Raw genomic sequence first — 56,581 nt, 5'->3', positions numbered from 1 at the left:
CGGTGATGGTGTTTGGACTTCGCTTCGCCAGCTTCGCTTTTCCAAGCAGCTCGTCCAGCGCGGCGGGGTCCAAAGCTCCGAGGACGATGTGTCCCAGAGAGGAAGCGTGAGCAGGAATGCGGGATCCGACACTGAGAGTGGCATTGACGACCCGTCGAGCCTGGACCCGCGCCACGTAGATGACGTCAGGCCAATCCAGCACCCCCACGGTGCAGGACTCGTTCAACTCGTTCACGACCTCTTCGACGAAAGGCTCCAGCGTTTCCCACATATTTTGCGAGGACAGATACGCGAACCCCAGGTCCAATACCTTTGGACTGAGGGTGAATGATTTCCCATCGAAGCTGGCATAGCCAAGATCATTCAAAGTGAGGAGGAAGCGTTGGACGGTGCCCCGGCTCAAGCCCGTTTGCCGCGCAGCCTCGCTGATCGTCAGCGACGGGTGATCACGGTCAAAGGCCCGGATCACCTCGAGTCCTCGCTGCAGCCCCTGGATGAAATAGCTCGGCTGTTTGGCTGGGCCAGCGCGCTTGGCCGTCCTGATCGTTTTCATTGTCGACTTCCCATCGTCCGCTTATCGGACAAACCGCCTAGCAATTCAAGGATTCGGCTTTTGTCCGTTTATCGGACATATGTCCGAAATATTGACCGGCTTGCACTTGCCGGCTATTGTGACCCCTGCCGCAGATCACAGAAATTCATCCCTTGTCGCAGCCATCAAGCTCCGAGTACCTGCGTGGTGCAATTTACGGCCTTGCGACCGTGTGCATCTGGGTATCCTGGATCGTGGCCGCGCGGCTTGGGCTCAGAACGAGCCTCACCCCCTCTGACATTACGGCCATTCGTTGTGGTGTCTCTGGACTGATCTTGCTGCCGTATCTACTGAAGGTGGGCGTTCCCGTCGGCCGGCTGGGGGGACCGGGGCTGGCGGCGATTGTGCTGGGCGGCGGGGCGCCGATGGTGCTGGTCGCCTATGGAGGCCTGCAGTTCGCTCCGGCGGCCCATGCGGCATCGCTATTCACCGCACTCATCCCCTTGCTCGTTGCGATCTTGGCCGCTGTCGTGCTTGGCGAGGCATTCACGCTTTCAAGGCAGATCGGACTTGCCTTGATCGTGACTGGGGCTCTGCTCATCGTCGGTGGCGCGGGTGGCACGATCGGATCGCGGCAAAACATCGGCCATGCCATGTTCATCTGCGCGGCCATGCTGTGGGCCTGCTATACCGTCGCGATGCGGAAAGCGAGATTGGACGGGCTCCACGCCGCCGCTATTGCCGCGGTCGGGTCATTGGTCGTTTACGTGCCGGTGTACGCCGTCATGCCAGGTGCCAATCTGCTCAATGCACCCTGGCGCGACGTCGCTCTGCAAGTTCTTGTCCAGGGATTTCTCACGCCGATTGTTTCGTATTGGCTTTACGGGCGCGCGGTCAGCATTCTTGGCGCATCGAACGGCTCGGCGTTCGCAGCCCTAAGCCCTGCCGTGACGGCCCTCGTGTCCGTCCCGCTCCTCGGCGAATGGCCAGCAACGGGTGACTGGATCGCGATGTTTCTGATTTCTGGTGGTGTGTATGTCGCAAGTGGAGGCTTGGTTCCGGTCCGACCAGCCGGGCACTGAGCGGCTCCCAGTCGCTGCGGTAAGGTGAGGTGGCGTCATGGCAGGTGCGACATTGGCCAGCGCGGCCAATACTGTGCGGGCAGAAGACACAAGGATTGGTCGAGCCTCGTGCGAGGAATTGGGACAGCTTGTGGCGAGCTGCTGGCTGGAACGCAGATCTCTTCCATTGATCGATGAGAGCCTGTCCATGGAAAAGGCGCTGTGCGCCAGAGACAAATTCCTGAGTCTCATTCAGCCGCTGTTGGGTGCTCCCCTGGGATATAAGGTCGCGGCGATAACGCCGCCGGCACAGAGAGATCTGGGCATCAAGGAGCCGTTGGGCGGCACATACTTGGCCGGAATGTTCAGTTTCGAGAGCAGCGCTGCGGTCCCGGTCAGCTACGGCAATCGGCCGATCGTCGAGGCGAAATTGATGGTTGCGGTCAGGGACGATGCCATCAACGACGCGAAGACGATCGAAGACGCAGCGAAGCACATTGCGTACATCTTACCGAGCATCGAGCTTGGGGATTCTCTCGCTGACATCGGGCAAAAGCTCACGGCGCCGATCCTGATGCTCTACAATGTCGGCGCACGCGCGGCGATCCTGGGCCGGCCTATCGCTTTCGATGGTTCGGAGAAAGCTGTTCGAGCGCTCAATTCGCTCGTCGTGACCACGACAGACTCAAGCACCGGACGCCATATCGACAGCCAATCGGCCAGCGCCATGATGGGAGGCCCCCTCAACGCGGTGCTTTGGCTTGTTCGAGATCTGCACATTCGCGGCGTGAGGCTACGGGCCGGGGATCGCCTGGGGCTCGGAGCCTTGTCGCGGGTGCGGCCGACGCCAGGTCTGCTGCTGGAGACGCGATGGGAGGGACTTACGGAAACTCCAACGGTGGTCAAAGCGCTGTTCGAATAGCGTCGGCAGTGACGCTGCTTGGGGATTCGGTTCATGTCGGAGAGGCGAGCGTGACGAAGAGATTTGCGAAGGCCGAAGAGGTGGTCTTGTGCTGGCTTGCAACGGTTGACGCCAGCAACAGGCCCAATGTGACACCCAAGGAAATTTTTGCAGAGATCGGCGACGGCTTGCTTGTCATTGCCGATATCGCTTCGGCGCGCAGCGTGCAGAACATCAGAGCCAATCCGGCAGTGTGCGTCAGTGTGATCGACATCTTCCTTCAGCGAGGCCGAAAGCTGGAGGGCACAGCCGAGATTATCGCTCCGGATCATCCGGATTTCACCAAGCTGGTCGCGCCACTGCTTCGGATGACCGCAGACAAGTTTCCGATCCGCCACGTGATCTCCGTCCGCATCGAGCGCGCGTCGCCGATCCTCGCGCCGAGCTATTTGTTCTTTCCTGAGCGGAGCGAGGAGGAGCTGCAGAGCGACGCCTATCGGACCTATGGCGTGCAGCCGATGAAAGGATGACGCGAGAGGCTCTGGCAGGGGCGCAAGTGCGCAGCTTCACTGCGCGATCCAGACCGTCATTCCCGGTTCGAGGTCAGCCGTCTCGCGCGCGGGATCGAGGCGCAGGCGCAGGGTGTTGCGGTCATGATCGCCGATGACCCGTTCGGCCTGCCAGGTGGCGAACACGCCCAGCGGCCGCAGCTCGGTCACGACTGCCGGCGTCGCGGCGTCGCTTCCGGTCCGCGCCACGTTCACCGTGGTCCCCATCGCGACCCGGCCGAGATGATCTTCGCGCACGTTGAATGAGAGCCATTGCCGGCCTGCGGCCGTGACCATCAGGATCGGCTGGCCGGCGCGGACATTCTCGCCGACCTCCGCCGCGATGACGCTGACCGTGCCGTCGGCGGGGGCGCGCAGCACCATCTTGTCGAGGCGGCGTTCGAGCACGGTGACGGCCGCGGCTGCGGCCTGCACCTGCGTGTCGGCGATGGCGCGCTCCTCGCGGGTCGGACCCGCCACCGCCGCATCGTAATTGGCCTGGGCCTCCGCGACGCCGGCACGCGCGGCCGCCACGTCGTTCTCGGCCTGGTCGAGCGCCTGCTGCGTTTCGAAGCTCTGCCGCGCCAGCGTGCTGGTGCGCGTGAGCTGGGCCTCCACATAGTCGAGGCGGGCGCGCGCCTTGGCTATGGCGGCCTTCAGGGATTCGACCTGTTCGCGGCGGACGCCGGCATAGACGTTGTTGCGGTTCGCGACGGCAGAGGCGAGCGCGGCACGTGCCTGGTCCGCCTGCGCCGTCAGCTCCACCGCCGAGAGCCGCGCCATCACGTCGCCCGCCTTCACGTGGGCGCCTTTCTCGACCGCGATCGCGGCGAGCTGACCGCTCACCTCCGGCTCCACCCTGACCTCGGTCGCGCGCACGATGCCGACAATGGTCGCGGGAAGTTCGGAGTGACGCGTGGCATAGATCAGTGCGGCTGCGACGAGGGCGAGCGGAGTTGCGAGGAAGGCGGCAGCTCTAAGGTTGCGCATGTCGGTGTCCTCTCCTGAAGGCAAATGCCGAGATCACCGCGAGCAAGAAATAGCCGAGCGCCAGACCCCACAGCACGCGCCAGTCATGGGCGACCTCCCAGATGCTGGCGCCCATCTGGTTGATGCGCACGAGGCCGTCGATCGCCGAGTCCGCCGGGAAAATCCGTCCGAACGCGAGCGCCACGTCCGGGATCGCCTCGCGCGGCCAGGCAAAGCCGGCCATGAAGAATTGCGGCAGGCTGGTCGCCAGCAGCAGGATGGTCGGATTCTCCGGCCGCGTGAACCAGGCGCCGACCGCCTGTCCCATGAAGCTCGTCGCCAGCAGGAAGACGGTCCCGAGCGCGAGGATCTGCGGGAGATGGCCGAGCGTCGAGAAGCCGTAGATGCGCGGCAGCACGATGACATAGAGCGCGAGCGCGGGAAGATAGACGGTCAGATGGGCGATGCCGCGGCCGAGCACGCCGGCAAAGGCTCCGCCTCCGGCCGCGAGCGCCGTGCCGGTCAGCATCGCCGCGCCGATGAGAAGGGTCTGCTGCAGGATCAGGATGAACGCCGCCGGAACGATGTAGCTGGCATAGCCGCCTACCGGGTTGAAGATCGGCTGTAGCAGGACATCGGCCGGGCTCGAACTCGCAAGTTTGGCCTTGACGAGGCTGCCATCCGGGCGCGCGCCGCGCGCAACGAGCTCTGACGCCAACGTTCCGATGGCGGTGGCCAGCCCGCTGGCGCTCGTTCTGAAGATGAACAGATAGGTTGCGTCCGCATAGACCGGGATGTGCGCGGTGATGCCCTTGAGCACGTCGCGCTCGGTGTTGGGCGGAATCTCGACGACGGCAAAGGCGTGCCCGCGATCGATCGCGGAGCGCGCCTCGACGAGCGTTCGGGCGCGAACCGTCACGCTTAATGCGCCGCTCGCATCCAGCGTTTCGACGATCTGCCGGCTGAGATCGCTGAGATCATTGTCGACGACCGCGATCGGAAGCTTGCGCAGGATCTGGTTCAGATAGGGCTGCGGATAGTAGATGCCGTAAATGAGGGGTGCGAGAAACAGCAGCGTGAAGGCGCTCCGCGTTCCCAGCACTCGCCGCCACTCGGCCTTGAAGGCACCGCCGACGCCCGCGGGTACTTCTTCCGTTTCGGACGGCTCGGCAGGTCGTGCCGTCGAAAACCAGCCCTTGCGGGTGACGTTCGCCATGCGCAGCCATGCGAGGCCGGCAAAGAGCAGAGCAAGGCCTGCAAGCACGGCGAAGGGAAGAGCGGAATCGGCGACCGGCAATCCGCGCGCCGCCTGCCCCAAGAGGACGGCCATGTACCAGCGCAGCGGCAGGATCGCGCTCCAGCCTTGCGCAAAGGTATTCATGGCGATGGTGGGAAAGCCGACGCCGGCATAGCCGAACGCGGGCGAGGCGATGAGACCCGCGAGCCCGAGCCCGGTGGCGAGATCGCCGACCAGAAGCTGGAGCAGGGCGCCGATCGACAGATAGGCGATGATCAGCAGCGAGGCCGCCGCGATCATCAACGGCAGGTCGCCCCTGAAGGGGATGTCCAGCACACCCTCCAGGAACAGCGGCTCGACCAGCATGACCAGGAAGAAGATGCAGAACAGCGGCGCGAGCTTGCCGGCCAGCGCGACGAGCGGATCGCCGCCGGCGCTTGCGAGCCAGGCCCGCGCGTCCCTGCGACGGAATTCGGAGCCGACGGAATAGCCGGCGGCCAGCGTGATCACCACATGGATGATCGTCGGCAGCAGCGCGCGCAGCAGGAACTGCGCATAGTTCTTCTGCGGATTGACCAGCGCCATGGTCTCCGCCTTGAGCGCTCCCAAAGACGACGGCGCAGGCGCCGCGCGGCTGGCAGGCGCGGCCACGGCTGCCGCTGCGGAAAGCGAGTCGCTGAGGCCCGAGGATGCGATGCCGGAAGGCGTCAAGAACTGCTGATTGTAGAATCCGACGATCTGCGGGCGGCGCGCCGCCTTCAGGTCGCGCTCGAAATCCGCCGGGATAAGGACCGCCGAAATCGACTTGCCGGAGCGTATGTCCTCGACGGCCGTGGACAGCGTTCCGGAACGGTCGACGATCCTCAGGCTCGGAGACGCCGCGACATATTCCACCAGCGCGCGCGAGGCATCCGACTTGTCCTCGTCGACGACCGTGACCCCGAGCCCGCGGATGACAGGATGGCTGAAGACGGTGGTCAGCACCACGAATGCGAACAGCGGCACGCCGAAGATCAGCAGCAGCGCAACCCGGTCATGAAACAGCCAGCGGCATTCGCGCCGCGCGACCAGCCAGAATCCGGGCTTTGTGGCAAGCTTCATTGCCGCGACCGCCAGTCGAGATAGGCGCTCATCCCGGGCCGCAGCTCAGGCACCGGCTTCACGGGATAGGCGCGGATCGAGAACGTGCGCAGATCGAAATCGCCCGTGGCGCGCGTGGCGCGCCAGCTGGCATATTCGCCCTTGGTCGCAATCAGCTTGACCTCGACGGTGACGCTGCGGTCGTCGAGCGCGGGAATGCGGACGTCGAAACGATCGCCGACCTTCAGACTCTTGACCAGATCCTCGCGCAGGTCGAAGTGAACCCAGACATCGCCGAGGTCGATCAGGGTGACCAGCGGCACGCCCGGCGACACATATTCGCCCGGCTCGACATTGCGCTGGTAGATCTGGGAGGCGACCGGCGCATAGACCACGAGCTGGTCGATGATGGACTGGACGCTCTGGATATCGGCATCGGCCTTCTCGACATTGGCCGTCGCGATCGCCCGTTCCTCCTTGGTGTAGCCGTTGACGGCCTGCTCATAGGCCGATTTGGCCTGATCGACCGCGCGCTCGCTTTCGTGCAGCGCATCGGTCACCTGGTCGAGGCGGGCCTGCGGCGCGTTGCCCTGCTCGGTCAGGGTCCGCGTGCGGTCGAATGTCTTCTGCGCCAGCACCACCGCCGCTTGCGCCCGCTCCATCTCCGCCTTGCGCGCGGCGACGGTTTCGACGCGCGTTCCAACCATGATGTTGGCGAGCTGGGCGTCGGCGACGGCCTTTGCCGCCTTCATCTGGTCGCGCTTGGCGATCGTCTCCGGATTGTCGATCCGCACCAGCACCGCCTGCGCAGCAACGTTCTGGCCGCGCTGGACCGGGATCTCCTTGACCCTGCCGTCGACGCGCGCCGCGATGTCCAGCCGCGTCGCATCGACCTCGCCCTGGACCAGCAGCGGCTCCGGCCGCAGCAGATAGAAGATCGACAGCCCGGCGACGACGGCTGCCACGATGGCGACGATGATGGCAGGCGTGCGCGTCGCGCTGCGCGGGCCCGGCTTGTGATCGTCGCCTAATGCGTCAGGCCTGACTTGATTGTCCTTGGCTTGAACGTCCTTGGCCTGACTGTCCGTGTCGGAGGTCGGCGTGTCCATGAACTGATCCCCTTGGCTCTCGACCGGGATAGCGGCTTTCCATGTCGTACTTGTAAAGTCTCGTCCGCCGCGTTGTGCCGCTCCGAAGCCTCTCGGCAGGGCCGCTGATCAGTTTCGCCGTGCGGTCCAATATCCGGAGCAACGCGCGGTCCCGGAATAACCGCTCCACCGTCCCTGGCCGGCGTTACCCGAAAGCCGGCCGCTGCCCGAGGCAAATTTGTCCTGTACGGTCACCGAGGCGCGAACCGCCCCGGATCTTGCGACGTAGCCCCTGAACCGGACCAGGTTCGGATGCGTCACGATCCCGTCGGTGATGTTGACGGTGAAACTGTAGCTCTGATCGCATGCACCGCGCTGGGTCACGAAGATGAGATCCCAGGCGCCGTCATAAGCCGAGCGAGCCTCGGCTGCGGAGCTGGAGGCGGCGAGACAGACCGCCGCCGCGGCCCAATAGACGCACTTCTTCATCGCGATGTCTCCGGGCTAGGGCTGTCCGGCACGGCGCGGCCACAAGCCTATGCTGAATTTGCATTGCGACAAGATAGCAGCTCTTTCGATCGTTCAAAGAGCACGGCCCGCCAGCGTCGTGCTTTTTCCAAATGCGTCCCGAATCATCGAATGCCCAGACGGCACGCCCTCTATCCCTCGTATTGATCCAGTCCCATCGCCCATGACGTCTGATCGTGTCCGTAGGCATAATTGCGGTTGTTCACCGTCGGGTTGCGGTTGACCATCGGCCGCATGAACATCGGATGGGTCGCCGAGCGCACCTCGTGCTCGACCGTGAACAGGTGCTTGCCGCTGTCGAGATCGACGATGTCGCAGAACCGGTACTGGTACTGGTTGTCCTCGCGCGAGATCAGCTCGCGCGCCAGCAGCTTGCGGTAGGGGCCGGAGAAGTCGGTGATGTACATCTGCACATGATGGCCGTCATAGCCGCCCTGCGGTCGGTCGGTCTCGCGGAACAGCAGATGCTGGTCGCGGCCAGTCTGCACAGCGGCGACCGTGCCGTCGCCATTCCGCATCGTCGCGGGCATGCCCATGATCTCGGGATAGAACGCGCAGATCGCCTTCGCGGTGCCCACGGGCACGTCGAACTCGACATAGGGAATGCCGAGCGCGATGCGGCCGAAGCGCGCCGCATCCGGCTCGTAGCATCGCATCCGGTTGCCCCACGGACAGATCGCCTCGATGTGATCATTGTGCTCGGTGAACGCGAACGCGGTGCCCTCGAGCTTCTTCGCAACCGATGCCAGGCGCGCCAGCAGCGCCTCGCGGCCCTCGATCACCAGCCCGGTGTGGCCGCGCAGCACCTGCGCCTTGCCGCTGGGCAGGTGAAACTGGCTGCGTCCGGCATTGATCCACATGTTGGTGTCGGACACCATCAGATAGGGATCGCGGGTGAGCCCGAGCCCGGTGACGTAGAACAGCGTGGCGAGGCGCTGGTCGGGGACCTGGATGTTGACGTGCTCGAAATGGATCGCGTTGCCGAGATCTTCTGCGGATCGGTCGAATTGTTGCGGCATGGCCGGGCGCTTCTCGCTTCAGGGGGGACGGGCAGCTCATTCTAAAGCAGAATTTCCGCCAGCCGAAACGGGTTCGCGATCACATCTTCGGCGCAGGGCAGGATGCCCGTCGCCGCCTTGCCGCGGCAGCCAGTCCCTGTAATCTGGCGGGAATAGAAGAAAATAAGGGAAGGGATCGATGGGAGGAGTTTTGGCGGGCGTGCGCGTCCTCGATTTCGGGCGCTATATCGCAGGTCCTTACTGCGCGACCTTGCTGGCCGAGTTCGGCGCCGAGGTCATCCGCGTGGAGAAGCGCGACGGCAGCGAGGATCGCTTCGTTGCGCCGGTCGGCGAGAACGGCGAAGGCGCGCTGTTCCTCCAGGTCAACCGCAACAAGAAGTGCATCACGCTCGACCCGATGAAGGCTGAAGGGCAGGAGGTGATGCGCCGCCTCATCGCGACCGCGGATGTCGTCGTCGCCAACCTGCCGCCACAGACCCTGCGCGCGATGAAGCTCGACTACGACTCGCTGAGGGCGATCAAGCCCGACATCATCCTGACCACGGCGACGGCGTTCGGCGGGCCGGGGCCGTGGTCCGACCGGGTCGGCTTCGATGGCGTCGGCCAGGTCATGTCGGGCGCGGTCTATATGACTGGCGCGGGCGATCCGCCTTATCGCGCTGCGGTGAACTGGGTCGATTTCGGCACCGCATTGCATTGTGCCTTCGGCACGCTCGCCGCGCTGATCGAGCGCGGCAAGTCCGGACGCGGGCAGATCGTCGAGGGTGCGCTGCTCGCAACCGCCTTGTCCTTCACCAATGCCACGCTGATCGAGCAGGCCGTCATCAACGTCAATCGCGTGCCGACAGGCAATCTCGGCCAGACCGCCGCGCCCGCCGACATCTACCGCACCAAGGACGGCTGGGTGCTGTGCCAGGTCACGGGCCAGCCGCTGTTCAAGCGCTGGGCAAGGCTGATGGGCGAGGAGGAGCTTTGGCTGAACGATCCGCGCTTTGCCGACGATATCAACCGCGGCAATAACGGCCCCGTCATCAGCGAGCGGATGGCGCGCTGGTGCGCGATGCGCACCACGCAGGAGGCCGTCGACGCGTTGGGCGAGGCGATGATCCCGACCGGGCCGGTGCTGAGCCCGCAACAGGCGCTGGATCATCCGCACATCCGCGCCGCCGGCTTCTTGCAGGACGTCGACTATCCGGGCCTGCCGAAACAGGCCCCGGTCGCCCGCGCCGCGGTCCGCCTGTCGGAAACACCCGGCGCAATCGCGAGCCGCCCGCCGACGCTTGGCGAGCACACTGATGTCGTTTTGGCCGAGCTCGGCTATGACAAGGCTGCGATCGCAGCGCTCCGGCAAGGTGGGATCATCTAGCGCCTTTTTGAGCGAAGCGGACACCGGTTCACGTGAAGAAGGGAGGCGCGCTCCCTCTCCCGCTTGCGGGAGAGGGTTGGGGAGAGGGTGTCCCCGCAAGCGAGGACCCATATTGAGAGAACCCGTTACATCGCAACGGAACCGGCTCTAGAGCGAGCTACCGCCGCAGATGACGAGCTGCTGTCCGGTGATGGCGGCCGCTTCCGGCGAGAGCAGGAATGCCACCGCATGCGCCACTTCCTCGGCGCGGATGTAGCGGCCGATCGGCGGCAGTTTTGGCGCGACATCGGCGCGCGCGGGGTCCTTCAGCATCGGCGTCTCGGTCGCCGCCGGTGCGACGACGTTGACGGTAACGCCCCTTGGCGCGAGCTCGATCGCCCAGGACCGCGCCATCGCCACCAGCGCCGCCTTGGTCGCGGCATATTGGCCGCGGCCGGCTGCGCCCGAGGCGGTGCGGCTGCCGATGAAGACGATGCGCCCGCCCTGCGGCAGGCGCGGCGCCAGCGCATTGGCGAGGCGTTCGGCGACGTCGACGTGCAGCCGCCACATCGCGGCGCCGGCGTCGTGGTCGAGCGCGCCGAGCTGGCCGACCTTCAGTGCGCCCGCGGCATGAACCAGGGCGGTCGGTGCGATCGCCGCGACGGCGTCTGCGATGCCGTCGACATCGCTCAGATCGATCGACACATGGTCAAAGGCAGGATGGTCGAACGGCGCAGGGCGACGGCTGATGCCGCTGACGCGCCAGCCGTCACGCAGGAGGCGCTCGACGATCGCAGCGCCGATCCCCGAGCTGGCGCCGGTGACGAGGGCGTGCGGCCGCTTGTCCATTATCTCAGCCCTGCACGCCGCGTGCTACCCACGGCTCGCTCACGCGCACATATTTGATGGCGCGGCGATGGAAGGTGAACGCGGTGTGGAGCGCGCCGTCGGCCGTCTGTTTGACGGAGGGATAGGATAGCTCGCGATTGGTCTGGTCGCGCGAATTGTTGGTCATGCAATAGCCGTCGCCGGTCTCGACGTTACGCTTGCTCCAGCTCTTTCCGCCGTCGGCCGAGATCGCCAGCGTCAGCGGCGCCCGCGGCGCGCCCCAGAAGGCGGTGCGGCCGTCGGCCTTGCTGCCGTCGCCGGCGAGCACCGGCGGCAGGTCGTCCTCGATCTCGTCATAAAGCGAGAGGCGGCGCCCGGTCGCGTCGCTGGCGCTGCTGTCATTGAAGACCAGCGCGAGATGACCGTTGCCGAGCCGCGCGAGCTGGATCGACGAATTGTTGTTGGGAAGCACGGTCGGCGATGGCGCCGGCCAGGTGCGGCCGTGATCGCTGGACCGGCTCTGGTAGATGTTGTCGGCCCAGCGGCTGCGGAACAGCGCCAGCAGCGAGCCGTCGTCGAGCCGCGCGATGCTCATATGCACGCAGCCGCGGCTGCCGGGAACGTCGACGTCGCGCCAGGTCTTGCCGGCATCGGACGAGATCTTCACCGCGCTGGTGTCCTCGTCGCCGTTCCATTTCCGGCCCGGCGTGCTGTGACAATAGAACACCGGCAGCAGCCAGTCGCCGTTGTCGAGCACGACGATCGGCTGCCGGATGAAGGTGCCGCGGCCGCGCTCTTCGGCAAACATCGTCTCGATCGGACCCCAGCTCTTGCCATTGTCACGGGATATGCGGCGGCGGATCAGGGCGGTGTCCTGGTTGCCCGCCAGCTGCGCCGTCCACATCAGCCACAGCGTGCCGTCGGGGACGGGGAACAGCACCGGGTTCTGCTCGGAGCGCCCCGCATCGTCGGATAGCTTTTCAGCCGGCGACCATTGCGTCGCGCCGCGGGCGAGGCGCGAGAAATAGACCGAGATGTCCGACATACCCTCCTGCGTGCCGCCGAACCAGACGCAGGCGAGATCGCCCCCCGCGAGCGGCATCAGATTGGCGGCGTGGTTCTGCACACAAGGCGAGGGGATGAAGGCATCGAACCGGTCGGGATCGCCGGCGGCCGGGCGAACGACGCCGTCGGCGGCGATCTCGATGTCGGTGGTCACGATCTCGGTATCGATGATCATGTCGAGGTCCTTTCCACGAATGCATTGGACTGTGCTGCCTGCGGCGCCGCCGCCGCGGTCGGAGCGCGGCCGAGCACGAGGCGCTCGATCGCCATCACGACCAGCGGGGTTGCGGCCGCGACATACATGTTGTCGATGCCGAAGGGGTTGCCGAGCATGTACCAGACCGTGGTCGAGAGCGCGGCGCCGATCAGGCCGGCGGTGGCGCCGCGGTTGCTCGCGAACAGCGGCAGATAGAAGCCCATCATCGCGACGATCGTGATCGACAGCCGCAGCGCGCGGGTGAAGAACGACAACTTGAGGATCTCCGGAATGAAGAAGACGAACACCAGCGGCACGATGCCGATCACCACCGAGAACACCCGCGTCATCTTCAATTCCCGTTCCGGCGTCGGCTTCCAGTACGGCACGTAGAAGTCGCGCACCACGAGCGAAGCGATGGCGAGCGCGACGGTGCAGACGCTGACGAAGATCGAGGCGACCAGCGACGTCGTGACGAAGGCGGCGGCCAGCGGCGGCATCTTCTCCAGGAACACCGGCAGCGCGTAGAGGCTGTTCATGTCGGGGTAGAGGTATTTCGCGGCAACGCCGATCAGCGCGAGCAGGAAGCCGAGCGGCAGGCAGAACGCGGCGGCATAGAAGGTGGCCTTGCGGGCGTCGTCGGCGCTCGGCGTCGACGAGATCGCCTGCACGATGAACTGGGTCGAGAAGATCGCGCCGACCGTGCCGAAGGTCCAGGCGAAGATGGTCGCAAAGCCGATCTTGCCGTCCCAGGTGAAGTAATAGGCCGGCAGCTTGGCCTGGATCGGCGCGATGCCGCCGGTCAGCGACATCGCGACCGCGAAGATGATGACGATGCCGACGACCTTGAAGGCGCTGTGCAGGATCGTCACCCAGGCGACGCCCTTCAACCCTCCGAACACGTAGTAGAAGGTCGAGACCACCGCGATGATGCACATCGCGACCGGCAGGCTGACATGCAGTGCGGTCGCGATCGCAGCGGCGCCGCTGACGTAATTTCCGACATTCACCAGCAGCAGCGCGTAGATCATGATCACGGACACCGTGAGCATGGTCGACTTGCCGTATTTCTGCGCGATCGCGGCCGAGATGGTGTATTCGCCGGAATTGTAGAGCTTCTTCACCATCAACAGCCCGAACAGCAGAAAGCCGATCGAGGCGCCGAGTACGGCCCATCCCGCGGCCATGCCTGATTGGAACGCCTCCTGCGCAGTGCCGACGGTCGACTTGGCGCCGACGAACTCGGACATCATCAGCACGCCGACGACGACGGCCGGCATGGCGCGCGCGGCGGTCATGAACTGGTCGCTGGTCCGGCTGCGCAGCTTGAGCGTGAGCCAGGAGGTGAAGGCGATGTAGGCGACGATCATCGTGACGATGAGCGTGCTCTCGCCATTGAGGATGGCTTGCATCGGTGACGTTTCCTCTGGTGACGCGGACGCGGTGTTGTCAGCCCGCTCTGTCCGATTGCGGTGTTCGGAATGCGAACAATTGTTGTTAAAGATCATTAAACCTGTCCGGGCGCCGTGCGTCAAGCGCACGCCTCGGCGAAACCCGTGTTCCAGAGAGCAGGATGGGCGCTATGGCGCGGCCGCGATCGCGGGCCTCAGCGCGGCGGCGTCGTCGCGCGCGGGCGTGCTAGTCGGCGCTACGCTTCCAGGCGCCGGTGCCCAGCTTGCCCGTGATGACAGCCAGCGCATCGCGGATCTCGTAGGCGCCGCCGTCGCTGTAGCCCGACAGGCCCCTGATTGCGTGCAGGGTCCAGCGGCCGTTCGCGGCCGTGATCGTGCCTTCGTGCGGACGCGCCGAGCGCTGCGGCTCGGCGTGGAATCGGTAGGTGCCGTCGCCCATGATCTGCCAGATCCAGCGCGATTGCCCGCGGCCGCTCGGCACCATGATCTCCCAGGTGCCGACCAGCGCGGGGTCGATCCCTGGCGCCGCCGGCGTGGGCGGTGGAGCAGGGGAGACGGCGGCCGGAAGTGGGCTCGGCGACGCTGCGCCTTCGGCGCCGGCGGGTGGCGGGCCGGCGAGGTAGATCGCCTTGCGCGACAGCGAGCCATAGACGAACGGCTGCTGCTCGTTGCGCGTCGCCTCCATCACGTCGTCGCGGACGTTGCGGAACATGAACGTCACCTCGACGCCGGGCACCTCGATGTTGCGCAGGAGTGCCGCGGCAAACGGGCTGTTGCGCGCGTCGCCGTCGAGCGCTGTGGTGCCGTCGCGCGCGGCATAGGCGACGAGAACGTTGCCGACCGGCTCGATGCGGCCGAGCCCGCTCGTGGAGGCCGCACGCGTGGCGATCGACCTACTCATCTTGGCGGCAAACGGATTGTTGCGACAGGCGTCGAGGATGACGAGACCAAGGCTCGTGGTGCTCGACACCTGCAACATCACGCTTTGCAGGTTGATGGCTTCATTCGCCGCGTCCGTATCCCGCTTCAGCTCTGCGTCAACAGGGATCAGCCAGTTCTCGCCATTGATCTCCATGCCATGGCCGGCGAAATAAACCGCCGCCATCTCGGCGCCGACGGCCTCGCGCCCCAACGCGATCAGGCCGCGGCGCATGGCATCGAAACTGGCGTTGGTGGCGAGGGAGACAGCGAAGCCAAGTCGCTTCAGCGCCGCGGCGACGTCGCTCGCATCGTTCGGCGGATTGAGCAGCGCGGGCACGTTCCTGTAGGCACCGTTGCCGATGACGAGCGCGACCCGGCGGCCGTCCGCGGCTTCAGCCAAAGGCGCCATTCCCGCTAATGCGGTTGCGGCTGTCAACCTTGAGACGAATTCGCGCCGGTTCATCCGGATCTCGCTGGCTCGAACCAGCTTTGATCCTAGCGCAACGGAGCCGGGGGAGCCACGGGCTTACCCTAGCAATTGTTTCAACGCCTTGGCATCGGCGGGCGCCGTGCTCTTCTGGTCGTTGTCGAAATAGACGTAGACGTCGCAGCCCTGCCGCTTCCATGACAGCAGCTTGAAGAAGGACGCCAGCCTGTCGGCGTTCGCCTTGAATTTGCGGCGGCAGCTGGAACAGGATCGGTCCGACCTTGCCGCCGAGCTGCGAGATGCGGCGGCTCGCGCGATGGCGGAAGCCTCGCCTGCCGAAAGGAACGTCCGTGCTGTCGATACGTTTCTCGTGAGCTTGGTCAACGGGAGGCCGGAACCGATGTACGCGCTGTTCGAAGGCAACAAGCAGATCGGCGATCCCTTTCCTTCCGAGAAGGAAGTGTGGGAAGCCGCCCTGATCGAGGGATTGGTGACCGACGTGCCGGTCGCGGACGAGGAAGGCGGCCGGCTTCTGCCCGAGGGATATCACGTCGCGCGGGTGGAGGAGAGCGAGGTCTGCGAGCCACGGCCGGAGTGGAAGCTGCCGCGCGAGATCAGCTAGTTCGACGCCAGCGCGGTCTTGGCGACCTCGGCCATCCAGGTCGATGCGACGGGGAGGATCGCGTCGTTGAAATCGTAGCGCGGGCCGTGCAGCTCGGCGCCGTCGCGCAACGGCCCGTTGCCGATCCAGACGAACGCGCCCGGCCGCTTCTGCAGATAGAAGGCGAAATCCTCGCCGGCCATGCTGGGCGCAAGATCGCGGCGCACGGGCGCCTGCGCCTTGTCGGCGGCGATGCGGGCGAGGTCCGCTTCCGCCGGCGTGTTGATCACGACGCCGACGCCCATGACGATCTCGGGCGTCACCTTGACGCCGAAGCTCGTCGCAATCCCGGCGCAGGTGCGCTCGATGCCGTCGAGGATGGTGTCCTTCACGCCGTCGCGGTGGTAGCGCAGCGTGCCGCGGATGGTGACGCGGCCTGCGATCTGGTTCGGCGCGGTGCCGCCGTCGATGGTGCAGAGCGAGAGCACGGCGGTGTCGAGCGGATCGACGCTGCGCGACACGATTGTCTGCAGCGCTACGATGAGATGCCCCGCCGCCATCACCGGATCGCGGGTCAGATGCGGCATGCCGGCGTGGCCAGCATGGCCCTCGATGGTGATGGTGATGCGCCCGCCGGAGGCCATGACGACGCCGTCATGCACCGCGACGGTGCCGGCCTCCAGACCCGGCCAGTTGTGGAAGCCGAACACGCGGTCCATCGGAAAGCGCTCGAACAGCCCGGCCGCGACCATCGCACGCGAGCCGCCAAAGCCCTCTTCCGCCGGCTGGAAGATGAAGTCGACCGTGCCGCTCCAATTGGTGTCGGCCGCGAGCAGCGCGGCAGCGCCGAGCAGCGAGGCGGTGTGCCCGTCATGGCCGCAGGCATGCATCACGCCCGGCGTCGTCGAGGCGTAGGCAAGGCCGGTATCCTCGGTGATCGGCAGCGCATCCATGTCGGCGCGCAGGCCGACGCGGCCCTCCGCAGACCCGCGCCTCAAGGTCGCGACCACGCCGTGGCCGCCGATGCCGGCCTTGAAGGGAATGCCGAGCTCGGTCAGCTTCTCCTGCACGAAGGCGGCAGTTGCCTTCTCCTGGAGCGACAGCTCGGGATGCGCATGCAGATGCCGGCGCCATTCGGTCAGTTTCTTGTGCAGGTCGGGGGTCAAGGCGGGGGACTTTCGGATGGTGTCGGCTGTTGCCACCATAGCCGATTATCTGCGTCCCGCATCAAGCCCCTTGGAATGCCTCGCGTGCAAAGCAGCTCGCTCTATCGTCATGGCCGGGCTTGACCCGGCCATCCACGTCTTGCTTTGCAGAGCCAAAGAACGTGGATGCCCGGGACAAGCCCGGCCATGACGACCTCACGCCCTACGCCGCCAGCTTCGCCAGCCCTGTCCAGTCAAAACGGATGCCGTGGCCCGGACGGTCCGGCGCCAGCGCCTTGCCGTCCTGAAGCACCAGCGGGTGCTCGATATACTTGTCCAGCCCGAAGCCATGCGCCTCCAGATACGACCGGTTCGGGCAGGCCGCGAGCAAATGCACGGTGATGTCATGCGCACCGTGGCTGGTCACGGGCAGGTTGAAGGCTTCCGCCAGCCGCGCGATCTTCATGAACGCGCTGACGCCGCCGCAATTGGTGACGTCGGGCTCGGGATAGGACACCGCGCCCGCGACGATGTAGTTCTTGAACTCCCACAGCGAGCGCAGATTTTCGCCCGCCGCGATCGGCACGCCGCCGGCCTGCAGGATGCGGGCATGGCCCGCGACGTCGTCGGGAATGATCGGCTCCTCGAGCCAGGTAAGATCATAGGGAACGAAAGCGCAGGCGGCGCGGATGGCTTCCTCGACCGTCCACTTCATGTTGGCGTCCGCCATCAGCGGAAAGCCGTCGCCGAGATGCTTGCGCATCGCGGAGACGCGCGCGACGTCGGATTTGAGATCGGGCCGGCCGACCTTCATCTTGATGGCGCGAAAACCTTTTGCGAGATTGCCGTCGGTCTGCTTGAGCAGCGCCTCGACGGAGAGATCGAGATCGATGCCGCCGGCATAGCAGGGCACGTGCGCATCGAAGCCGCCGAGCAACTGGTACAGCGGCAGCTTCGCGCGCCGCGCCTTCAGGTCCCACAGCGCGATGTCGAGCGCGGACAGCGCCAGCACCGCCGGTCCGCCGCGGCCGCCATAATGCAGGCCCCACCAGACGTGGTGCCAGATCGCCTCGGTGTCGTCGGCCTCATGCCCCTCGACCAGCGGCGGAATCTCCCGCTTGAGGATGTCGGCGACAGCCCCGCCATTGCGGCCCACGGTGTAGGTGTAGCCGACGCCCTCGGCGCCATCGGCATCGCGCACTCGGCAGGTGATCAGCTCGAACGCCGCGATCTCGCCATGCGTGGAGTCGGACAGCGTGACGGGCAGGGGGATCCGGTAGAGGGCGGATTCGAGATTTGCGATACGTGGCATGTAGCCTCCCTGTTTTTTCTTCTTCGTAGGATGGGTAGAGCGAAGCGAAACCCATCAACCTCATCTTCGCAAGTAGCGATGGGTTTCGCTACGCTCTACCCATCCTACGCACTGCAACGCGTAAAAGGCGCAGGCGATCCCGCTTACCGCTTGGTGGCGTAATAATTGATGCTGATCGAGGCGCGGTGCGGCGAGGTTCGCCACACCGACATATCGAGCGCGTCGCCGCTGCCGGCGCCGACACGCCAGCTCGCCAGACGATGATTGTCGTCGTTGGACGGCTTGTCGGTCCGCTCACGGGCCTTCAATGATGTCTCGATCAGCCCGGGCAGCGCATCGGCCGAGACGCCGACGGCCGACACCGTGCAGGTCACGCTCGGACCATCGTCAGGTCCTGCGAAATAGGCCGTCATGCTGCCGAGCCTCTCGTCCCGCCTGAGCAGCTTCGCCGAGTAGAGAAGGTCGATTTTTGCCCCACGCTCCATCTCGGCCGTGATCGGGCCGCCGTCACTGGCAAAGCCCAGACCCGTTGCGATGCGCTCGACCTGGCTTGGCCGAGATGGCTTGGGCGCGCAGATCTTTGCGAAGAGATCGACCAGCAAGGCGCTGTTGTCCTCTTCCGCGCGAGCCGCGCCCACGAGCGCCAGCAGCGCAAATCCCGCGAGCGCGACCCGAACCACGCCAATCACCGCATCGTCGCGAGCTGCACGGCAAGCGCACATGCGCGGTCGTATTCGTCGAGATTGATCCACTCGTCGATGGTGTGCGCCTCGTTCTGGCCTGCGCCAAACGTCACGGTCGGAACGCCGTGGCGGACCATCCAGTTGGCGTCCAGGCCGCCATTGGCGGCGCGGACGTTCGGCGTGCCGCCGACCGCGGACACCGCCTCGATCGCGCGTTTCACCACGGGGAGGTTCTCCTTCATGCGGAACGGATAATAATCGGTCTCGGCCTTGAACTTGACCTTGCCGGACTTGCCTTGTGCATTCGTCACCTTCTTGGCCGCCTTCTCGAACGCGGCCTTGTAGGCTTTCGTGATCTCCTTGAAGAACTTTCCGTCATGGCTGCGGCTTTCGCCGCGCACATGGACGTAGTCGGTGACGACGTTGGTGGCATCGCCCGCGGGGCGGCCCTCGCCGCCGGTGACGGGGCCGACATTGCTGGTGCCTTGACGCTTGCCCTTCACCACCTTGCCGAACCAGCCGCCGGCCTTCACCTCGGCAAGCGCCAGCGCCATGATCATGGTCGAGGAGATGCCGCGCTCGGGCGCAACGCCGGCATGCGAGGCGCGGCCCATGATCTCGACGGTCCAGCGATCGGCGCCGACCGCGCCGATCACGACATTGGAGGCGGCGCCGCCGTCATAGTTGAACGCCATCGTGGGCTTGCCGAGCTCCTCCAGCTTGACGTGGCGCGCGCCATAGAGCCCGCTCTCCTCGCGCACACAGAACAGCAGCGTGATCGGCGGATGGTCGAGCTTCTGCTTGGCAAGCTCGGCCGCCAGCGTCACCAGCACGCCGCAGCCGCAGCGGTTGTCGCCGCCGAGCGCGGTCTTGGCCTCGTTGACGATCTTGCGGCCGGATTTCTTGGGCTTGGCGCCGGCGCAGAGCGGCACGGTGTCCATATGGGTCATGAACATGATGCGCGGCTGGTTGTGCAGCGTGCCACGGCCGGGCAGGTCGACGATGAGGTTGCCGGTCTCGGTCGGCACGGGAATGCGGGTGTTGGCATCGTCGAGCCGGATCGCCTTCGCGGGCACGCCGGCCTCCTTCAGCGCGGCGGTGAGCTCACGCCCGATCGCCGCCTCCTGTCCGGTGACGCCCTCGACGGCGAGGAAGCGCATGAGGCGATCGGTGGCGGCTTGGTGGTCGACGGGCATGTTTGATTCCTTTGGCGAACGGTGCCGGCCATCCTATGGGCTGGGCGAGGTGTAAGCCAAGAAGATCAGCACGCCGAATGCCAGCATTGCAGCCATGAACAGCAGCACCGCCGGCAGCCCGGCCAGCGCCGCGACCGCGCCGGTGACCGACTGCATCAGCGCCGCGCCGAGGAAGAAGGCGAGGTTCACGGCCGCGAGCGCCTTGCCTGCGGTTTGCGCATCGACCAGCTGCCTGGACATGCCGAACAGCAGCGGCTGCGCCGAGGTCGCAAGCCCGATGAGCACGAACAGCACGAGATCGTATTGCGGCGGCATCACCGGCAGGCCCAGCAGCGCGGAGACCGGATAATGCGGTGCCCCGAGCGCCAACAGCGTCAGCAGCACCGCCCCGGCCATATGCGAGCCGGCCACCAGCGCGCGGCGGCGGCCGAGCCTGCGGTCGATCATGCCGATGCACAGCGGCCCCGCGATCATCGCCAGCGTGAACGCGCCGAGCTGGTTGCCCGCCTCGACCCGCGTCAGCCCCTTGACGTCCATCAGCCACGGCCCGCCCCACAGCCCGCGCAGCACCAGCGAGGTCGCCAGCGACACCAGCGCCAGCGCGATCAGGCCGCGGAGGGGCCGCGAGAAGCCGAGCCTGAGCACCTCGATCATCTGCGACAGCGGCGAGGAATCGTCCTTGTGCTCGGCCGGCTGGCTCGGCACCAGCAGGAACACCGCGAGCGCGACCGCGATACCATCGAGCGCGGAGATCCAGAACCCGGCGCGCCAGCCGTAATTGTCGACCACGAAGGCGAGCGGGCTCGACGACAGCAGCATGCCGATATTGCCGATCGAGAGGATCGCGCCCGACCACAGCCCGAACCGCGCCGCCGACAATTGCTTCGCGGCGAGCGTCATCGGGCACATCAGCATGCCCGAGGTCGCGACGCCGAGCAGCACCTGCCCGAAGGCAAAGCTCGCAGGTCCCGTCGCAAAGCCCGACGCGATGGCGCCGACCACGGTTCCCGCGAGCAGGCTCAGCGACACCGGCCGCACGCCGAACCGGTCCATCGCCGCGCCGACCGGAATCTGCGCGGCAGCGAAGGCGAAGGGATAGACCGAGGTGAGGCTCGCCAGCGCCTGCGGCTCGATATGAAAATCGGCCGCCATCAGATCGAGGCTGACCGCCGGGATGGTGCGCAGCAAGGTCGAGAGCATGTGCCCGCAGGCGAGCGCAAGCAGCGCAAAGATCAGCGCGCGGGTGCCATGTCCCGCTTCATCCGTCGTAACCGCACTCATAGCGTCCCGTCCCGGCAAGGGTTTTGGCCGGGTTACACGATCGCGGAGAGGATGCCAATGGTGGGAAAGCAGGTCCGGCACGCGATGTTAGTGCCTTCCGGAGCTTCCCTGTTCAATTCCTGCACTCTGAGCTCTGCAGGCACAGGTTCGATTGCTCGAGCCTGGAGAAGTCTTCTGTCGCAACGAGGACGAGGAGCCCGAGCAGAATCATGGCCGCGATGTTCGAGCGCATCCCTGGGCCGCGTCCGGCAGCGTGACGGTCCTGCTCGAACTTCGAGAGGTCGAGCATGCGCAGGATCGTCTCGGACCGTCCATCGTCAGGCAGAGCTCTCCGGTCTGACGATGGCTTTCGAAACGGTATGATCTTTCCCCCGAGGTTGTGCTGATTGGCCCTCATCATGCGCCTCGACTGACAGTTGGTGTTGCCATCAACACGCCGACGATAAGGCCCGCTTGCAGCGAGCGTTCGTTAAATTCCTGTGCGCCGTTGCAATTCAGCGTGATGTCGCGGCGATCCTTAACATTCGTCCATCTCGTTTCTGTTTGTTGCTTCTCTGCCGATCGATCCGCCGCTTCGAGCAATTGCGTTTGCAGACGCGTGAACATGACGAATTGTACAGATTGCCGCACGCGATCGTTATTTTGACGCCGCGAACCTGTCCGCGATACTTCGCTTCCAACAGTGTGTTCACGTCCACGCGGCAAATTCACCGGAAGGCAGCCGCAGGCAACTGGATGGCCATTGACATGATCAGGCGACCGAAACTCGGCCTCACGATATTTGGAGTCGCCGCGGCAGGCGCGATTGCCTGTGGTGCCTGGTATGAACTCATCGGCAGCGTCAAGCCCGTCGAGGCGGCCGCGCAGAGCGCTTCCAGTCAAGCAGCGGCGAAGGTCCCCGTCACCTCATTCGCAGTGAAGACGGCCGACTTTCCCGTGTACACCTATGGTCTCGGAGTCGTCTCGCCGTTCAAGACGGTGACGGTGAAGAGCCGCGTCGACGGTCAGATCACCAAGGTGTTCTTCAGGCAGGGCCAGATGGTGAAGGAGGGCGACCCGCTGCTGGAGATCGACCAGCGCCCCTTCATCGCGGCGCTCGAGCAGGCGGTCGCGAAGAAGGCCCAGGACGAGGCCAATCTGAAGAACGACCAGTTGAACCTGGAGCGCTTCCAGAAGCTCGCGAAGCAGCAGTTCGAGACCCAGCAGAATCTCGATGCCCAGCAGGCGCTGGTCGATCAGATGGTCGCGCAGATCAAGGGCGACCAGGCCGCCATCGACAACGCGCAGACCAATCTCGGCTACACCTCGATCAAGGCGCCGATCAGCGGACGAACCGGCTTCCGTCTGGTCGATCCCGGCAACATCGTGCATGCCGCCGATACCACGGGGATCGTCACCATCGCCCAGCTGCAGCCGATTGCGGTGCAGTTCACCGAGCCCGAGGAGCAATTGCAGGCGATCGACAAGGCCTATGATTCCGGCGAGGTGCCGGTGGAAGCGCGGAGCTCGGACGGAACCAGGACGCTGTCGCAAGGCAAGCTGGTGATCATGGACAATTCCGTGAACCAGGCCACCGGGACCATCAGCCTGAAGGCGCGCTTCGACAACAAGGACAATGCGCTGTGGCCGGGTCTGTCAGTCACCACGCGGATGCTGATCGACACGCGCAAAGACGTCATCGTCGTGCCGCAGGACGGCGTGCAGCACGGGCCGTCAGGCCTGTTCGCCTACGTCATCGGCGACAATGGCAAGGTCAGCGCGCGGCCGATCAAGGTCAGCCAGAGCGGCGATGCAAACGCGGTGGTCTCCGAGGGCCTGAAGGTCGGAGACAGGATCGTGGTCGCCGGGCAGTCGCGCCTGTTCGACGGCGCGCTGGTTGACGAGAAGCCGCAGGTCGCCAGCGCCGCCGCCGCGCAGGCCAACAGTGGAACCAAGACCGGATCGGCTGACTGACATGGCTGGCGGCATCTCGGCTCCCTTCATTCGCCTCCCCATCGCGACGTCGCTGCTGATGGTCGGCATCGTCTTCGTCGGCATCATCGCCTATCCGCGATTGCCGGTGGCGCCGCTGCCGGAGGTGGACTTTCCCACCATCCAGGTCTCCGCCAATCTTCCCGGCGCCGACCCCGAGACGATGGCATCCTCGGTGGCGCAGCCGCTCGAATCGCAATTCGCCCTCATTCCCGGCGTCTCGGAGATGACGTCGCAGAGCCAGACCAGCTCGACCCAGATCGTTCTGCAGTTCGACCTCTCTCGCAATATTGACGGTGCCGGCTCCGACGTGCTCGCCGCCATCAATGCGGCGAGCGGGCAATTGCCCAAGAACATGCCGACTCCGCCGACCTACCGGAAGGTCAACCCGGCCGACTCGCCCATTCTCACGCTCGGCGCCACGTCGTCGACGCTGCCGATGACGCAGGTGTCCGACGAGACCTACACCAAGCTCGCGCAGGCCATCAGCCACATAAGCGGCGTCGGCCAGGTCAGTGTCGGTGGACAGCAGGCCCCGTCGATCCGCGTCCAGATCGATCCCGCCAAGCTGGTCGCCAAGGGCCTGTCGCTGGAGGACGTGCGCGCCCCGCTGTCGGTGATCACGGTCAACAATCCCAAGGGCACCCTCAACGGCGACACCCGCACCTACACCGTCTATGCCAACGACCAGTTCACCAAGGCCGACGCCTGGAACGACATCGTCATCGCCTACCGCAACGGCAGTCCCGTCCGTGTCGGCGATATCGGCCATGCCGTCAGCGCGCCGCTGGACAACACCCAGTACGGCTGGGTTGACGGCAAGCCCGGCGTCTTCCTGGTGATCTTCAAGCAGCCCGGCGCCAACGTCATCGACACCGTCGACAGCGTCATGAAGCAGCTGCCGCATCTGCAGGCGGGCATCTCGCCGGCGATCAAGGTCTCGGTGCTGTCGGACCGCACCCAGACGATCCGCGCCGCGGTGAAGGACGTGCAGTTCACGTTGGCGCTGACGATCGGCCTCGTCGTGATGGTGATCTTCGTCTTCCTGCGCAGCGTCTGGGCCACCATCATTCCATCGATCACGGTGCCGCTCGCGCTGCTCGGCGCCTGCGCGCTGATGTGGATGGCCGGCTATAGCCTGGACAATCTCTCCCTGATGGCGCTCACCATCGCGGTCGGCTTCGTGGTCGACGACGCCATCGTGATGCTGGAGAACATCACCCGCTACATCGAGGAGGGCGAGAGTCCGATGGCCGCCGCGTTCAAGGGCGCCGGCGAGATCGGCTTCACGATCATCTCGATCTCGGTTTCGCTGATCGCGGTCCTGATTCCGCTGTTGCTGATGAGCGGCATCATCGGCCGCCTGTTCCGCGAGTTCTCGGTGACGCTGGCGATGACGATCGCCGTTTCGGCCCTGGTGTCGCTGACCTTGACGCCGATGATGGCCTCGCGCTTCCTGAAATCGCACGACGAGGAGCATCACGGCAGGCTCTACATGCTCAGTGAGCGCATGTTCCAGGGCCTCGTGGACGGCTACGAGCGCGGCCTCGACCTCGTGCTGCGCTTCCGCTTCGCCACCCTGATGGTGTTCTTCGCGACCATCGCGCTGACGGTCTATCTGTTCGTTATCATTCCCAAGGGGTTCTTCCCGCAGCAGGATACCGGGCTGATCACCGGCATCGTCGAGACGTCGCAGGACGTGTCGATCGCCGACATGTCGAGGCACATGCAGGAGATCGGCGCGATCGTGCTGAAGGACCCCGCGATCGACCACATGGCGATGCGGATGGGCGGCAGCGGCAATACGCTCAATGACGGCACCATGTACATCACGTTGAAGCCGCGCGATGAACGCACCGCCTCGGCCGACCAGGTCATCCGGCGCCTGCAGGGCAAGACCGCGAAGGTTCAGGGCGCGCGGCTCTATCTTCAATCGGCGCAGGACGTGCGAGTCGGGGGCCGCGCGTCGCGAACGCAGTTCCAGTTCACACTTCAGTCGACCGACATCGACCAGCTCAACGCATGGGCCCCGAAGCTGCTCGCGAAGATGAAGGAGATGCCCGAGCTGCGCGACGTCGCGTCCGACCAGCAGACGTCCGGCACGACGCTGACACTGTCGATCGACCGCAATCAGGCCGCGCGTTTCGGAGTCACGCCCGACGTGATCGACGCGACCCTGTATGATGCCTTCGGTCAGCGGGAGATCGCGACCTATTTCACCCAATTGTCCACCTATTACGTCGTCCTCGAAGTGCTGCCCTCGCTGCAGAAGAACCCGTCCACGCTGGAGCAAATCTATCTGCATTCCCCGACGACGGGCGGCGAGGTGCCGCTGTCGGCCTTCACCAAATGGACCACGGCGCCGGTGCGCCCGCTCGCCATCAACCACCAGGGCCAATTCCCGGCGGTGACGATCTCCTTCAACCTCGCGCCCAACGTCGCGCTCGGCCAGGCGACGCAGGCGATCGACGCGATCGAGCGGCAGATGAACCTGCCCGCCGCCATCACCTCCACATTTGCCGGAACGGCGCAGGCGTTCCAGCAGTCGCTGTCCTCGGTGCCGCTGCTGATCGTGGCGGCGCTGATCGTGGTCTACCTCATCCTCGGCGTGCTCTACGAAAGCTACATCCACCCGCTGACGATCCTGTCGACCCTGCCGTCCGCCGGCGTCGGCGCGCTGGCGACGCTCCTCATCTTCCACTTCGACTTCAGCCTGATCGGTCTCATCGGCCTCGTCCTGCTGATCGGCATCGTCAAGAAGAACGGCATCATGCTGGTCGACTTTGCGATCGTGGCGGAGCGGGATCAGGGCCTGTCGCCGGTCGAAGCCATTCGCCGGGCCTGCCTCTTGCGCTTCCGACCCATCCTGATGACCACGATGGCGGCCGTGCTCGGCGGCGTGCCGCTGATGCTGGGCCACGGCACCGGCTCGGAGCTCCGTCAGCCGCTCGGCTACGCCATGGTCGGCGGCCTCCTGGTCAGCCAGGTCCTGACGCTGTTCACCACTCCGGTCGTTTATCTCTATCTCGACCGTGTCTCGCAGTGGCTGAGCCCGACGCGTCACGCAGACGGCGATCGCCAGGACGACGGCATTGCGGACGACGACGATCTCGACGTCGTCGAGACGATCGACCGGAAGAAATCCAGGGTCTTGGCGGCGCAGTGATGGTTCGGTAGCTACGGCGGCGTTGACGGGCGCACGCCTTACGCTAGGTCCGCTCGAACGTGTCGACATTGGTTGTCACGGCGCGCCACCAGTTCAGCGGCTTGAGTTTTGCGGGCTCGCCTTCGCTGGCGGCGCCCAGCGCCTGGTCGGCGACCACGAACCAGGCGGTCTCCATCTTCCCGCGACGCAACAAGCCCGCGTAGGTCACGACGCGGTCGCCTGCCGCCGACGAGCCGACGGCGGCAAAGCCGATGCAATTGCCGCGATGAAATCCGGTGACCTGCACCGTCTGCCCATAGAACCCGCTGTCTTCGAGCGCGGTCTCGAACGTGCCCTCGATGCGTCCCTCCGCATCACTGATGATGCGCAGGATGGAGCCGAACTGGTTTCGCCAACTGCCGACCCATGACATGCCGGTTCTCCCCCGTTCACTTGCCCGGCGCGACGCGCAGCCGGTGCAGTCGATGCAGTTCTTTTGCGGCGTCCTTCATCAGGCCGTTCGCCGCCTCGCGCTCGCGGCCGACGATGAATCCCGATGCGAACGCCTGGGCGCGCCGGTTCGCCGGCGGCGCCGCGAGAGCGGCCTCCGTCGCCAGCTCGCGATGCGCCATGAAGTCGTTGAGCGATCCCAGCGCGGATTGAATCTGCTTCAGACTGCCGGAGAGGCTGGTGAGCTGCTTGCGGTCGCGATCGCTGTAGAGACTCCCAAGGAAGTCGACGGCGTAGCGGATCTTCTTGACCTTGATCCGCAGCTTGTGGCGCTGCGTCGGGTCGAGATCGTCCAGATGCTTGCCTTGCTTGCGTACCTTCTTGATCCGCCGGTCGAGCAATGCCGCCGCATAGGTGGCAATCGACCGGTCGTCGCCGGCGCGGGACTGCCCGGTCTCGATCCACTCGATCACGTCGATCAGCAGGCGGCGGTAGCGGGCCGACCCGACCGCCTCGCGGGCGCGTGCGAAGGCTTCGCTTCGTTCCGCGGAAAACTTCTTGGCGATCGCGCGAGCGCCGCGCTTCGGCACACCCTGATCGGCGATCGGCTGAATGCTTTCCTTGAGGAATACGTCGATCTCGCGCGCCGGCGCCAGCTCGCCCGTGAGCCATTTGAGCTCGGCCTTGATCCGCTCAGTGCCGGCGCGCGGCAGGATGTCGGAGAACAGCGAGATCGCGGCCCGCAAGCGCCGCAGGCCGACGCGCATCTGGTGGACGCCTTCCGAATCCATGTCCCGCACCGGATCGGCATTCGCCGTGATCTGGCGCAGCGTCGAATGCGCGATCACGCCGAAGGCATTGCGCGGCGAGAGCTCGCCTTTCAGCGCGATCGGCTCGGCACGCCGTGCGCCTGCGCGGTGTCCCGTGACGAGTTGAAAGCCTCGCTCGGCTTTCGATCGCAGATCGAGCTCGGCGCCCGTCTTGCGTTCGAGATTGCGCGCCAGTCGGAACAGATCGGCGACCTGTCCGGACTTCAATTCCAGCTCGAGCTCGGCAACCGGCCGCGAGTGCCGCCCGGCAGCGACGTGGCCGCGGTCGACGGCGAGCTCGATCTGGCTCTTTCGCACCCGCCTTGCCTCGGTCGTACGATGAACCTCGGTCTGAAACACCGGCCGCAGCTTGCGCGGAAGCTTCTTGGACGCGAGGTCGTCGAGAGGCGTGTTCTTGATCTTCTTGAAGTCGGGCTTTGCGCCTGCGACCTCATGTTCCCATTCGCCGCGGGTCACGGTTCCGGAGCCGCCCGCCTTCACGGTCTGCACGTAGCGATCGCCAACCTTGCGGACGCGGAGCGTGAGACCATGTCGCCTGAGCTTCTGCTTGCCCGTGTCGTAATAGGTCGACAACAGCGCCTGCTCCGACCGGTCGCCACGCCGTCCGTTCGAATTAGCGGCGCGCAAGACGGATGACAGCTTTCGCGGCGCAAGGCGGAATTTGAGTTCCGTTTCGGCGTTCATCGGCGTGTGTCCGTTGCCCATTCAAAGTGGCGCCACCGCGAGAAGTTCCGGCCTGCAACGGACATTTCGAATCGCGATGATCTCGCGACTGATCGCGCCGCCGGCGTCATCGAAAATTCACGGAACTCCGCCTGAGAACGCTCGATTGACTGGCATCATCGCGTCACTTGATCTCGTCACCTGGAGGAGGCGTCCGTGAGCATAAAGAACGTCATTGCCATCCTTGTCATCGTGCTTGTCCTGGCGGGCGGTGCGACCGCGCTCTATCATTTGGACAATGGCGAGGGCCACCGCACCAGCCACGATGTCTCGGCCAAGACGGCGTCGGACTGACGAGCTTTGCCCGTCGAAACGCTGCTACGCACTCCGGCCTCATCCTGAGGGCCCGCCGAAGGCGGGCGTCTCGAAGGATGCGCCGCGGGTAAGCTTCTCGCCACGTTCGTCTTCACATGCGATTGCTTGCGGCCGGCGGGGGCCGGAGATAGCGCCTTCCTCTGACTGCAACAAAGCGCAGCTATCGGCGTGCCGCCTCCGCGAGCAGCGCCGTCGGGTAGATGGGCTTGGTGAAGAATTTCGCGCCGTCGGGCAGGGGCCGCGGTAGCGGACGGCCCGAGATCACGATGATCCGCACATTGGCGTGTTGCTGCTGTGCGTAGTGCGCAAGATCGACGCCATCCATCTTTCCGACCAGGTTGATGTCGGTGACGATCAGGGCAGGGTGCTTCGCTTTCAGTGCCAGCGCAGCGGTTTCGGCGTCCTCGCATTGCAAGACGTCGAAATTGCTTTCCTCGAGCAGCAGCGCGAGCATTTCGCGCTGAATGTCATCGTCCTCGACGACGATCGCGGTCGGGCGGATCGGCTTTGATTGGCCCATGGTTGCACCTCACTGACTTATCATATGTTAAGTGCGCAGCGGCGGATCCGTTCCCGATTAGGTGTTCGGGTTCCGTGTCGCCAAAATTGCGGATGGCTTTGAATCCCGAGGGCAGTTGGCGGAGCAGTCTCTCTGCTTCCCTCAGCACGGTGCGAACAAGCTCTCGCTCCTCAATGGCTTCGCTGGTGAAAAAGCCGTGCTTGACGGCATTGCTGTTTCCAAAGGGCGCTCCGGATCCCGCCGCGCCGCCGTGCATGCGGCAGCGAGGCCGGCCGCGCAGCGCCGGTGCGCGGCAGGTGTCGCCGTCGCGCGTTTGCGCCCCGCAACGCGGGCTCGTTCGCATCGGGGCTGTGTTGCGCGCATGACTCATGCGCCGACGGCCGCCGCGTCCACCAGGCCCGGCTGCGCAGCGATCAAGTTCGCATGTTGTGTGAGATTGCCGACGACGGCCCTGCCGCCATCCTGCACCGACAAATTCTGCACCGTGATCGCACACGCGCCGCTGCTGCGGTGACGGTTCAAGGCCTCCACCTGGGCTGCGAAGGTGCGCGCCAGCCGGGTCAGTGCGCGCGTGAGGCTCTCCTGCTGCGACACGTCGTCGGTGCAGGCGAGACGGCAGGCGCTGCGCATCGACGCGACGTGGACGCTCACCATCTGCGCCGCCAGCATGGCTTCGAACGAGTCCTTTGCCGCGATGCTCTTCAGCATCGAGACCATGAAGGCAAGATTGCCCTGGTCCGGTTTGCGTGCAACCACGCTGGCTTTCGCCAACTGGCTCAAGAGACCATGCAGCGCGTCGCGGTCGACGGCGCCGAGCGCATCCGCCAGCAGCTTTTCGCCGGCGCTCGGATCGGGATGGTCGATCACGATGCGCCTGCGGCGGAGTTTGACTTTCGGGCTTGCGATGGTCGCGGCGCGGTCGTCCGCGGCGATGGGCATCGTCTGGGTGCTCGTCGGGGATGTCGTCATGCAAGGTGTCCTTTGCCCGCACAGGCGCGAGAGCTCGCGGAGCGCGAGGCCGATCGCGCGCCTGTTGCGCGGCGGTTGAGATTTGAGATGTCGCTCAGGGGTTTACGCGCGCCAGGTCGAGCCGCCCATGATCGGGCGTGGTGCCGGCTCCGGCGATTGTCGCGATGATGCCATTCTGCACCTGTTTTGCCCGACGTGTCAAACGCATTTTCGGGATACGCGAAATCGTCTTGCGCGGGTCCCGGTTCTGACGGGCGCCGCCTACTGTGCATGGGGTTGTTTTCGCGGTTTTGTCTGGATTGCAGGCTCTCGCCTGCCGCGCGGCGGAATGCCGGCGTGGAAACGCGATTGCGGAAATCGGCGCGACCGCTATTCATGGTTGGCAACGCGCCGCATCAACAACAATCAGAGGCGCCGAGGTCGGGGAGAGAACCAATGCAACGAACGCTTCGCCTGCTGGCGCTCATCGCCGCGCTCTGCGCCTCGCTGTCTTCACAGGCGTTCGCGCAAAAATATCCGACGCATCCGGCCAAGATCATGGTCGGCTTCAGCGCCGGCGGCCCGGTCGATGTCGTCGCGCGCATCGTCGCCGACCGCCTCGGCAACAAGCTCGGACAGCCCTTCGTGGTCGAGAACCGCGCCGGCGCCAACGGCATGATCGCAGCCGAGGGCGTGGCGCGCGCGGATGCGGACGGCTACACGATCCTTGCCTGCAACTCGTCCACCATCACCCTCAACAAGACGCTGTTCAAGGAGGCCCGCTACGATCCGATAGGCGATTTCGCGCCGCTCACCACCGTCGTCTCGGCGCCGCTGGTGCTGGTGGTCAATCCGGAGAATCCCAAGACGGCGAACATCAACACCGTCGCCGATCTCGTCGCGGCCGCGAAGGCTGCGCCCGGCGCCCTCGCTTACGGCTCGGGCGGCAACGGCAATCTCGCCCATCTCGCCATGGAGCTGCTGAGTCAGAAAGCCGGCATCAAGCTGATCCACGTGCCCTATCGCGGTGGGGCGGCGTCCGAGGTCGGCATCCTCGCGCAGGAGGTGCTCGCCGTGTTCGATCCGCTCTCCGCGGTGCCGCTGGTGAAGGCCGGCAAGCTGCGCGCGCTTGCGGTGTCCTCCGCCGAGCGGCTGCCGTCGCTGCCTGACGTGCCGACCGTCGCGGAAGCCGGCTATCCCGGCTTCGACATCTCGTTCTGGGTCGGCTTCTTCATGCCGAAGGCGACGCCCGCGCCGATCCTCGAGACGCTGCACCGTGAGATCGTCGCCGCCGCCAAGGATCCGGTGTTGCAGGAGCGGCTGGAGACGCAGGGCGTCGTCAGCGTGCTGAGCCCGGCCGACTATGCCGCCAAGATCGCGAAGGAGACCAAGGAGCTCGCCGAGGTCGTCGCGGCCGCGAACATCAAGGCGGAGTAGGGCACAGGGCGAGGAGCGCACCGCGGCGAGCTAGCTCGCGCCGCCGACCAATCGCGCCAGCCGCTCGAGCAGCGGACGCTGGCCATCGTTGATCTTCTTGGCCGCTTCGTCGAGCGTGAAGAACGCGGCGCGATCGACCTCGGGAAACGTCTGCCGCTTGCCGCTGCGCGGCGGCCATTCGATCTCGAACGTGTTGCTGCGGACATTGTGCGTATCGAGATCGAGCTCGATGGCGAAGGCGGTGACGATCTTGCCGCCGCGCTGCTTCACCTCGCCCAGCGCAGTGAGGGGCTCGGCCACCTCCACGCCAAGCTCCTCGGCGAATTCGCGCCGGGCAGCTTCCTCGGCATCTTGCCCGTCTTCATATTCACCCTTCGGGATCGACCAGGCGCCGAGGTCCTTGTTGCGCCAGAACGGGCCGCCGGGATGGACCAGCAGAACCTCGAGCTCCGATCGCATGCGATAGGCGACGATCCCGGCGCTTCTCGTTGGCATCGCTGGTTCCTCATCGCGTCACGGCCCGGAGAAATCTGAACAGGCCTCTCAACGTCGTTCAACGCCGCTCCGGCGAACGGTTTCCAGTCCGCGCATCAGCCTGAAGACCTTTCGCGTGCGGCAAGGCGGATGGCGCGGGCCTTGGCGCTCCTGCCGGCGGCGCGCGCCGCGATCATGCTGCGCGCCTTGGTGGTCTTCCGGATCACCAAGGCGAGCCGCTTGCGCGCGCGGTTGGCGGTCAAACGCGCTGCCAGTTGCTCGGCCTTGCGCATGATGGTGGCGACGGAGGGCGTGAGGTTCACGGGAACCCAGGCGACATCCCTGGTCTTGGAGAGACTGCCGATGCCTTCGCAAGGTGCTTCACGCGGCAGGTCGATCCGGATCGCAAGCGCTTCGGCGCGCGCGGTCCAGTCTTCGGCCCTGGTGCCGGTGATGATGCGAACGTAGTCGCGCGTCTCGCGCGGCAACTCGCTTTCCTTCGCGAGCCATTTCTGGATGCGGCCGGGTCCGGCGTTATAGGCGGCTGCGGCAAGACCGAGATTGCCGAAATCGTCGCGCAGCTTGCCCAGGAATTTCGCCGATGCGGGCAGCGCCTTCATCGGATCGAAGGGATCGTCGAGCCCGACCTCGGCGGCCGTGTCCGGCATGAATTGCGCAACGCCTTGCGCGCCGGCCTGGCTGACCTCGTTGGATTTGAAGCGGCTCTCCTGCCAGATCAGGCGCGCGAAGAAGGGCACCGGAATTCCGCTGGCCTCCGCGGCCTCGCGCAGCGCGTGGCAGAATTTTTCAGTCGGCGAAAGCGGGGCGGGAGCGACGGTTTCGACCGTGCGCGCCGGCTCGATCGTCTCCTCATAGGCGGCGCGCGCATTCGCGAGCTCAATGGCCTGCACGCTGGAAAGGAAGAGCTCGACGAGGGGAGCCAGAGAGGGCCCGCGATCGGATTTGAGAAGGGCGTTGTCGGTGTTGTCCGCTTGCCGGGACGTCGTCGAGCCGACGTCGCACATCACGATCAGGAACGCAGCGCAAGCCGCGACGAGAAATCGCATCTCGGTAAGAGTCCTCGAACTGTGGGGGAACGACCGGCATGTGCGCCGGCAACGAGGACTTCATTAACCGCAATTGCGGCGAAGCTGCGATTCCGCTGGAGGCTCGGTGTTAGTACGGGTGTTCCCGCCGCAGAACCGGGAACCAAGAGCAAATGCGATGTGCAAGCGGTAGCTCGCGGCTACGTCTTGGGAAAGTCCTTGCGCATCGCGATCTCGGCGGCATCGCCGGGCGACAGCACGGTCTGGTCGAACGCCGCTTGCGGTCTCGTCATGATGTCGTAGAGCGAGATGCCCTTGATGGGTTTGCCCATCAGCTCGCGGACGCATTCGGCGAGCGTGCCGTTGTAGACGAGATAGGGCGGCCCTCTGTCCTTCTGCCGCTCGCCCTTCAGCGACGGCCACTTCTTCAGTTCGGCCGGCGCGTCATAGGCGATCGGCGATTCCTCTTTGAACATGCGCTTGACCCGGGGCGGCGTGAAAGGCCCGGAAATCCTAAGGCCTGCCCGGTAAACGCTTGTTAAAGAATTAGTTCAAATCAGCCGGCAACGAAGGCGAGCAGGGTGCCGTTGGCCTTGGCCGGGGGCACGCAGATCGCGGCCCCGCTGCGCACTGACGCCGAGCCCAGCGCCTTTTCCGTCGCCGCGAGATCGCCGCTGACGAGAACGAGCGCCGCACCGCCGCGCTCGGAGAGGCCCGCGAGCGGCACGCCCGGATAGCGTTGGCCGAGCTGCTCCAAGGTCAGATAGACGAAGTCGGCACGATCGCCGCCGGAGGGCACCTTCACAGCACCATCGGCTTCCGCCTTCGGCTCGCGGTCGATCAGACGCGCGAGATGCGCGGCCTCCTTTGCCGGCTCCGCCGTTGCGATCAATGTCTGCTTGATCCGCCTGGCCGCATTGGCGTGCTTCATCAATTCAGGGATCCACACCGTCTCGCGGGTCTTGTGCTGGCAGGCGAAGATGCGCACGCCGCCCGGCGCCTCCGCGGTCGGCCACATGAAGGTCCGGAATTTCGCCGCCGAGACCGTGCCATCGGGTAGCGTCACCGGCCGTTCGAAATCGGTCGGGCCGATCGGCTCTAAGCCGCGCGCGCGGATCTCCTCGGCGCCGGCGGCGGAATCGACCGCGGTGAAGGCGATGCGCTCGATGCCTTCGCCGTGCTTGTCGACAAAGGCGCGCGCCGGCGCATTGTGCTCGGTTGCCACGAGGACGCCGAGCAGCTCCATGTAATCGGGGTCGAACATGATGGTGTAGTTGCCGGTGCCCATATGCGCGCTGTGGGTGCCGCGCGGCGATACGGTGAAGCCGAGCTGCCGGTAGTTCTCGGCGGCCTTGTCGAGGTCTTTCACCATGACCACGGCGTGGTCGATACCGGTGACGTTCTTGAGGGCCACTGTTCTTTCCCCGCATGCAAGCTGATTTCGGCCGCTGCAGCGGCCACGAGTCATGTCTACGCCGGATGGGCGGTCAAGTCATTTTCAAATCGGCGGCAGATGCGGAATTTCATTCCGCCAAAGGCGGGCCCGACGTCAGCGCGCCTGCTCGAGATAGGCGGCGAGGATGGCGCGCTCCTCGCCGGTCATCTCGGTGATGTTGCCCGGCGGCATCGCGTTGGACCAGGCCGCGACACGACCGATCAGGCGGATGTTGCGATGGATGTGCTCGGGCGCATCGAGCAGAATGCCCTTCGGCGCGGTCACGATGCCGGCCCAGACCGGTTCGGCCGCATGGCACATGCTGCAACGGGACATCACGATCTCCTCGACATTGGCGAACGTGGGCTGCGCCTGTAGCGCGCTCGTCTTCACCTCGCGCGGGCCGGCCGCAGAAAGGAGGCAAATCGCGATCGCGCCGGCTGCCGCAACGCCCCACACCCACCACGGCGATTTTCGCCCGGCATGGCGCTCGTTGAAGAAGTGGCGGATCACGGGGCCGAGCGCCAGCACGATCGCGACGATGATCCAGTTGAAGCGCGTGGCGTAGAGCAGGGGATAGTGGTTGCTGATCATCAGCACGACCACGGGGAGCGTCAGATAGTTATTGTGGACCGAGCGCTCCTTGCTGGCCTTGCCGAGCTTCGGGTCGGGCGCCTGTCCGGCGATGAGCGCCGCTACGATCTTCTTCTGGTTCGGGATGATCAGGGCGAAGACGTTGGCAACCATGATGGTGCCGATGATCGCGCCGATCTGGTTGAAGGCGCCACGGCCGCTCAAGACATGGGTGAAAGCGTAGGTCAGCGCGACCAGGAACAGATAGCCGCCGATGGCGAAGGGCAGCTCGCGCTGTGCCAGCCCGGTGCGACACGCGGTCTCGTAAAGCAGCCATGCGAGAGTAAGACTGCCGAGGCTGAACAGGCCGGCCTGGAATGGCGAGAGATCGAGGATCGACTTGTCGACCAGGAACAGATCGGCATCGAGATAATACACCACCACCATCAGCGCGAAGCCGGACAGCCAGGTGGTGTAGGCCTCCCATTTGAACCAGGTCAGCTCGTCCGGCATCTGGCTCGGCGCCACCAGATATTTCATGATCCGGTAGAAGCCGCCGCCATGGACCTGCCAGGCCTCGCCCTGCACGCCGCCGGGCAGATCGCCCTTCGGCCTGAGGCTGAGATCGAGCGCGATGAAATAGAATGAGCTGCCGATCCAGGCGATCGCGGCGACCACGTGCAGCCAGCGAAGCAGCAGGCTCGCCCATTCCGATATGATGGATCCCCACATGATCGTCCCGTCAATTGCGGCGCCGATGCCGCAGCTTTGATGACCGCAACCGGCGGCTCAACCCCTACAATGTGTCGCACCGATCCGTGCTATTTTCCAGTATGCTAGGTCATAGCTGATGCACATCGTGCGGGCAGGACGTGACGTGGGATTCGGCAGGCGTTGGATCTGCCGCAGAACGTTTGCGAGTTGAACGGCGTTGATGCCGAGACGTGCAGGCCGGGAGGAAGACCGAGGTGAGAAACAGGATTTCCATCGCGATGGCTGCGGTCGTGGTTGCGACCGCTGCGCAGGCCGAGCCGGTGCTGCAAGGCAAGGATGCCTACGGCGATTGGCGGGCCGACAAGCCCGGTACAGTCCGGTTGGTCCGGCCGGAGGATCTGGTGCGGCCCGGTGCCACGCGCTCGTTTGCGAGTTCGGCTCGTGTGGCGTCGCGCCCGTCGGAAGCCGCGCCCCAGGTGCCGGCCGGTTTCAAGATCGAGTTACTCGCGGACGGTTTGCGTGCGCCACGCATCATCAGGGTCGCACCGAATGGCGACGTCTTCGTCGCGGAGACGCGGGCCGGCGCCGTTCGCGTGCTGCGTAGCGGCGACGGCGGCAAGCTCGCGACCAACGAGGTGTTCGTCAGCGGCCTGAGGCAGCCGTTCGGCATCGCCTTCTTTCCGAACGGCGACAATCCGCAATGGGTCTACGTCGCCAACACCGATAGTGTCATCCGCTTCCCCTATCAGGCCGGCGATCTCAAGGCGCGCGGCAAGGCGGAGACGATCGTGGCGAGCCTGCCGCATGACGGCGGCCATTCCACGCGTGATGTCGTCTTCACGCCCGACAACAAGCGCATGCTCGTGTCGGTCGGCTCGCTCAGCAACGTCGCCGAGGGCATGGGCACGCCGCCGGGCGGGATGCAGGCGTGGGCGAAAGCGCGGCCGCTTGGCGCAGCCTGGGCGAGCGAGCTCGAGCGCGCCGCGGTGCTGGCCTTCACGCCTGATGGCAAGGATCGGAAGATCTATGCCACCGGCATCCGCAATTGCGTCGGCCTTGCGGTCCAACCGGAGACCAGCTTGCCCTGGTGCTCGACCAACGAGCGCGACGGTCTCGGCGACGATCTCGTGCCTGATTACGTGACCAGCGTGAAGGAGGGCGCGTTCTACGGCTGGCCGTGGTTCTATATCGGCGGCAACGAAGACCCGCGCCACGTCGGCGCGCGGCCGGACCTCAAGGACAAGGTGACGGTGCCTGATGTGCTGATCCAGCCGCACTCGGCCTCGCTCGGCATGACCTTCTATCAGGGCACGCAGTTTCCGTCCGAGTACCAGGGCGATGCCTTCGCCGCCGAGCACGGCTCGTGGAACAGATCGAAGCGCACCGGCTACAAGGTGATCCGCATCCGGATGAAGGACGGCAAGCCGACTGGCGAGTACGAGGATTTCGTCACGGGGTTCGTGGTCAGCGACACGGAGGTGTGGGGCAGGCCGGTCGGCGTTGCGGTCGCGAAGGATGGATCGCTGCTGGTGTCGGAGGACGGCAACGGCACGATCTGGCGGGTGACGCACTCGCGCTGAGCGCGCGCGCTTCGCCTCTCCCCGCAAGCGGGGAGAGGGGGAGGAGACCTACCCCCGTCTCACACTCGCCCCGCCGTCCACCGGCAGCGTCACCCCCGTGATGAAATTCGCTTCGTCCGACGCCAGGAACAGCGCGGCGTTCGCGACGTCCCAGCCCGTGCCCATCTTCCTGCGCAGCGGCACCTTGCTGTCGCGTTCGGCTTCGACTTCGGCGCGGGTCTTGTGCCATTCGCGGGCGCGGGTGTCGACCGCCATCGGCGTGTTCATCAGGCCGGGAAGGATGACGTTGGCGCGGATGCCGTATTCGGCGTTCTGGTAGGCGAGCTGCTCGGTGAAGGCGATCATCGCCGACTTCGTCGCCTTGTAGGCGACGTAGGGATAGGTCGTGATCGCCGCCATGGAGGAGATGTTGATGATGGCGCCGCTTTGCTGCGCGCGCATGATCGGGATCACTTCCTTCGCGGCGAGAATGCAGCTCTTCAGATTGATGGCGACGACGCGGTCGAACGCCTCTTCGGTGATTTGAAGCAGCTCGGCATCGCCGCCGGAGAGGCTGACGCCGACATTGTTGTGCAGCACGTCGATGCGGCCCCAGCGCGATTGCGCGTCCGCCACCATCGCCTTGATGTCGGCAGCTTTGGTCACGTCGGCCTTGCAGGCTGCGGCGGTGCCGTGAGTCGCTGCGATCAGGTCCACGGTTTCCTGCGCTGAGTCCAGATGGTGATCGACGCACAAGACCTTCGCACCTTCGCGCGCGAAGGTCAGCGCGGTGGCGCGGCCATTGCCCATGCCTTCGCCGGGGCTCTGGCCGGCGCCGACGACGATCGCAACCTTGTCCTTCAAGCGCATCTCAATTCACTCCCGGAATCGGGTACTGCTGGAGTACCTCTTTGTAATAGGGCTCGTTGTCGATCTTCATGGTGGCGAGCACGCGCACCACGCCGCAATAGAAGGCGATGGTCAGCACGAGGTCGACCATGTGCTCGTCGGACAGGTGCTGCTTGATCGCGGCGAAGGTCGCATCCGACATCGCGAGCTCGCGCACCATCTCGCGTGCGCCCTTCAGGATCGCCTTCGCCAGCGGCTCCAGCTTCGACGGCTTGCCTTCGGTCTCGGCCATCAGGCCGGCAATGTCCTCGTCGGTGACGCCGAATTCCTTGCCGATCTTCACGTGGTGGGTGAATTCATATTCCGACTTCTCCATCCAGCCGACCTGGAGGATCGCAAGCTCGCGCAGGCGCGGATCGAGCTTGCTCGTGAAGCGGATATAGCCGCCGATGCCGTTGAATGCGCGCGCCATCTCTGGCGAGTTGACCAGCAGCTTGTGCAGATTGGTGTTGCGCTTGAGCATGTCGCGATATTCGGGCGCGACCTGGTCGGCCTCGAGATAGGGCAGGCGGGCCATTGCGGTGTTTCCTCTGATGTTCTTGTGACTAGCGTTCGGGGGACAGTGTCACCTCGCGACCCGCGAACGACGCCTTTGCGCCGGCGCGGGCCAGCAAATTGCTGCAACGCGGCCGCCGCCGCCGCTGATCAATGCCGTCCTGCCGGCGGCGCCGGCTTCGTCCTCAGGGCTCTGCATGTCGTTCCATCCCGATATTTTTCGTGCAAGTTAGCAATGCGGCGCGGAGGTGAGAAGACCGACTGTCCTGCTCCGATGTCATTGACATCGCATGGAATTGCATGCCGCCGCACGGTACGGCCGACCGGTGTGTCGTGGAACTGTCCCGATGCAACTTCGTTTGCTGCAACGGAGCTTTTCGCGTTACGCTCTCCTTCGGGGCTTCCCAACCGCCAGTGGCTTGCCGATGAATCTGCTTGATCCACAAGGGCCCGTAGCTGCGGCCAACAGCACCATTTTGGTCGATTCTGTCTTCATCATGCTCGTGATCGTGGTGCCAACCATTTTCGCGATCCTGGCGTTCGCGTTCTGGTTTCGCGCCTCCAATACCAAAGCGCGCTTCCAGCCGGGCTTCGTCTATTCCGGCCGCGTCGAAATGGTGGTGTGGGCGATCCCCGCGCTCACCGTCATCCTGCTCGGCGGCGTCGCCTGGATCGGCTCGCATCAGCTCGATCCTGCCGCCCCCGTGCCGGGCACCGGCAGCCCGCTGCGGATCCAGGCCGTCTCGCTCGACTGGAAATGGCTGTTCATCTATCCCGACCAGCGCATCGCCACCGTCAACACGCTGACGGTGCCGGCCGGTGCGGAGCTGAATTTCCAGCTGACCTCGTCGAGCGTGATGAACGTGTTCTTCATCCCGCAGCTCGGCAGCATGATCTACACCATGAACGGCATGGTGACGCGGCTGAACCTGCGCGCCGACAATGAGGGCAAGCTCCAGGGCCTGTCGGCGCATTTCTCCGGTGACGGCTTTCCCGACATGCTGTTCGACGTCAACGTGGTCTCGCCGCTCGCTTTCCCTGATTGGGTGGCGAACACCGCGAAGACCGACGCCGTGCTGAACGAGGACAGCTACAAGAAGCTGATGCAGCAGGGCATCGAGCGGGGTCGGCCGGTTTATCGCCTCGATGATCCCCGCCTGTTCGACCTGATCTCGACCCAGCACATCCCGCCGGGGCCTGGACCGGAGCTCGCGTCCGGGGCCGGCCGGCCGCACAGTGGAGGCCTTGATGCTCGGTAAGCTCGATTGGTCGGCGATCCCGTTCGATCAGCCCATTCCGCTCGTCGCAGGCGGGGTCGTGCTGGTGGCGATCCTGGGCGTGCTGGCCTGGGTCGTGGTGAGGGGACATCTGCCCTATCTCTGGCACGAATGGATCACCAGCGTCGACCACAAGCGCATCGGCGTGATGTACATCCTGCTCGCGTCCGTGATGCTGCTACGCGGCGGCAGCGACGCCATCATGATGCGGATCCAGCAGGCAGTCGCCTACCAGTCGCAGGGCTATCTGCCGCCCGAGCACTACAACCAGATTTTTTCGGCTCACGGCACCATCATGATCTTCTTCGTCGCGATGCCGTTCGTGATCGGGCTGATGAACCTCGTCGTGCCGCTCCAGCTCGGCGTACGCGACGTTGCCTTCCCGACGCTCAATTCGGTCGGCTTCTGGCTGACGGCGACCGGCGCGCTGCTGGTCAATCTCTCGCTGGTGATCGGCGAGTTCGCGCGCACCGGCTGGCTCGCCTTTCCTCCGCTGTCGGGACTGTCCTATTCGCCGGGCGTCGGCGTCGATTATTACGCCTGGTCGCTCCAGATCTCGGGCGTCGGCACGCTGGTGGCCGGCATCAATCTGGTCACGACGGTTCTGAAGCTGCGCACGAAGGGCATGAACTATCTGCGCATGCCGATGTTCTGCTGGACCACGCTCGCCTCCAACCTCCTGATCGTCGCCGCGTTCCCGATCCTCACCGCCACGCTCGCGATGCTGCTGCTCGACCGTTACCTCGGCTTCCATTTCTTCACCAATGAAGCCGGTGGCAACGTCATGATGTTCATGAATTTGATCTGGGCCTGGGGACATCCGGAGGTCTACATCCTGGTGCTCCCCGCCTTCGGCATCTTCTCCGAGGTGGTGTCAACCTTCTCCGGCAAGGCATTGTTCGGCTACCGCTCCATGGTGCTCGCGACCATGGCGATCTGCGTCATCTCCTTCATGGTCTGGCTGCACCATTTCTTCACGATGGGCGCGGGCCCCGACGTCAACGCCATCTTCGGCATCGCCAGCATGATCATCGCGGTGCCGACGGGGGTGAAGATCTACAACTGGCTGTTCACGATGTATGGCGGCCGCATCCGCTTTGCGACGCCGATGCTGTGGGCGGTCGGCTTCATGGTCACCTTCATCATCGGTGGCCTCACGGGCGTGCTGGTCGCGGTGCCGCCGGCCGACTTCATGCTCCACAACAGCATGTTTCTGGTGGCGCATTTCCACAACGTCATCATCGGCGGCGTGCTGTTCGGCGCCTTCGCCGGCTTCGAATACTGGTTTCCGAAGGCGTTCGGCTTCCGCCTCGACGAGCGCTGGGGCAAGGCCGCGTTCTGGTTCACCTTCGTCGGATTCTACGTCACCTTCATGCCGCTCTACATCGCCGGTATGCTGGGCATGACGCGGCGGCTGCAGCACTACGATGTCGCTGCGTGGCGGCCATGGATGTTCGTGGCAGCGTTCGGCATGGCCGTGCTGAGCGTCGGAGTGATCTGCCAGATCATGCAGCTCGTCGTCAGCATCCGCAACCGCGAGGCGCTGCGTGACCGCACCGGCGATCCCTGGGACGGGCGCTCGCTGGAATGGGCGACCTCGTCGCCGCCGCCCGTGTTCAATTTCGCTTTCAATCCGGACGTGCGCGGCGAGGACGCCTATTGGGACATGAAGGCCAAAGCCCAGCAGCAATCGCTCGAGCACGACGAGCCCGAGTATCAGGACATCGAGATGCCCCGGAACTCGCCGACCGGTTTCGTCTGCGCCTTCTTCGCCACCATCATGGGCTTTGCGCTGATCTGGCACATCTGGTGGATGGTGATTGTGGGTGGCGTCGGTGCGTTCGCGACCTTCGTCGTGTTCGCCTGGCGCGACCATGATGAATACGTCATTCCGGCCGCCGAGGTCGCCCGCATCGACCGCGTCAATCTCGAAGAGCGGCGCAGCCTCGTCAGCATGGCGGGAGCAGTCTGATGTCGATGACCGCGACCGCCGGCCACGCCCATGCCGATCCCCATCACATCGGCCTTGTCATCGAGCATCCCGGGCCCGCGTCGAAGCGGATCGTGACCGCATACGGCTTCTGGGTCTTCCTGCTCTCCGATATCGTGATGTTCTCCTGCTTCTTCGCTGCCTATGCGGTGCTTGTCCATCAGACCGCAGACGGACCGAAGGGCTCGGAGATCTTCGAACAGCGGAATGTCGCGATCGAGACGGTCTGCCTACTGCTGTCGAGCTTCACCTGCGGCATGGCCAGCATTGCAGCCGACGTGCGCAACCGGTTCTGGTTCTACCTCGGCATGACCGTGACCTGTGTGCTCGGCCTGATCTTCCTCGTCATCGAATTCCGCGAATTCGCCGATCTCGTTGCGCGCGGCTACGGCCCGTCACGGAGCGCCTTCCTGTCGTCGTTCTTCTCGCTGGTCGGTTGCCACGGCCTGCATGTCTCTGCCGGTGTCCTGTGGCTGCTCACCATGATGGCCCAGGTCTTCGCCAAGGGCTTTCGCGCCGACGTCCTGCGGCGGATGATGTGCTTTGCGCTGTTCTGGCATGCGCTCGACATCATCTGGGTTGGGGTCTTCTCCGTCGTCTACCTGCTCGGGAGTGCCGTATGAGCGATCAGACGCACATGCATGCCGAACATGACCTCGCACCAGGCGAGGAAGAGCAACACAGTGTCGGCGAACGGATCCTCGGCTATGTCGTCGGCCTCGTCCTGGCGCTGCTGCTCACGGCGACGTCGTTCTTCATCGCGGGGACCGACCTTGTCTGGCAGCCTTCGATCCCCGTCGCGCTGATCGTGCTCGCGATCGCGCAGATGGGCGTGCATCTCGTGTTCTTCCTGCACATCACCACGGGCCCGGACAACACCAACAACGTGCTGGCGCTGGCGTTCGGGCTGCTGGTCGTCTTCCTGGTGGTTGGCGGCACCGTCTGGATCATGTCGCATCTCAACCAGAACATGCCGCCGATGGATCAGATCATGATGCGCCAGTAGCTCGCATGGCAGCTGAGGAAGTCTTGAGCTTGATGCGTTGATCTCACCGCGTCGTCATGGCCTGGCTTGACCCGGCTATCGGCGTCTTGCTTCTCGGCATGAAGAACGTGGATGCCCGGGCATGACGGCCGGAGTTGGCACCCACAGCTCCGCAAAAAAGAAGAGCCGCTTGTTTGTGACAAGCGGCCCAAGTCTAGGGAGGAAACGCCCGAGCAAAGACAATCGGCCGAAGCCGGATTGCTGCCAAGGAAACGCTCGCGCAAAGCGCTTGCGTACACATATAGGTGCAGCAACTCCCGCTGAAGTTCAATTCCGGATCAATACTGTCTCGGAGTACCACTCACGGCTGCGTGAAACCCCTTGTTCACTTTGGCCGGCGGCAGTTGTAGGCCTTGCGGAACCCCGCGGCCTGGGCGTCGTCCTCGGAGCAGAACCAGCGGTCCGGCTTGGTGGTCGCCGGGTAGCTCGGGCAACCCCGCAAATGGTAGATGCCGATATTGCCGGTGACGCGTGCGCGCACCGCAAGCTTGCCCTTGATGCTGCAGCTCGGCGGCATGGTCAGATCCTCCGGAAAGAGCACGGCGCGGATTTCCTTGTCGCGGTCGGCGCGGCAGGCGGCGCCCAGCAGCGCGCCGTCCTTCTTGCCGGTGCGGAAATCTTGCGGTGCAACAAAGCAGCCCTTCCAGATCCCGGTTGATGCAGTTTTGGCGTCGGCCGCCGCTGGCTTGACGTTGGCCTTGATCGGCTCGCGCGCGATGGCGTAGCCGAGCTTGACCAGCTGCTCGTTCAAGCTCGCCTTGTCGCCCTCGGCGGTGCAGATCGCGCGGTGCCGCTTGCCAAAGCTCTTTTCCGGCCCGACGTCGTCGCAGCGCACCGAGCGCTTGTTGATCAGCTTGCTCAGCTGCTCGCGGGCCTCGATGCCGCAGGTCCAGGGATCGGCGTGGTCGTCGATGCAGACCTGGTCCAGCTCGGGCGCATCGACGCCGTCGAGCCGATAGGTCACATCGCCGAGCTGGATGGAGTTGCCGTCCCGGACCGTCGCGGCAGCGGTCAGCGCGGCGGCCGGTTCGGACGGGACCAGTAATCCGGGCAGAGCGAAAAACGAAACGAGCGCAAAAGCGCGGGCGGCGGCAAAGAAACTTCGGAAGGACATACGGTCTCGCTATCGATTGCTCTGGCGCCTTGTTCCTAGCATCCGGGCGAGGCGTTACCAATGGTCTGCGCCCTGCGAAGTGCGACATTCCGGCCTCGCGGCTTTACTCAGCCGTCGCTCTGCCCCTATCGTTTGCACAGCCTTCCGGACTGCGGAGGCCGAATCGCCCGGAAAGCGGCGAGGGTGGAGGACAAGGTTGCAATGAAAGATCCCGTGGACGTCCTGATCATCGGTGCCGGCGCGTCAGGCGCGGCGGTGGCGTGGTCGCTGGCCGAGACCAAGATGCACATCCTCTGCCTGGAGCAAGGCGGCTGGATGAACCCGGCGGAATATCCGAGCACGGGCCGGGACTGGGAGGCCAAGTTCTACGGCGAGTGGTCGTCGAGCCCGAACGTGCGCGGCCGGCCCGAGGATTACCCGATCAATGACGACAATTCGCCGATCAAGGTCGTCAACTACAACGCGGTCGGCGGCTCGACCGTGATGTACACCGCGCACTGGCCACGGCTGCATCCTTCCGACTTCAAGGTGAAGACGCTCGATGGCGTCGCCGATGACTGGCCGATCGATTACGACGCGCTGACCTCGTTCTTCGAAGAGAACGACCGCATGATGGGCACGTCGGGCCTATCGGGCGATCCGCTGTCGCCGCTGACGCATCCGCCGATGCCGCAACAGCCGATGGGATTGTCCGGCGTGATCATCGGCAAGGCCATGAACAAGCTCGACTGGCACTGGTGGCCGTCGGACACCACGGTCGCGACCATGGATTATGAGGGCCGCGCGCGCTGCATCAATCTCGGCCATTGCACGCCGGCTTGCGCGCAGGGCGCAAAGTCCTCGACCGACATCACCTATTGGCCGCACGCCATCCGCGCCGGCGTCGAGCTGCGCACCCATTGCCGGGTGCGCGAGATCACCACCGACGAGAACGGCATGGCCTCGGGCGTGGTCTATTACGACAAGGACGGCGTCGAGCAGTTCCAGCCGGCGCATGTCGTCATTATCGCCTGCAACGGCGTCGGTACGCCGCGGCTGCTGCTCAATTCGAAATCGAACCGTTTCCCGAACGGTCTTGCCAATTCATCCGGCCTCGTCGGCAAGAATTTGATGTTCCACCCCTATGCGCAGATCTACGGCTACGTGAAGGAGCCGACCGACAGCAACCGCGCGCCGCCGACCTGCCTGTGGAGCAAGGAGTGGTATGACACGGACCTGTCGCGCGGCTTCGTGCGCGGCTATGGCGTCCAGTTCGTGCGCGGCGCAGGGCCGGTGTTCGAGGCGGTGGTCAGCGAGCAGAAGGGAATTCTGCCCTGGGGCGAAGATCATCACCGCGTCTTCCGCAAGCTCAACGGTCATCGGCTGGGCTTCTCCGCGATCTGCGAGGACCTGCCGGAGGAGCACAACCAGGTCACGCTCGATCCGGTGCTGAAGGACAGTCACGGCATTCCAGCCCCAAAGATCGACTACACCATCAGCGAAAACAGCCGGAAGATGATGGAGCATGCGCTCGCCCGCGGCCGGGAGTTTCTCGAGACGGCGGGGGCAACCGACATCTGCGTCAACTCGCCGATCCCCTGGGGTGGCTGGCATTTGCTCGGCACCGCGCGGATGGGCACCGAGCCCGAACGCTCCGTCGTCAACGAATGGGGCCGCACGCATGACGTGAAGAATCTCTTCATCGTCGACGGCAGCATCTTCGTCACCTCGGGCGGGGTGAACCCGACCTCCACCATCCAGGCCCTCGCGCTCTACATCGCCGACCAGATGAAGCAGCGGCTGGCAAATTTGTTCGATTAGAGGACCGACATGTCCGAGCAGATTACCCTCTCGCCGCGGCAGCGCCAGGACTTGCGCACCATCGCCGCGATGATCATTCCACCGAGCGAGGAATACCGTGTGCCCGGCGCTGATGACGACATCATCCAGGCCGACATCCTTGCAACGCTCGGCCGCGACACCAGACCTGTCGCGGCAGCGCTGGATCATGTGGCGCGGCTTGCGGGCATGCCGCTCGCTGATCTCGAACCTGCCGCGCGCGACGCGGTGGCGCAGGAGTTTCGCAACTCCGGCGGCGCGCCTGCCGCAACGCTCGTTCGCGTCGTGCTGCAATGCTACTACCGCGACGACCGCGTGTTGCGCTCGCTCGGGCTGGAGCTGCGTGCGCCGTTCCCCAAGGGCCATGTGCTCCCGGACGGCGACTGGTCGCTGCTCGATCCGGTCAAGGCGAGGGCGGGCACGCTGCGGCGGGCGCCCTAGCCACCTGGGCAGTCCAGCCTTGCGCGCCCGGTGGGCTACTTGCGCCGGAGGGAACAGGCCACCATCTGTGTGAGCCTCAAGGACGCCTACCATGCTGGATTTTACCTCAGATATCGCCGATGACGCCCCGTCATCGCGAACGGCGGCGGCTGCGCCGGCCGATGACCGGGCGCTGCTGGACGCCTATTCCAACGCCGTGATCGACGTCACCGACCGCGTCGGCCCCGCCGTCGTGCGGGTCGAGACCGGGCCAAAGGTGCCGAACGGCCGCGAGCGCGGCGGGCTTGGCTCGGGCATTGTGATCTCGCCGGACGGACTCGTGCTCACCAATAGCCACGTGGTCGGCTCCTCCAGGGAGATCCGCCTGCGCGACGTCGAGGGCCATGTCGGCGATGCGCGGGTGCTGGGCGTCGATCCCGACACCGATCTTGCGCTGCTCCGCGCCAACGGCGTGCGCGATCTGCCCTATGCTGCGCTCGGCAATTCCAAGAGCCTCAAGCGCGGCCAGCTCGTGATCGCGATCGGCAATCCGCTCGGCTTCGAATCGACCGTGACCGCCGGCGTGGTCTCGGCGCTCGGCCGCTCGATCCGCTCGGTGAGCGGGCGCACCATCGAGGACGTGATCCAGACCGATGCCGCGCTCAATCCCGGCAATTCCGGCGGCCCGCTGGTGTCGTCGAATGCCGAGGTGATCGGCATCAACACCGCCATCATCAACGGCGCGCAAGGCATCTGCTTTGCGGTCGCCAGCAACACCGCGCAATTCGTGCTCTCGGAGATCATCCGCCACGGCTATGTCCGCCGCGCTTATATCGGCGTGGCTGGACAGACCGCGCCGGTCCCGCGACGGCATGCGGTGCTGGCCGGCGTCGAGAACAAGATGGGCGCGCTGTTGATGCAGATCGAGCCGGACGGGCCGGCGGCCAAGGCGGGCCTGCTGCCCGGCGACGTCGTGATCAGGCTCGACGGCGTCGACATCAACGGCGTCGACGATCTGATCCGCGTGCTCGACCGCGACCGGATCGGCCGGCGGCTCGCCATGGACGTGCTGCGGCTCGGCCGCCTGCGGGCGATCGACATCGACCCGATCGAGCGCAAGCCACAGCGCTAGCTGCGAGCCCGCGGGCGGGGTATGACGATCGCATGCCTCGCCTCCGGACCCCCGCCGCATGATGCCGGCGCATGAGACCTACGACGTCATTGTCATCGGCGCCGGTGCCGGCGGCATGACGGCTGCGGCAGTGGCCGCCGCTGAAGGCTTGCGCGTGCTGGTGATCGAGAAGACCGCCTTTGTCGGCGGCACCACGGCCTGGTCCGGCGGCATGGTTTGGATTCCCGCCAATGCCAAGATGAAGGAAGCGGGGCTCTCCGACAGCATCACGGATGCGGTCCAGTATCTGTCGAGCATGGTCCCCGAGCCTGCCAATGCCAGCTTGCGTGCTGCGTTCCTCGCGCGTGGGCCGGAGGCGGTCGCATATCTCGAAGCCAACACGGAGGTCCGCCTTCAGCCGGTGAAAGCCTATCCCGATTATTATCCGGAGCGGCTCGGCGCGACGCCGGGCGGGCGCGTGCTGGAGCCGGTGGCGTTCGACGGCACACGGCTTGGCCGGGCTTTCGCGCGGCTGCGGCCGCCGCTGCCGGAGTTCACGCTGTTCGGCGGGATGATGGTCAACCGGCTCGACATCCCGCATCTGCGCCGGATCGGCAAATCGCTGCGCTCGACATTGCGTGCGGCGCAACTGGTGTCCGCATACGCATTGCAGCGGTTGCGCAGCCCGCGCGGCACGACGCTGCATCTCGGTAATGCTCTGGCCGCGCGGCTTTACGCCTCGCTGCTGGCGCGGGAGGTCGAGATCCTCTTCAGCGCCGATGTCGAGGATCTATCGATGCAGGGCGATCGCGTCGCGGGCGTGGTGATCCGCCATGGCGCCCGTGATCGCCCGATCGCGGCGCGCTGCGGCGTGGTGCTGGCGACCGGCGGCTTCTCGCATGATGCTGCTTTGCGCAAGCGCTTCTTCCCTGCGGCGGCCGGATTTGTCTCAGCGACGAACACATCAGGCACCGGGGACGGCCTCCGACTCGCGACCGCGACGGGCGCTGCCCTCAACACGGATGCCACCAGCCCGGCCTATTGGGTGCCGGCCTCGCTGTTCCGTCGCGCCGACGGCAGCCGTGGTGTCTTCCCTCATACGGTGACCGACCGCGCCAAGCCCGGCGTGATCGCTGTCAATGCCGCCGGCCGCCGCTTCGTCAACGAGGCGCTGTCGTATCATGAGTTCGTGCTCGCGATGCTGCGCGACGGCAATGGCGAGCCGGACCGGCCGTTCTATCTGATCTGCGACCGCCACTTCCTGCGGGCTTACGGTCTCGGCCGCATCAAGCCGTTCACGCGCAATGTGCGGCGCTATGTAGCCAGCGGCGAATTGGTCGAGGCTCCCGATATCGCACAACTGGCAGCGAAGATCGGCATCAAGCCAACCACCCTCACGGCGACGATTGAGAATTACAACGCGGATGCCAGGGAAGGCCGCGATCCCGAATTCGGCCGCGGCAGCACCATCTATCAGCGGCATCTTGGTGATGCCGCTCACAAGCCGAATCCCTGCGTCGCGCCGATAGTTCGCGCGCCGTTCTTCGCGATGCGCATCCATCCGGCCGATCTCGGCACGGCGATCGGGATGAGGGTGGATGCGCAGGCGCGCGTGCTGCGCGAGGACGGCACGCCGATTGCGGGGCTCTATGCTTGCGGCAACGACATGGGCTCGATCATGAATGGGAATTACCCGGGGCCCGGGATCACGCTCGGCCCGGCGCTGACGTTCGGGTATATCGCGGGGAGGCATCTGGCGGAGGGGGCTGGGGCAAGCACGACGAACGCTGCGAATGCGGCTGTCTGATTGTGCCCGCGCTATTTCCACGTCATCGCGAGCGTAGCGAAGCAATCCAGAAATTTCTCCGCGGAGGCAGTCTGGATTGCATCGTCGCTTCGCTCCTCGCAATGACGAGTGGAGAGGGAGTAGGCTAGTCGCTACTCCGCCGCCGCCGCAAAGCGGCTGTTCTCCAGCTCCGCGTCCAGCCGCGCCGTTTCGGCGGCGGCCAGTTTGATATTGGCTTCCTTGACATGCCCGAAGCCGCGGATCGTCTCCGGCACCCTCGCGAGCCGCGCCAGCAGCGGGATCTGCTCCGCCGTCAGTCCGGCCATCCGCTGGTCGATCATCGCAAAATAATCCTCGACCAGCTTCCGCTCGGTCCGGCGCTCCTCGGTGCGGCCGAACGGATCGAGGGCGCCGCCGCGCAGGAATTTCAGTTTTGCAAGAATGCGGAAGGCGTGGATCATCCAGCCGCCGAACTCCTGCTTCTGAAGCCGTCCCGTCGTCTTGTCGCGCTTGGCGAAGATCGGCGGTGCCAAATGGTACTTCAGCGTGAAGTGGCCGTCGAATTTTTCCGACACCTTCTTCGCAAAGCTGCCGTCGGTATAGAGGCGGGCGACCTCGTACTCGTCCTTATAGGACATCAGCTTGAACAGGTTCTTGGCGACGGCCTCGGTCAGCTCCGTGGATGCGGGCGAGGCGGCGGCTTCCGCCTTGCGCACCTTGGCAACCGCCGCGACATAGCGGTCGGCGTAGGCCTTGTCCTGATAATTGGTCAGAAACTCCGCTCGGGTCGCGATGATGTCGTCGAGCGATTTGGTCGGCGCGGACGCCCGGGCCTTGAACTGCAGCACGCTGCGCACCCGCGACATGTCGTGGGCGGCGAGACGGCCCCAGGTGAAGGCGAGCTTGTTCATCTCGATTGCGGCGCCGTTGATCTCGATGGCGCGGAGCAGGGCCTCCAGCGACAGCGGGATCGCACCCTTCTGGAAAGCGAAGCCGAGCATGAAGGGATTGGTCGCGATGCTGTCGCCCATCAGCGCCGCGGCAATGCCCGTGGCGTCGACGATGTCGAGGTTCTTGTCGCCGACAGCGTCGCGCAGCACGGTCTGCATCGTGCCCATCTCGAAATCGAGATCGGGGTTCTGCACGAAGCTCGCGGTCGGCTGCAGGTCGGCGTTGACATAGGCCTTGGTCACGCCGCGCTCGGCGCGGCTCAGCGCGGTCGGGCCGGCCGACACGATCATGTCGCAGCCGAGGATGACGTCCGCGCCGCCGCTGGTGATGCGGACCGCGGAAATGTCTTCAGGCTTCGGCGCGATGCGGACATGGCTCATCACCGCGCCGTTCTTCTGCGACAGGCCGGTGAAATCGAGCGCCGAGCAGCCGCGGCCGTCGACATGGGCGGCCATGCCGAGCAGGGCGCCGATGGTGATGACGCCGGTGCCGCCGATGCCGGTGACGAGGATGTTGTAGGGGCCGTCAAGCTCACGCGCCGGCGGCAGCGGCAAATCGGCGAACAGCTGGCCTGAATCCACCGCCGAAGTCTTCATGCGCTTGAGCGAACCGCCATGCACGGTGACGAAGCTTGGGCAAAAGCCCTCGACGCAGGAAAAATCCTTGTTGCAGTTCGACTGGTCGATCTGGCGCTTGCGCCCGAACTCGGTCTCCAGCGGCTGCACCGAGACGCAGTTGGAGGCCTGCGAGCAATCGCCGCAGCCCTCGCAGACGAGCTCGTTGATGAAGGCGCGCTTGGCGGGATCGGGATAGAGCCCGCGCTTGCGGCGGCGGCGCTTTTCGGCGGCGCAGGTCTGGTCGTAGATCACGACCGTGAGACCCTTGATGTCGCGCAGCTCGCGCTGCACGGCGTCGAGCTCGCGGCGGTGATGGATCGTCGCGCCTTGCGGGAAGTAGTTTCCTTCCGGATATTTGCTGGGATCGTCCGAGACGATCGCAAGCCGCTTGACGCCCTCGGCCCAGACCTGGTGCGCGATCTGCGCGACGTTGAAGGCGCCTTCGGCCGGCTGGCCGCCGGTCATCGCGACGGCGTCGTTGTAGAGGATCTTGTAGGTGATGTTGATGCCGGCCGCCGACGCGGCGCGAAGGGCAAGGAGCCCGGAATGCGTGTAGGTGCCGTCGCCGAGATTCTGGAAAATATGCTTCTCGGTGGTGAAGGGCGACTGGCCGATCCAGTTCACGCCCTCGGCGCCCATATGCGAGATCAGGTCGGTGCGGCGCGTCGGCATGCTCAAGGCCATGCCGTGGCAGCCGATGCCGGCCATGGCGCGGCTGCCTTCCGGCACGCGCGTCGAGGAATTGTGTGGGCAGCCCGAGCAGAAGAACGGCGTGCGCGCGAGCTTGATCTGCGTGCTTGTCGTGACGGGATTGTCGAACGCCTCGAGCCGGGCGAGGCGCTGCTCCAGCACCGGGCTGTGATGGCCGAGCTTGCGCAAGCGGTTTACCAGCGCGCCCGCAACGATGGTCGGCGTCAGCTCGCCCTCGCTCGGCAGCAGCGGCGCGCCGTTCTCGTCGCGCTTGCCCGTCACTGTCGGGCGCCGGGACGCATCCACGTTGTAGAGGATGCGCATGAGCTGGTCTTCGATGAAGCCGCGCTTCTCTTCGACCACGAGCACGTCCTGCAGACCTTCGGCAAAGCGCTTCGCGCCGCTTTCCTCCAGCGGCCAGGTCAGCGCGACCTTGTAGATGCGAAGGCCGAGATCCTGCGCGTCCTTGTCGGTGATGCCCAAATCGGCGAGCGCCTGGCGCAGATCGAGATAGGCCTTGCCGGTCGCGACGATGCCGAGCCGGGCGGGCTTGGAATCGAGCACGATGCGGTCGAGCTGGTTGGCGCGGGCGAAGGCCTGCACTGCGGCCATCTTCGGGCCGAACAGGCGCCGCTCAGCCTCCAGCGGCGGATCGGGCCAGCGGATGTTGAGGCCGCCCGGCGGCATCTCGAAATCGTCGGGCAGCACGATCTTGATGCGCTCGGGGTCGCTATAGATCGAGGCCGAGCTCTCGACCGTCTCGCTGATTGCCTTGAAGCCGACCCAGCAGCCCGAGAAGCGCGACAGCGCAAAGCCGTAGAGGCCGAGATCGAGATAGTCCTGCAGTGTCGCCGGATTGATCACGGGGATCAGCGCCGCCGCGAACACCTGCTCGCTCTGATGCGCGAGCGTCGAGGACTGGCAGCCATGGTCGTCGCCGGCAAGTGCGAGCACGCCTCCATTGAGCGCGGTGCCGGCCGCGTTCGCATGCTTGAGCGCGTCGACCGAACGGTCGACGCCGGGCCCCTTGCCGTACCAGATGCCGAACACGCCATCGACCTTGGCGCCGGGGAACAGGCCGACCTGCTGGCTGCCCCAGACGGCGGTCGCCGCCAGATCCTCGTTCAGGCCGGGGACGAAGGCGATGTCCTGCTGCTGGAGAAATGACTTCGCGCGCCACAGCGCGTGGTCGTACATGCCGAGCGGGGAACCGCGATAGCCGGAGATGAAGCCGCCGGTGTTGAGCCCCTGAAGCCGGTCGCGTTCGCGCTGCAACATGGGCAGGCGGACCAGGGCCTGTGTGCCGGACAGGAATATCCGCTTCGATTCGAGCCGGTATTTGTCGTCCAGCTCGACCTGCATCAGCGTCATTTCAGGAGTCCTCGTGTCTCGTTCGGCGTGGGGTTTGCGCTGCGGGAGAGTTGCGGCTGCGCGACGCGAATTGTGACAGTCAAAAGCATGGGGCCGCGAAGTCAATATCGCTGGCCGCATCCGTGGCGCTCCTGCTAGTCATGGCTGCCAATGGAGAGCACTATGGCTGACGCATTCGACACCGAGATCACCGAGACGGCCGAGGCCCTGACCGGCCCGTGGCGCCAGCCGCGCCAGATGCTGCAGGCGCAGACCTACGACGCGCATGCCTCGATCCACGACGACGCCACCGCGCAGAAGCTCGGCTTCAAGGGCGGCACCATCGAGGGCCCGACCCATTTCAGCCAGTTCGCTCCGCTCGGTGCGCGGCTGTGGGGACGCGCCTGGTTCGAGACCGGCTGCATCTCAGCGCATTACCGCAGCGTCTGCTACGAGGGTGAGGAGGTGCAGGCGATCCTGTCGAAGCCGCTGCCGGGAACGCGCCAATGCGAGATCCAGATGGTGAAGCGCGACGGCGCCGAGGTGCTGCGCGGCACGGCCTCGCTAGGTGAGCCGCACGCCCAGACTGCGCTGGAGACGCGCCTTGGCGAGCTCAAGCCGCTGACCGATCCCGTGATCCTGCGCGATGTGAAGGTGGCGCAGACCAGCAAGCGGCAGACTGTGCGGATGGCGTTCGACCAGAACATGGGCGACCTCTATCCGTTTTCGCTGCGGCAGAAGCTCGCCGTCATCACCGAGAACTCGCCTTACTACGCGACCGCCGATAATCCGTGGCGGAGGCCCATCATTCCGATGGAGATGCTGAGTGTGCTGTTCCAGTACCGCTCCAAAGAGGATCCGCTGCCGGCCAAGGGCCCGGCGGTCGGCCTGTTCGCCGATCAGGAGATCCGCCTGGTGAAAGGCCCGCTCTTCGTCGACGAAGAGTATGAGGTCGAGCGCGAGGTGGTCGCGCTCTCCGGCAGCCGCCGCACCGAGAGCGCCTGGGCGAAGACGCGCGTGTTCGACAGAGCGGGCACGATGGTCGCCACGATGTTGCTCAACATGGCAACGCTGAAGGATTCGTATGCGCCGTATGAGAATGAGTATCGGCAGCTGTATGGGGTGGGCGGTAGGCGCTAGGCGTCGTCACACACTCTCCGCCGTCATTCCGGGGCGCGCGTAGCGCGAACCCGGAATCCATTTCACCTCGCGTACTGCGGCCCGATGGATTCCGGGCTCGACGCTGGCGCGTCGCCCCGGAATGACGGCGGAGAGTGCGTCGTGCGCCGCTCATCCTTTAAGCAAATGCACGTCGCAAAGCCGTCGCACAGGGAATAAGCAGCCGTCGATCGCCGCCGTAACCTTCTGACCGCACAACGAATTCCCTCACGTCCCACGCCCCATCGCAATTGTACACAATGGCACGGCGCTTGCAGAACTCTCCGTAAAGAGAGTTCTCGCGGGGGCGTCATGTTGAACTCAAGCAAATCGACACTGGGCGTCATCAGGGCCGAGCCCGAGCCGATCAAGCTCGACTGGGCCGCCACCGCGCTCCTTATCATCGACATGCAGCGCGACTTCATGGAGCCCGGCGGCTTCGGTGAGACGCTCGGCAATGACGTCAGCCAGCTTGCGCGCGCGGTAAAGCCGATCGGCGCGGTGCTGAAGGCTGCGCGCGAGAGCGGCATGCTGGTGATCCACACCCGCGAGGGCCATCTGCCTGACCTTTCCGATGCGCCGCCGGCGAAGGTCGAGCGCGGCGCCCCGTCCTTGCGCATCGGCGATCCCGGCCCGATGGGGCGCATTCTCATTCGCGGCGAGGTCGGCCACGACATCATCCCCGAGCTCTATCCGCTCGACAGCGAGGTCGTGATCGACAAGCCCGGCAAGGGCGCGTTCTACGCCACCGAGCTCACCGACGTGCTGGAGAAATACGGCATCGAGAATTTGCTCGTGTGCGGTGTCACGACTGAGGTGTGCGTCAATACCACCGTGCGCGAGGCCAATGACCGCGGCTATCGCTGCGTCGTCATCGCCGACGGCTGCGCGTCCTACTTCCCCGAGTTTCACGAGATGGGCCTGAAGATGATCAAGGCCCAGGGCGGCATCTTCGGCTGGGTCACGGACTCGGCCGCAGTTCTGGAGGCAATGAAGACTTCGAGCACATAGGGGTATTTTCATGAGCACATTGACGGGGACGGCCGGCAAGTCCAGCTTCAAACCGGCACTATGGACATCGGGCGACTGGAACGCATTTTTCGGCTTCGGCACCAACATCCTCGTCAACATGCTGGTGCTCACGGGCCTGCTGCGCTTCGTCTTGAAGATGCCTGACAGCCTCGTGTTCGGCCGCATCCTGCCTGCGCTCGGGCTGATGATGTGCCTCTCCACCTTCTACTACGCATTCCTCGCCTATCGCCTGGCACAGAAGACCGGCCGCAGCGACGTTTGCGCGCTGCCCTCGGGCGTCAGCGTGCCGCACATGTTCATCGTCACCTTCGTGATCATGCTGCCGATCACGCTGAAGACGGGCGATCCGCTCAAGGGCTGGTCGGCCGGCCTCGTCTGGGTGTTCTTCCAGAGTTTTATTCTTATGATCGGTGGCTTCGTTGCCCCATTCATTCGAAAAATCACGCCGCGTGCGGCGCTGCTCGGCACGCTTGCCGGAGTCTCCGTCACCTTCATCTCGATGCGGCCTGCGCTGGAGATGTACATGACGCCGCAGATCGGTCTGGTCTGCTTCGCCATCATCCTGGTGAGCTGGTTCGGCGGCGTGAAATACTGGCGCGGCATTCCCGCGGGCCTCGTCGCCATCGCGGCCGGCATGATCATCGCCTGGGGCTCCAACCTGTTCGGGCTCGGCCTCGGCGGATTGAGCATCGCGGGTGTTGGAGCCGCTTTCGCGAACTTCGGCTTCTCGGTGCCGATCCCGGCCGTGGGCTACGTCTTCTCCGGCTTCGAATTCCTCGGCATCATCCTGGTCACCGCCATTCCGTTTGGCATCTACGACCTCGTCGAGGCCATGGACAATGTCGAAAGCGCGGAAGCGGCCGGCGACGAATATCCGACCACGCGCGTGCTGACTGCCGACGGCATCGTCAGCCTGATCGGCTGCCTGATGGGCAATCCCTTCATCAACGCGGTCTATATCGGCCATCCCGGCTGGAAGGCGATGGGTGGCCGCATCGGCTATTCCGCTGCGACCGGTATCATGGTCGTGGTGCTGGCCTGGTTCGGCATCATCTCGGTGCTGCTGGCGCTGGTGCCGGTCGTCGCGATCTCGCCGATCCTGCTCTATATCGGCATGCTCATCGGCGCGCAGGCGTTCCAGACCACACCGGTCAAGCACGCGCCCGCGATCGTGCTGGCGTTGACCCCGCATCTCGCCGCCTGGGCCAAGCTCCAGATTGACACCATGCTTGGCTCGACCATGACGGCTGCGGCGACGGTCGGCGGAATGGCCGCCGACAAGGCCGACGCGGTCAAGGCTGCC

Annotated in this window: 51 protein-coding genes and 1 pseudogene (2 of these 52 cut by a window edge); 20 read left to right on the top strand and 32 right to left on the bottom strand. The window is 65.2% G+C overall.

Annotated elements, in window-relative coordinates; all coding sequences use genetic code 11:
• Positions 1–553 carry the 5' portion of an IclR family transcriptional regulator domain-containing protein gene (locus BRAGE_RS0125460; protein ID WP_035730043.1) on the bottom strand. Its footprint begins 251 nt before the window's first position, so only the first 553 of its 804 coding nucleotides appear in the window; the start codon lies at positions 551–553; the stop codon falls past the left edge of the window.
• 152 nt (positions 554–705) lie between these two features.
• Here BRAGE_RS0125460 and BRAGE_RS0125455 point away from each other — a divergent pair, with 152 nt between their 5' ends.
• From BRAGE_RS0125455 to BRAGE_RS0125445, 3 genes are all read left to right on the top strand, one after another.
• Positions 706–1,614: a DMT family transporter gene (locus BRAGE_RS0125455; RefSeq protein WP_084334219.1), complete on the top strand. Its 909-nt coding sequence runs from the start codon at positions 706–708 to the stop codon at positions 1,612–1,614.
• 187 nt (positions 1,615–1,801) lie between these two features.
• Positions 1,802–2,515 carry a hypothetical protein gene (locus BRAGE_RS0125450; RefSeq protein WP_141262959.1) on the top strand — a complete coding sequence of 238 codons (714 nt, stop codon included), beginning with the start codon at positions 1,802–1,804 and terminating at the stop codon, positions 2,513–2,515.
• 8 nt (positions 2,516–2,523) lie between these two features.
• Complete coding sequence (locus tag BRAGE_RS0125445) at positions 2,524–3,024, top strand: pyridoxamine 5'-phosphate oxidase family protein (protein WP_199820229.1); 501 nt, start codon at positions 2,524–2,526, stop codon at positions 3,022–3,024.
• A gap of 36 nt (positions 3,025–3,060) precedes the next feature.
• On the opposite strand, the gene BRAGE_RS0125440 is transcribed toward BRAGE_RS0125445, so the two are convergent.
• The 5 genes from BRAGE_RS0125440 to BRAGE_RS0125420 form a co-directional block, all read right to left on the bottom strand.
• The gene (locus BRAGE_RS0125440) at positions 3,061–4,032 is read right to left on the bottom strand and encodes an HlyD family secretion protein (RefSeq protein ID WP_027558371.1); all 972 of its coding nucleotides are present in this window, start codon (positions 4,030–4,032) and stop codon (positions 3,061–3,063) included.
• Positions 4,019–6,349, bottom strand: a complete 2,331-nt coding sequence (locus BRAGE_RS0125435; RefSeq protein ID WP_027558372.1) for an ABC transporter permease — start codon at positions 6,347–6,349, stop codon at positions 4,019–4,021. Before BRAGE_RS0125435 ends, BRAGE_RS0125440 begins: the two co-directional genes overlap by 14 nt.
• Entirely contained in the window at positions 6,346–7,437 is a 1,092-nt protein-coding gene (locus BRAGE_RS0125430; RefSeq protein ID WP_051378017.1) for an HlyD family secretion protein, read from the bottom strand. Before BRAGE_RS0125430 ends, BRAGE_RS0125435 begins: the two co-directional genes overlap by 4 nt.
• A 108-nt stretch (positions 7,438–7,545) precedes the next feature.
• Positions 7,546–7,905, bottom strand: coding sequence for a hypothetical protein (locus tag BRAGE_RS0125425; RefSeq protein WP_027558374.1), 360 nt, complete (start codon positions 7,903–7,905; stop codon positions 7,546–7,548).
• 170 nt (positions 7,906–8,075) lie between these two features.
• Positions 8,076–8,963, bottom strand: a complete 888-nt coding sequence (locus BRAGE_RS0125420; protein WP_027558375.1) for a hypothetical protein — start codon at positions 8,961–8,963, stop codon at positions 8,076–8,078.
• Positions 8,964–9,141: 178 nt separating this feature from the next.
• Between BRAGE_RS0125420 and BRAGE_RS0125415 the strand changes: the two genes are divergently transcribed.
• Positions 9,142–10,329 (top strand): CaiB/BaiF CoA transferase family protein, encoded by a 1,188-nt coding sequence (locus BRAGE_RS0125415; RefSeq protein ID WP_027558376.1) that lies wholly within the window; start codon positions 9,142–9,144, stop codon positions 10,327–10,329.
• Between the two features lie 147 nt (positions 10,330–10,476).
• Here BRAGE_RS0125415 and BRAGE_RS0125410 read toward each other — a convergent pair whose 3' ends face one another.
• The 12 genes and pseudogenes from BRAGE_RS0125410 to BRAGE_RS54760 all read right to left on the bottom strand — a co-directional run bounded on the left by BRAGE_RS0125410 (position 10,477) and on the right by BRAGE_RS54760 (position 21,981).
• Positions 10,477–11,157, bottom strand: coding sequence for an SDR family NAD(P)-dependent oxidoreductase (locus BRAGE_RS0125410; RefSeq protein ID WP_027558377.1), 681 nt, complete (start codon positions 11,155–11,157; stop codon positions 10,477–10,479).
• Between the two features lie 4 nt (positions 11,158–11,161).
• Positions 11,162–12,376 (bottom strand): sialidase family protein, encoded by a 1,215-nt coding sequence (locus BRAGE_RS0125405; RefSeq protein ID WP_084334223.1) that lies wholly within the window; start codon positions 12,374–12,376, stop codon positions 11,162–11,164.
• Positions 12,373–13,809, bottom strand: coding sequence for a sodium:solute symporter family protein (locus BRAGE_RS0125400; RefSeq protein WP_027558379.1), 1,437 nt, complete (start codon positions 13,807–13,809; stop codon positions 12,373–12,375). Before BRAGE_RS0125400 ends, BRAGE_RS0125405 begins: the two co-directional genes overlap by 4 nt.
• A gap of 226 nt (positions 13,810–14,035) precedes the next feature.
• Positions 14,036–15,130, bottom strand: coding sequence for a caspase family protein (locus tag BRAGE_RS51735; protein ID WP_159073920.1), 1,095 nt, complete (start codon positions 15,128–15,130; stop codon positions 14,036–14,038).
• Between the two features lie 126 nt (positions 15,131–15,256).
• A pseudogene (locus BRAGE_RS56890) lies at positions 15,257–15,461 on the bottom strand (DUF72 domain-containing protein); the annotation flags it as partial.
• 314 nt (positions 15,462–15,775) lie between these two features.
• Positions 15,776–16,924, bottom strand: a complete 1,149-nt coding sequence (locus tag BRAGE_RS0125385; protein ID WP_027558382.1) for an amidohydrolase — start codon at positions 16,922–16,924, stop codon at positions 15,776–15,778.
• A gap of 202 nt (positions 16,925–17,126) precedes the next feature.
• Complete coding sequence (locus BRAGE_RS0125380) at positions 17,127–18,215, bottom strand: mandelate racemase/muconate lactonizing enzyme family protein (protein WP_027558383.1); 1,089 nt, start codon at positions 18,213–18,215, stop codon at positions 17,127–17,129.
• 143 nt (positions 18,216–18,358) lie between these two features.
• Positions 18,359–18,895 (bottom strand): hypothetical protein, encoded by a 537-nt coding sequence (locus BRAGE_RS0125375; protein ID WP_141262961.1) that lies wholly within the window; start codon positions 18,893–18,895, stop codon positions 18,359–18,361.
• 5 nt (positions 18,896–18,900) lie between these two features.
• Entirely contained in the window at positions 18,901–20,094 is a 1,194-nt protein-coding gene (locus tag BRAGE_RS0125370) for a M20/M25/M40 family metallo-hydrolase (protein WP_027558385.1), read from the bottom strand.
• 33 nt (positions 20,095–20,127) lie between these two features.
• On the bottom strand, positions 20,128–21,375 hold the full coding sequence (locus BRAGE_RS0125365; RefSeq protein WP_027558386.1) for an MFS transporter: 1,248 nt from the start codon (positions 21,373–21,375) through the stop codon (positions 20,128–20,130).
• Positions 21,376–21,487: 112 nt separating this feature from the next.
• Positions 21,488–21,664, bottom strand: coding sequence for a hypothetical protein (locus BRAGE_RS54765; RefSeq protein WP_156950875.1), 177 nt, complete (start codon positions 21,662–21,664; stop codon positions 21,488–21,490).
• 107 nt (positions 21,665–21,771) lie between these two features.
• Positions 21,772–21,981: a hypothetical protein gene (locus BRAGE_RS54760; protein WP_141262963.1), complete on the bottom strand. Its 210-nt coding sequence runs from the start codon at positions 21,979–21,981 to the stop codon at positions 21,772–21,774.
• Positions 21,982–22,122: 141 nt separating this feature from the next.
• On the opposite strand from BRAGE_RS54760, the gene BRAGE_RS0125355 reads away from it, so the two are divergent.
• Positions 22,123–23,328, top strand: coding sequence for an efflux RND transporter periplasmic adaptor subunit (locus BRAGE_RS0125355; protein WP_035731479.1), 1,206 nt, complete (start codon positions 22,123–22,125; stop codon positions 23,326–23,328).
• 1 nt (position 23,329) lies between these two features.
• Entirely contained in the window at positions 23,330–26,512 is a 3,183-nt protein-coding gene (locus BRAGE_RS0125350) for an efflux RND transporter permease subunit (protein WP_027558389.1), read from the top strand.
• A 43-nt stretch (positions 26,513–26,555) separates the two neighbouring features.
• On the opposite strand, the gene BRAGE_RS0125345 is transcribed toward BRAGE_RS0125350, so the two are convergent.
• Together BRAGE_RS0125345 and BRAGE_RS0125340 are read right to left on the bottom strand one after the other, a co-directional pair.
• On the bottom strand, positions 26,556–26,924 hold the full coding sequence (locus BRAGE_RS0125345; RefSeq protein ID WP_027558390.1) for an avidin/streptavidin family protein: 369 nt from the start codon (positions 26,922–26,924) through the stop codon (positions 26,556–26,558).
• A 16-nt stretch (positions 26,925–26,940) separates the two neighbouring features.
• Positions 26,941–28,455, bottom strand: a complete 1,515-nt coding sequence (locus tag BRAGE_RS0125340; RefSeq protein WP_027558391.1) for a CYTH and CHAD domain-containing protein — start codon at positions 28,453–28,455, stop codon at positions 26,941–26,943.
• 195 nt (positions 28,456–28,650) lie between these two features.
• On the opposite strand from BRAGE_RS0125340, the gene BRAGE_RS54755 reads away from it, so the two are divergent.
• Positions 28,651–28,788, top strand: a complete 138-nt coding sequence (locus tag BRAGE_RS54755; RefSeq protein ID WP_156950874.1) for a hypothetical protein — start codon at positions 28,651–28,653, stop codon at positions 28,786–28,788.
• 181 nt (positions 28,789–28,969) lie between these two features.
• Here the strand turns inward: BRAGE_RS54755 and BRAGE_RS0125330 are convergent, their stop codons facing one another.
• Genes BRAGE_RS0125330 through BRAGE_RS0125325 form a run of 3 tightly spaced genes read right to left on the bottom strand, consistent with a single transcriptional unit; the run spans position 28,970 to position 30,298 of the window.
• Positions 28,970–29,329: a response regulator gene (locus BRAGE_RS0125330; protein ID WP_027558392.1), complete on the bottom strand. Its 360-nt coding sequence runs from the start codon at positions 29,327–29,329 to the stop codon at positions 28,970–28,972.
• Positions 29,277–29,672: an HGGxSTG domain-containing protein gene (locus BRAGE_RS57595; protein WP_283808085.1), complete on the bottom strand. Its 396-nt coding sequence runs from the start codon at positions 29,670–29,672 to the stop codon at positions 29,277–29,279. The genes BRAGE_RS0125330 and BRAGE_RS57595 overlap by 53 nt, the downstream gene beginning before the upstream one ends.
• A 23-nt stretch (positions 29,673–29,695) precedes the next feature.
• Positions 29,696–30,298, bottom strand: coding sequence for a hypothetical protein (locus BRAGE_RS0125325; protein ID WP_027558393.1), 603 nt, complete (start codon positions 30,296–30,298; stop codon positions 29,696–29,698).
• Positions 30,299–30,733: 435 nt separating this feature from the next.
• Between BRAGE_RS0125325 and BRAGE_RS0125320 the strand changes: the two genes are divergently transcribed.
• Positions 30,734–31,714: a Bug family tripartite tricarboxylate transporter substrate binding protein gene (locus BRAGE_RS0125320; RefSeq protein WP_027558394.1), complete on the top strand. Its 981-nt coding sequence runs from the start codon at positions 30,734–30,736 to the stop codon at positions 31,712–31,714.
• 30 nt (positions 31,715–31,744) lie between these two features.
• Here the strand turns inward: BRAGE_RS0125320 and BRAGE_RS0125315 are convergent, their stop codons facing one another.
• From BRAGE_RS0125315 to BRAGE_RS0125295, 5 genes are all read right to left on the bottom strand, one after another.
• Positions 31,745–32,209 carry an NUDIX domain-containing protein gene (locus BRAGE_RS0125315; protein WP_027558395.1) on the bottom strand — a complete coding sequence of 155 codons (465 nt, stop codon included), beginning with the start codon at positions 32,207–32,209 and terminating at the stop codon, positions 31,745–31,747.
• A gap of 95 nt (positions 32,210–32,304) precedes the next feature.
• Complete coding sequence (locus BRAGE_RS0125310; protein ID WP_027558396.1) at positions 32,305–33,255, bottom strand: lytic transglycosylase domain-containing protein; 951 nt, start codon at positions 33,253–33,255, stop codon at positions 32,305–32,307.
• Positions 33,256–33,434: 179 nt separating this feature from the next.
• On the bottom strand, positions 33,435–33,710 hold the full coding sequence (locus BRAGE_RS0125305; RefSeq protein ID WP_027558397.1) for a hypothetical protein: 276 nt from the start codon (positions 33,708–33,710) through the stop codon (positions 33,435–33,437).
• An 80-nt stretch (positions 33,711–33,790) separates the two neighbouring features.
• Positions 33,791–34,648: a VOC family protein gene (locus BRAGE_RS0125300; protein ID WP_027558398.1), complete on the bottom strand. Its 858-nt coding sequence runs from the start codon at positions 34,646–34,648 to the stop codon at positions 33,791–33,793.
• Positions 34,649–34,783: 135 nt separating this feature from the next.
• Entirely contained in the window at positions 34,784–35,974 is a 1,191-nt protein-coding gene (locus BRAGE_RS0125295) for a urate hydroxylase PuuD (protein WP_027558399.1), read from the bottom strand.
• A gap of 236 nt (positions 35,975–36,210) precedes the next feature.
• Between BRAGE_RS0125295 and BRAGE_RS0125290 the strand changes: the two genes are divergently transcribed.
• Positions 36,211–37,536, top strand: coding sequence for a PQQ-dependent sugar dehydrogenase (locus BRAGE_RS0125290; RefSeq protein ID WP_027558400.1), 1,326 nt, complete (start codon positions 36,211–36,213; stop codon positions 37,534–37,536).
• A gap of 48 nt (positions 37,537–37,584) precedes the next feature.
• Here BRAGE_RS0125290 and BRAGE_RS0125285 read toward each other — a convergent pair whose 3' ends face one another.
• Both BRAGE_RS0125285 and BRAGE_RS0125280 read right to left on the bottom strand, forming a co-directional pair.
• A complete protein-coding gene (locus BRAGE_RS0125285) occupies positions 37,585–38,385 on the bottom strand; it encodes an SDR family NAD(P)-dependent oxidoreductase (RefSeq protein ID WP_027558401.1) in 801 nt (266 codons plus the stop codon).
• A gap of 1 nt (position 38,386) precedes the next feature.
• On the bottom strand, positions 38,387–38,941 hold the full coding sequence (locus BRAGE_RS0125280) for a carboxymuconolactone decarboxylase family protein (RefSeq protein ID WP_027558402.1): 555 nt from the start codon (positions 38,939–38,941) through the stop codon (positions 38,387–38,389).
• A gap of 454 nt (positions 38,942–39,395) precedes the next feature.
• Here BRAGE_RS0125280 and BRAGE_RS0125275 point away from each other — a divergent pair, with 454 nt between their 5' ends.
• From BRAGE_RS0125275 to cyoD, 4 genes are read left to right on the top strand one after another with little or no spacing between them, the layout of a single operon-like run.
• A complete protein-coding gene (locus BRAGE_RS0125275; RefSeq protein WP_231164303.1) occupies positions 39,396–40,178 on the top strand; it encodes a cytochrome ubiquinol oxidase subunit II in 783 nt (260 codons plus the stop codon).
• The gene (cyoB, locus tag BRAGE_RS0125270; RefSeq protein ID WP_027558404.1) at positions 40,168–42,168 is read left to right on the top strand and encodes a cytochrome o ubiquinol oxidase subunit I; all 2,001 of its coding nucleotides are present in this window, start codon (positions 40,168–40,170) and stop codon (positions 42,166–42,168) included. Before BRAGE_RS0125275 ends, cyoB begins: the two co-directional genes overlap by 11 nt.
• On the top strand, positions 42,168–42,809 hold the full coding sequence (locus BRAGE_RS0125265; protein ID WP_027558405.1) for a cytochrome (ubi)quinol oxidase subunit III: 642 nt from the start codon (positions 42,168–42,170) through the stop codon (positions 42,807–42,809). Before cyoB ends, BRAGE_RS0125265 begins: the two co-directional genes overlap by 1 nt.
• Complete coding sequence (gene cyoD / locus BRAGE_RS0125260; RefSeq protein WP_027558406.1) at positions 42,806–43,192, top strand: cytochrome o ubiquinol oxidase subunit IV; 387 nt, start codon at positions 42,806–42,808, stop codon at positions 43,190–43,192. The genes BRAGE_RS0125265 and cyoD overlap by 4 nt, the downstream gene beginning before the upstream one ends.
• A 364-nt stretch (positions 43,193–43,556) precedes the next feature.
• Here the strand turns inward: cyoD and BRAGE_RS0125255 are convergent, their stop codons facing one another.
• Positions 43,557–44,345 carry a thermonuclease family protein gene (locus tag BRAGE_RS0125255; protein WP_027558407.1) on the bottom strand — a complete coding sequence of 263 codons (789 nt, stop codon included), beginning with the start codon at positions 44,343–44,345 and terminating at the stop codon, positions 43,557–43,559.
• A gap of 201 nt (positions 44,346–44,546) precedes the next feature.
• On the opposite strand from BRAGE_RS0125255, the gene BRAGE_RS0125250 reads away from it, so the two are divergent.
• The 4 genes from BRAGE_RS0125250 to BRAGE_RS0125235 all read left to right on the top strand — a co-directional run bounded on the left by BRAGE_RS0125250 (position 44,547) and on the right by BRAGE_RS0125235 (position 49,501).
• Positions 44,547–46,145: a GMC family oxidoreductase gene (locus BRAGE_RS0125250; protein WP_027558408.1), complete on the top strand. Its 1,599-nt coding sequence runs from the start codon at positions 44,547–44,549 to the stop codon at positions 46,143–46,145.
• 9 nt (positions 46,146–46,154) lie between these two features.
• Positions 46,155–46,604 (top strand): hypothetical protein, encoded by a 450-nt coding sequence (locus BRAGE_RS0125245; protein WP_027558409.1) that lies wholly within the window; start codon positions 46,155–46,157, stop codon positions 46,602–46,604.
• A 91-nt stretch (positions 46,605–46,695) separates the two neighbouring features.
• Positions 46,696–47,715, top strand: coding sequence for a S1C family serine protease (locus BRAGE_RS0125240; RefSeq protein WP_027558410.1), 1,020 nt, complete (start codon positions 46,696–46,698; stop codon positions 47,713–47,715).
• 58 nt (positions 47,716–47,773) lie between these two features.
• Complete coding sequence (locus tag BRAGE_RS0125235; protein WP_027558411.1) at positions 47,774–49,501, top strand: FAD-dependent oxidoreductase; 1,728 nt, start codon at positions 47,774–47,776, stop codon at positions 49,499–49,501.
• Between the two features lie 131 nt (positions 49,502–49,632).
• Here the strand turns inward: BRAGE_RS0125235 and BRAGE_RS0125230 are convergent, their stop codons facing one another.
• Complete coding sequence (locus BRAGE_RS0125230) at positions 49,633–53,109, bottom strand: indolepyruvate ferredoxin oxidoreductase family protein (protein ID WP_027558412.1); 3,477 nt, start codon at positions 53,107–53,109, stop codon at positions 49,633–49,635.
• Positions 53,110–53,271: 162 nt separating this feature from the next.
• Here BRAGE_RS0125230 and BRAGE_RS0125225 point away from each other — a divergent pair, with 162 nt between their 5' ends.
• The 3 genes from BRAGE_RS0125225 to BRAGE_RS0125215 form a co-directional block, all read left to right on the top strand.
• Complete coding sequence (locus tag BRAGE_RS0125225; RefSeq protein WP_231164304.1) at positions 53,272–54,228, top strand: hypothetical protein; 957 nt, start codon at positions 53,272–53,274, stop codon at positions 54,226–54,228.
• A gap of 330 nt (positions 54,229–54,558) precedes the next feature.
• A complete protein-coding gene (locus BRAGE_RS0125220) occupies positions 54,559–55,257 on the top strand; it encodes a cysteine hydrolase family protein (RefSeq protein WP_027558414.1) in 699 nt (232 codons plus the stop codon).
• 10 nt (positions 55,258–55,267) lie between these two features.
• Positions 55,268–56,581 carry the 5' portion of a hypothetical protein gene (locus tag BRAGE_RS0125215; protein ID WP_027558415.1) on the top strand. It continues 339 nt past the right edge of the window, so 1,314 of the gene's 1,653 nt are visible here — the first part of the coding sequence; it begins with the start codon at positions 55,268–55,270; its stop codon lies off the right edge, out of view.

The organism is Bradyrhizobium genosp. SA-4 str. CB756 (assembly GCF_000473125.1).
Classification (GTDB): domain Bacteria; phylum Pseudomonadota; class Alphaproteobacteria; order Rhizobiales; family Xanthobacteraceae; genus Bradyrhizobium; species Bradyrhizobium arachidis.
This window is presented reverse-complemented; position numbering and strand designations above follow the sequence as displayed.

Bases quoted from the DNA above. Each gene is read 5' to 3' on its own strand.
- BRAGE_RS0125370 (WP_027558385.1), bottom strand. From the start codon at position 20,094: ATGCCCGTCGACCACCAAGCCGCCACCGATCGCCTCATGCGCTTCCTC.
- BRAGE_RS0125225 (WP_231164304.1), top strand. From the start codon at position 53,272: ATGGCTGACGCATTCGACACCGAGATCACCGAGACGGCCGAGGCCCTG.
- cyoB (WP_027558404.1), top strand. From the start codon at position 40,168: ATGCTCGGTAAGCTCGATTGGTCGGCGATCCCGTTCGATCAGCCCATT.
- BRAGE_RS0125420 (WP_027558375.1), bottom strand. From the start codon at position 8,963: ATGCCGCAACAATTCGACCGATCCGCAGAAGATCTCGGCAACGCGATC.
- BRAGE_RS0125440 (WP_027558371.1), bottom strand. From the start codon at position 4,032: ATGCGCAACCTTAGAGCTGCCGCCTTCCTCGCAACTCCGCTCGCCCTC.
- BRAGE_RS0125245 (WP_027558409.1), top strand. From the start codon at position 46,155: ATGTCCGAGCAGATTACCCTCTCGCCGCGGCAGCGCCAGGACTTGCGC.
- BRAGE_RS0125435 (WP_027558372.1), bottom strand. From the start codon at position 6,349: ATGAAGCTTGCCACAAAGCCCGGATTCTGGCTGGTCGCGCGGCGCGAA.
- BRAGE_RS0125325 (WP_027558393.1), bottom strand. From the start codon at position 30,298: ATGACGACATCCCCGACGAGCACCCAGACGATGCCCATCGCCGCGGAC.
- cyoD (WP_027558406.1), top strand. From the start codon at position 42,806: ATGAGCGATCAGACGCACATGCATGCCGAACATGACCTCGCACCAGGC.
- BRAGE_RS0125400 (WP_027558379.1), bottom strand. From the start codon at position 13,809: ATGCAAGCCATCCTCAATGGCGAGAGCACGCTCATCGTCACGATGATC.
- BRAGE_RS0125295 (WP_027558399.1), bottom strand. From the start codon at position 35,974: ATGTGGGGATCCATCATATCGGAATGGGCGAGCCTGCTGCTTCGCTGG.
- BRAGE_RS0125340 (WP_027558391.1), bottom strand. From the start codon at position 28,455: ATGAACGCCGAAACGGAACTCAAATTCCGCCTTGCGCCGCGAAAGCTG.
- BRAGE_RS0125350 (WP_027558389.1), top strand. From the start codon at position 23,330: ATGGCTGGCGGCATCTCGGCTCCCTTCATTCGCCTCCCCATCGCGACG.
- BRAGE_RS0125320 (WP_027558394.1), top strand. From the start codon at position 30,734: ATGCAACGAACGCTTCGCCTGCTGGCGCTCATCGCCGCGCTCTGCGCC.
- BRAGE_RS0125310 (WP_027558396.1), bottom strand. From the start codon at position 33,255: ATGCGATTTCTCGTCGCGGCTTGCGCTGCGTTCCTGATCGTGATGTGC.
- BRAGE_RS0125430 (WP_051378017.1), bottom strand. From the start codon at position 7,437: ATGGACACGCCGACCTCCGACACGGACAGTCAGGCCAAGGACGTTCAA.
- BRAGE_RS0125280 (WP_027558402.1), bottom strand. From the start codon at position 38,941: ATGGCCCGCCTGCCCTATCTCGAGGCCGACCAGGTCGCGCCCGAATAT.
- BRAGE_RS0125355 (WP_035731479.1), top strand. From the start codon at position 22,123: ATGATCAGGCGACCGAAACTCGGCCTCACGATATTTGGAGTCGCCGCG.
- BRAGE_RS0125305 (WP_027558397.1), bottom strand. From the start codon at position 33,710: ATGTTCAAAGAGGAATCGCCGATCGCCTATGACGCGCCGGCCGAACTG.
- BRAGE_RS0125405 (WP_084334223.1), bottom strand. From the start codon at position 12,376: ATGATCATCGATACCGAGATCGTGACCACCGACATCGAGATCGCCGCC.
- BRAGE_RS54760 (WP_141262963.1), bottom strand. From the start codon at position 21,981: ATGTTCACGCGTCTGCAAACGCAATTGCTCGAAGCGGCGGATCGATCG.
- BRAGE_RS0125315 (WP_027558395.1), bottom strand. From the start codon at position 32,209: ATGCCAACGAGAAGCGCCGGGATCGTCGCCTATCGCATGCGATCGGAG.
- BRAGE_RS0125415 (WP_027558376.1), top strand. From the start codon at position 9,142: ATGGGAGGAGTTTTGGCGGGCGTGCGCGTCCTCGATTTCGGGCGCTAT.
- BRAGE_RS0125450 (WP_141262959.1), top strand. From the start codon at position 1,802: ATGGAAAAGGCGCTGTGCGCCAGAGACAAATTCCTGAGTCTCATTCAG.
- BRAGE_RS0125365 (WP_027558386.1), bottom strand. From the start codon at position 21,375: ATGAGTGCGGTTACGACGGATGAAGCGGGACATGGCACCCGCGCGCTG.
- BRAGE_RS0125285 (WP_027558401.1), bottom strand. From the start codon at position 38,385: ATGCGCTTGAAGGACAAGGTTGCGATCGTCGTCGGCGCCGGCCAGAGC.
- BRAGE_RS0125235 (WP_027558411.1), top strand. From the start codon at position 47,774: ATGATGCCGGCGCATGAGACCTACGACGTCATTGTCATCGGCGCCGGT.
- BRAGE_RS0125220 (WP_027558414.1), top strand. From the start codon at position 54,559: ATGTTGAACTCAAGCAAATCGACACTGGGCGTCATCAGGGCCGAGCCC.
- BRAGE_RS0125345 (WP_027558390.1), bottom strand. From the start codon at position 26,924: ATGTCATGGGTCGGCAGTTGGCGAAACCAGTTCGGCTCCATCCTGCGC.
- BRAGE_RS0125250 (WP_027558408.1), top strand. From the start codon at position 44,547: ATGAAAGATCCCGTGGACGTCCTGATCATCGGTGCCGGCGCGTCAGGC.
- BRAGE_RS0125410 (WP_027558377.1), bottom strand. From the start codon at position 11,157: ATGGACAAGCGGCCGCACGCCCTCGTCACCGGCGCCAGCTCGGGGATC.
- BRAGE_RS0125380 (WP_027558383.1), bottom strand. From the start codon at position 18,215: ATGCCACGTATCGCAAATCTCGAATCCGCCCTCTACCGGATCCCCCTG.
- BRAGE_RS0125265 (WP_027558405.1), top strand. From the start codon at position 42,168: ATGTCGATGACCGCGACCGCCGGCCACGCCCATGCCGATCCCCATCAC.
- BRAGE_RS0125425 (WP_027558374.1), bottom strand. From the start codon at position 7,905: ATGAAGAAGTGCGTCTATTGGGCCGCGGCGGCGGTCTGTCTCGCCGCC.
- BRAGE_RS54765 (WP_156950875.1), bottom strand. From the start codon at position 21,664: ATGCTCGACCTCTCGAAGTTCGAGCAGGACCGTCACGCTGCCGGACGC.
- BRAGE_RS0125255 (WP_027558407.1), bottom strand. From the start codon at position 44,345: ATGTCCTTCCGAAGTTTCTTTGCCGCCGCCCGCGCTTTTGCGCTCGTT.
- BRAGE_RS0125240 (WP_027558410.1), top strand. From the start codon at position 46,696: ATGCTGGATTTTACCTCAGATATCGCCGATGACGCCCCGTCATCGCGA.
- BRAGE_RS57595 (WP_283808085.1), bottom strand. From the start codon at position 29,672: ATGCGAACGAGCCCGCGTTGCGGGGCGCAAACGCGCGACGGCGACACC.
- BRAGE_RS0125330 (WP_027558392.1), bottom strand. From the start codon at position 29,329: ATGGGCCAATCAAAGCCGATCCGCCCGACCGCGATCGTCGTCGAGGAC.
- BRAGE_RS0125230 (WP_027558412.1), bottom strand. From the start codon at position 53,109: ATGACGCTGATGCAGGTCGAGCTGGACGACAAATACCGGCTCGAATCG.